The organism is Streptomyces sp. NPDC002835, from assembly GCF_053591995.1.
Map to the genome: position 1 here is coordinate 55849 of NZ_JBSFUW010000002.1, position 55218 is coordinate 111066.

General features: G+C 72.1%; 55 protein-coding genes and 2 pseudogenes (2 of these 57 cut by a window edge). 25 read left to right on the forward strand and 32 right to left on the reverse strand.

The annotated features are described in order from the left end of the window. The 3 genes from ACWD01_RS02995 to ACWD01_RS03005 form a co-directional block, all read left to right on the forward strand. Nucleotides 1–360 carry the final stretch of an alkaline phosphatase D family protein gene (locus tag ACWD01_RS02995; RefSeq protein ID WP_451157460.1) on the forward strand. 1206 nt of this gene lie to the left of the window's left edge, so only the last 360 of its 1566 coding nucleotides appear in the window; its start codon lies off the left edge, out of view; its stop codon occupies nucleotides 358–360. A 63-nt stretch (nucleotides 361–423) separates the two neighbouring features. After that, nucleotides 424–1389: a zinc-binding dehydrogenase gene (locus tag ACWD01_RS03000; protein WP_451157462.1), complete on the forward strand. Its 966-nt coding sequence runs from the start codon at nucleotides 424–426 to the stop codon at nucleotides 1387–1389. Nucleotides 1390–1452: 63 nt separating this feature from the next. Next, on the forward strand, nucleotides 1453–2853 hold the full coding sequence (locus ACWD01_RS03005) for a cellulase family glycosylhydrolase (RefSeq protein WP_451157464.1): 1401 nt from the start codon (nucleotides 1453–1455) through the stop codon (nucleotides 2851–2853). Here ACWD01_RS03005 and ACWD01_RS03010 read toward each other — a convergent pair. Both ACWD01_RS03010 and ACWD01_RS03015 read right to left on the reverse strand, forming a co-directional pair. Further along, nucleotides 2831–3052 (reverse strand): hypothetical protein, encoded by a 222-nt coding sequence (locus tag ACWD01_RS03010; RefSeq protein ID WP_451157466.1) that lies wholly within the window; start codon nucleotides 3050–3052, stop codon nucleotides 2831–2833. The genes ACWD01_RS03005 and ACWD01_RS03010 overlap by 23 nt on opposite strands. A gap of 187 nt (nucleotides 3053–3239) precedes the next feature. Beyond that, entirely contained in the window at nucleotides 3240–3539 is a 300-nt protein-coding gene (locus ACWD01_RS03015; protein ID WP_451157468.1) for a hypothetical protein, read from the reverse strand. Nucleotides 3540–3640: 101 nt separating this feature from the next. On the opposite strand from ACWD01_RS03015, the gene ACWD01_RS03020 reads away from it, so the two are divergent. Together ACWD01_RS03020 and ACWD01_RS03025 are read left to right on the forward strand one after the other, a co-directional pair. Continuing rightward, nucleotides 3641–3850, forward strand: a complete 210-nt coding sequence (locus tag ACWD01_RS03020) for a helix-turn-helix domain-containing protein (RefSeq protein WP_005312042.1) — start codon at nucleotides 3641–3643, stop codon at nucleotides 3848–3850. Then, nucleotides 3850–4422, forward strand: coding sequence for a Clp protease N-terminal domain-containing protein (locus tag ACWD01_RS03025; RefSeq protein WP_451157470.1), 573 nt, complete (start codon nucleotides 3850–3852; stop codon nucleotides 4420–4422). Before ACWD01_RS03020 ends, ACWD01_RS03025 begins: the two co-directional genes overlap by 1 nt. Before the next feature lie 43 nt (nucleotides 4423–4465). Here the strand turns inward: ACWD01_RS03025 and ACWD01_RS03030 are convergent, their stop codons facing one another. Beyond that, complete coding sequence (locus ACWD01_RS03030; RefSeq protein ID WP_451157472.1) at nucleotides 4466–5458, reverse strand: helix-turn-helix transcriptional regulator; 993 nt, start codon at nucleotides 5456–5458, stop codon at nucleotides 4466–4468. Nucleotide 5459: 1 nt separating this feature from the next. Then, nucleotides 5460–6332: a DUF4097 family beta strand repeat-containing protein gene (locus ACWD01_RS03035; protein ID WP_451157474.1), complete on the reverse strand. Its 873-nt coding sequence runs from the start codon at nucleotides 6330–6332 to the stop codon at nucleotides 5460–5462. 171 nt (nucleotides 6333–6503) lie between these two features. Here ACWD01_RS03035 and ACWD01_RS03040 point away from each other — a divergent pair, with 171 nt between their 5' ends. Continuing rightward, nucleotides 6504–7277, forward strand: a complete 774-nt coding sequence (locus tag ACWD01_RS03040; protein WP_451157476.1) for a hypothetical protein — start codon at nucleotides 6504–6506, stop codon at nucleotides 7275–7277. Nucleotides 7278–7329: 52 nt separating this feature from the next. Here ACWD01_RS03040 and ACWD01_RS03045 read toward each other — a convergent pair whose 3' ends face one another. The 6 genes from ACWD01_RS03045 to ACWD01_RS03070 all read right to left on the reverse strand — a co-directional run bounded on the left by ACWD01_RS03045 (nucleotide 7330) and on the right by ACWD01_RS03070 (nucleotide 15528). Continuing rightward, nucleotides 7330–7512, reverse strand: coding sequence for a DUF6104 family protein (locus ACWD01_RS03045; RefSeq protein WP_356892180.1), 183 nt, complete (start codon nucleotides 7510–7512; stop codon nucleotides 7330–7332). A 79-nt stretch (nucleotides 7513–7591) separates the two neighbouring features. Beyond that, nucleotides 7592–11431, reverse strand: a complete 3840-nt coding sequence (locus tag ACWD01_RS03050) for a multifunctional oxoglutarate decarboxylase/oxoglutarate dehydrogenase thiamine pyrophosphate-binding subunit/dihydrolipoyllysine-residue succinyltransferase subunit (protein ID WP_451157479.1) — start codon at nucleotides 11429–11431, stop codon at nucleotides 7592–7594. A 323-nt stretch (nucleotides 11432–11754) separates the two neighbouring features. Beyond that, a complete protein-coding gene (locus ACWD01_RS03055; protein ID WP_451157481.1) occupies nucleotides 11755–12861 on the reverse strand; it encodes a HAMP domain-containing sensor histidine kinase in 1107 nt (368 codons plus the stop codon). Next, complete coding sequence (locus ACWD01_RS03060) at nucleotides 12858–13595, reverse strand: response regulator transcription factor (RefSeq protein ID WP_451157869.1); 738 nt, start codon at nucleotides 13593–13595, stop codon at nucleotides 12858–12860. Before ACWD01_RS03060 ends, ACWD01_RS03055 begins: the two co-directional genes overlap by 4 nt. Nucleotides 13596–13699: 104 nt before the next feature. Then, a complete protein-coding gene (locus tag ACWD01_RS03065) occupies nucleotides 13700–14395 on the reverse strand; it encodes a spermine/spermidine synthase domain-containing protein (protein WP_451157483.1) in 696 nt (231 codons plus the stop codon). A gap of 326 nt (nucleotides 14396–14721) precedes the next feature. Then, nucleotides 14722–15528: a nucleotidyltransferase domain-containing protein gene (locus ACWD01_RS03070; protein WP_451157485.1), complete on the reverse strand. Its 807-nt coding sequence runs from the start codon at nucleotides 15526–15528 to the stop codon at nucleotides 14722–14724. A 138-nt stretch (nucleotides 15529–15666) separates the two neighbouring features. Between ACWD01_RS03070 and lon the strand changes: the two genes are divergently transcribed. The 3 genes and pseudogenes from lon to ACWD01_RS03085 all read left to right on the forward strand — a co-directional run. Beyond that, entirely contained in the window at nucleotides 15667–18078 is a 2412-nt protein-coding gene (gene lon / locus ACWD01_RS03075) for an endopeptidase La (RefSeq protein WP_451157487.1), read from the forward strand. A 626-nt stretch (nucleotides 18079–18704) separates the two neighbouring features. Continuing rightward, a pseudogene (locus ACWD01_RS03080) lies at nucleotides 18705–18812 on the forward strand (pentapeptide repeat-containing protein); the annotation flags it as partial. A 15-nt stretch (nucleotides 18813–18827) separates the two neighbouring features. Next, nucleotides 18828–18974: pseudogene (locus tag ACWD01_RS03085) on the forward strand (pentapeptide repeat-containing protein); the annotation flags it as partial. A gap of 45 nt (nucleotides 18975–19019) precedes the next feature. Here ACWD01_RS03085 and ACWD01_RS03090 read toward each other — a convergent pair. Continuing rightward, entirely contained in the window at nucleotides 19020–19847 is an 828-nt protein-coding gene (locus tag ACWD01_RS03090; protein WP_451157489.1) for a lysozyme, read from the reverse strand. A 241-nt stretch (nucleotides 19848–20088) separates the two neighbouring features. Between ACWD01_RS03090 and ACWD01_RS03095 the strand changes: the two genes are divergently transcribed. Then, nucleotides 20089–20571 carry a MarR family winged helix-turn-helix transcriptional regulator gene (locus tag ACWD01_RS03095; protein ID WP_451157491.1) on the forward strand — a complete coding sequence of 161 codons (483 nt, stop codon included), beginning with the start codon at nucleotides 20089–20091 and terminating at the stop codon, nucleotides 20569–20571. A gap of 42 nt (nucleotides 20572–20613) precedes the next feature. Here the strand turns inward: ACWD01_RS03095 and ACWD01_RS03100 are convergent, their stop codons facing one another. Continuing rightward, the gene (locus ACWD01_RS03100) at nucleotides 20614–21402 is read right to left on the reverse strand and encodes a hypothetical protein (protein WP_451157493.1); all 789 of its coding nucleotides are present in this window, start codon (nucleotides 21400–21402) and stop codon (nucleotides 20614–20616) included. A gap of 556 nt (nucleotides 21403–21958) precedes the next feature. Between ACWD01_RS03100 and ACWD01_RS03105 the strand changes: the two genes are divergently transcribed. The 5 genes from ACWD01_RS03105 (at nucleotide 21959) to ACWD01_RS03125 (ending at nucleotide 27863) form a co-directional block, all read left to right on the forward strand. Next, nucleotides 21959–25051, forward strand: coding sequence for a nitrate- and nitrite sensing domain-containing protein (locus ACWD01_RS03105; RefSeq protein WP_451157495.1), 3093 nt, complete (start codon nucleotides 21959–21961; stop codon nucleotides 25049–25051). After that, nucleotides 25048–25533, forward strand: coding sequence for a roadblock/LC7 domain-containing protein (locus tag ACWD01_RS03110; RefSeq protein WP_451157497.1), 486 nt, complete (start codon nucleotides 25048–25050; stop codon nucleotides 25531–25533). Before ACWD01_RS03105 ends, ACWD01_RS03110 begins: the two co-directional genes overlap by 4 nt. Next, complete coding sequence (locus ACWD01_RS03115; protein ID WP_451157499.1) at nucleotides 25533–25931, forward strand: DUF742 domain-containing protein; 399 nt, start codon at nucleotides 25533–25535, stop codon at nucleotides 25929–25931. The genes ACWD01_RS03110 and ACWD01_RS03115 overlap by 1 nt, the downstream gene beginning before the upstream one ends. After that, nucleotides 25912–26559 carry a GTP-binding protein gene (locus ACWD01_RS03120; protein ID WP_451157501.1) on the forward strand — a complete coding sequence of 216 codons (648 nt, stop codon included), beginning with the start codon at nucleotides 25912–25914 and terminating at the stop codon, nucleotides 26557–26559. The genes ACWD01_RS03115 and ACWD01_RS03120 overlap by 20 nt, the downstream gene beginning before the upstream one ends. Nucleotides 26560–26627: 68 nt before the next feature. Continuing rightward, nucleotides 26628–27863, forward strand: coding sequence for a styrene monooxygenase/indole monooxygenase family protein (locus ACWD01_RS03125; protein WP_451157503.1), 1236 nt, complete (start codon nucleotides 26628–26630; stop codon nucleotides 27861–27863). On the opposite strand, the gene ACWD01_RS03130 is transcribed toward ACWD01_RS03125, so the two are convergent. The 4 genes from ACWD01_RS03130 to ACWD01_RS03145 all read right to left on the reverse strand — a co-directional run bounded on the left by ACWD01_RS03130 (nucleotide 27836) and on the right by ACWD01_RS03145 (nucleotide 30849). Beyond that, entirely contained in the window at nucleotides 27836–28669 is an 834-nt protein-coding gene (locus tag ACWD01_RS03130) for a coiled-coil domain-containing protein (protein ID WP_451157505.1), read from the reverse strand. The genes ACWD01_RS03125 and ACWD01_RS03130 overlap by 28 nt on opposite strands. A gap of 183 nt (nucleotides 28670–28852) precedes the next feature. Continuing rightward, nucleotides 28853–29131: a hypothetical protein gene (locus ACWD01_RS03135; protein ID WP_451157507.1), complete on the reverse strand. Its 279-nt coding sequence runs from the start codon at nucleotides 29129–29131 to the stop codon at nucleotides 28853–28855. 10 nt (nucleotides 29132–29141) lie between these two features. Beyond that, the gene (locus ACWD01_RS03140; RefSeq protein WP_451157509.1) at nucleotides 29142–29870 is read right to left on the reverse strand and encodes a TetR/AcrR family transcriptional regulator; all 729 of its coding nucleotides are present in this window, start codon (nucleotides 29868–29870) and stop codon (nucleotides 29142–29144) included. Nucleotides 29871–29913: 43 nt separating this feature from the next. Further along, a complete protein-coding gene (locus ACWD01_RS03145; RefSeq protein ID WP_451157511.1) occupies nucleotides 29914–30849 on the reverse strand; it encodes an AurF N-oxygenase family protein in 936 nt (311 codons plus the stop codon). Between the two features lie 167 nt (nucleotides 30850–31016). Here ACWD01_RS03145 and ACWD01_RS03150 point away from each other — a divergent pair, with 167 nt between their 5' ends. Next, entirely contained in the window at nucleotides 31017–32129 is a 1113-nt protein-coding gene (locus tag ACWD01_RS03150; RefSeq protein WP_451157513.1) for a ferritin-like domain-containing protein, read from the forward strand. A 132-nt stretch (nucleotides 32130–32261) separates the two neighbouring features. Continuing rightward, a complete protein-coding gene (locus ACWD01_RS03155; RefSeq protein WP_451157515.1) occupies nucleotides 32262–32861 on the forward strand; it encodes a Uma2 family endonuclease in 600 nt (199 codons plus the stop codon). Here the strand turns inward: ACWD01_RS03155 and ACWD01_RS03160 are convergent, their stop codons facing one another. The 6 genes from ACWD01_RS03160 to ACWD01_RS03185 all read right to left on the reverse strand — a co-directional run bounded on the left by ACWD01_RS03160 (nucleotide 32862) and on the right by ACWD01_RS03185 (nucleotide 39807). After that, nucleotides 32862–33314: a DUF3291 domain-containing protein gene (locus ACWD01_RS03160; protein ID WP_451157517.1), complete on the reverse strand. Its 453-nt coding sequence runs from the start codon at nucleotides 33312–33314 to the stop codon at nucleotides 32862–32864. Then, entirely contained in the window at nucleotides 33311–34369 is a 1059-nt protein-coding gene (locus ACWD01_RS03165; RefSeq protein ID WP_451157519.1) for an amidase, read from the reverse strand. Before ACWD01_RS03165 ends, ACWD01_RS03160 begins: the two co-directional genes overlap by 4 nt. A 4-nt stretch (nucleotides 34370–34373) precedes the next feature. After that, the gene (locus ACWD01_RS03170; RefSeq protein ID WP_451157521.1) at nucleotides 34374–35825 is read right to left on the reverse strand and encodes a penicillin-binding transpeptidase domain-containing protein; all 1452 of its coding nucleotides are present in this window, start codon (nucleotides 35823–35825) and stop codon (nucleotides 34374–34376) included. Beyond that, on the reverse strand, nucleotides 35822–37213 hold the full coding sequence (locus tag ACWD01_RS03175; protein WP_451157523.1) for an FtsW/RodA/SpoVE family cell cycle protein: 1392 nt from the start codon (nucleotides 37211–37213) through the stop codon (nucleotides 35822–35824). The genes ACWD01_RS03170 and ACWD01_RS03175 overlap by 4 nt, the downstream gene beginning before the upstream one ends. 101 nt (nucleotides 37214–37314) lie before the next feature. Next, nucleotides 37315–37626, reverse strand: coding sequence for a zinc-ribbon domain-containing protein (locus ACWD01_RS03180; RefSeq protein WP_451157525.1), 312 nt, complete (start codon nucleotides 37624–37626; stop codon nucleotides 37315–37317). 48 nt (nucleotides 37627–37674) lie between these two features. Then, entirely contained in the window at nucleotides 37675–39807 is a 2133-nt protein-coding gene (locus ACWD01_RS03185) for a PBS lyase (RefSeq protein WP_451157527.1), read from the reverse strand. 189 nt (nucleotides 39808–39996) lie between these two features. On the opposite strand from ACWD01_RS03185, the gene ACWD01_RS03190 reads away from it, so the two are divergent. Then, nucleotides 39997–40791 (forward strand): nuclease-related domain-containing protein, encoded by a 795-nt coding sequence (locus ACWD01_RS03190; RefSeq protein ID WP_451157529.1) that lies wholly within the window; start codon nucleotides 39997–39999, stop codon nucleotides 40789–40791. A 48-nt stretch (nucleotides 40792–40839) separates the two neighbouring features. Here the strand turns inward: ACWD01_RS03190 and ACWD01_RS03195 are convergent, their stop codons facing one another. The 3 genes from ACWD01_RS03195 to ligD form a co-directional block, all read right to left on the reverse strand. Continuing rightward, nucleotides 40840–41265, reverse strand: coding sequence for a nuclear transport factor 2 family protein (locus ACWD01_RS03195; protein ID WP_451157531.1), 426 nt, complete (start codon nucleotides 41263–41265; stop codon nucleotides 40840–40842). 82 nt (nucleotides 41266–41347) lie between these two features. Beyond that, entirely contained in the window at nucleotides 41348–42268 is a 921-nt protein-coding gene (locus ACWD01_RS03200; protein ID WP_451157533.1) for an ATP-dependent DNA ligase, read from the reverse strand. Continuing rightward, on the reverse strand, nucleotides 42265–43152 hold the full coding sequence (gene ligD, locus ACWD01_RS03205) for a non-homologous end-joining DNA ligase (RefSeq protein WP_451157535.1): 888 nt from the start codon (nucleotides 43150–43152) through the stop codon (nucleotides 42265–42267). The genes ACWD01_RS03200 and ligD overlap by 4 nt, the downstream gene beginning before the upstream one ends. A gap of 58 nt (nucleotides 43153–43210) precedes the next feature. Between ligD and ku the strand changes: the two genes are divergently transcribed. The 3 genes from ku to ACWD01_RS03220 all read left to right on the forward strand — a co-directional run bounded on the left by ku (nucleotide 43211) and on the right by ACWD01_RS03220 (nucleotide 44959). Then, nucleotides 43211–44284 (forward strand): non-homologous end joining protein Ku, encoded by a 1074-nt coding sequence (gene ku, locus ACWD01_RS03210; RefSeq protein WP_451157537.1) that lies wholly within the window; start codon nucleotides 43211–43213, stop codon nucleotides 44282–44284. Between the two features lie 78 nt (nucleotides 44285–44362). Then, nucleotides 44363–44815, forward strand: a complete 453-nt coding sequence (locus tag ACWD01_RS03215) for an SRPBCC family protein (protein WP_451157539.1) — start codon at nucleotides 44363–44365, stop codon at nucleotides 44813–44815. 69 nt (nucleotides 44816–44884) lie between these two features. Next, the gene (locus tag ACWD01_RS03220; protein ID WP_373297613.1) at nucleotides 44885–44959 is read left to right on the forward strand and encodes a 50S ribosomal protein bL37; all 75 of its coding nucleotides are present in this window, start codon (nucleotides 44885–44887) and stop codon (nucleotides 44957–44959) included. Nucleotides 44960–45036: 77 nt separating this feature from the next. Here ACWD01_RS03220 and ACWD01_RS03225 read toward each other — a convergent pair whose 3' ends face one another. The 3 genes from ACWD01_RS03225 to ACWD01_RS03235 all read right to left on the reverse strand — a co-directional run bounded on the left by ACWD01_RS03225 (nucleotide 45037) and on the right by ACWD01_RS03235 (nucleotide 48329). Beyond that, nucleotides 45037–45441 (reverse strand): DUF779 domain-containing protein, encoded by a 405-nt coding sequence (locus ACWD01_RS03225; protein WP_451157542.1) that lies wholly within the window; start codon nucleotides 45439–45441, stop codon nucleotides 45037–45039. Further along, complete coding sequence (gene adh, locus ACWD01_RS03230) at nucleotides 45441–46958, reverse strand: aldehyde dehydrogenase (RefSeq protein WP_451157544.1); 1518 nt, start codon at nucleotides 46956–46958, stop codon at nucleotides 45441–45443. The genes ACWD01_RS03225 and adh overlap by 1 nt, the downstream gene beginning before the upstream one ends. A 129-nt stretch (nucleotides 46959–47087) precedes the next feature. Further along, a complete protein-coding gene (locus ACWD01_RS03235; protein ID WP_451157546.1) occupies nucleotides 47088–48329 on the reverse strand; it encodes a GAF domain-containing protein in 1242 nt (413 codons plus the stop codon). Between the two features lie 305 nt (nucleotides 48330–48634). On the opposite strand from ACWD01_RS03235, the gene ACWD01_RS03240 reads away from it, so the two are divergent. Together ACWD01_RS03240 and ACWD01_RS03245 are read left to right on the forward strand one after the other, a co-directional pair. Continuing rightward, nucleotides 48635–49228 carry a TetR/AcrR family transcriptional regulator gene (locus ACWD01_RS03240; protein WP_451157548.1) on the forward strand — a complete coding sequence of 198 codons (594 nt, stop codon included), beginning with the start codon at nucleotides 48635–48637 and terminating at the stop codon, nucleotides 49226–49228. A gap of 243 nt (nucleotides 49229–49471) precedes the next feature. Next, on the forward strand, nucleotides 49472–50434 hold the full coding sequence (locus ACWD01_RS03245) for a polyprenyl synthetase family protein (RefSeq protein WP_451157872.1): 963 nt from the start codon (nucleotides 49472–49474) through the stop codon (nucleotides 50432–50434). 294 nt (nucleotides 50435–50728) lie between these two features. On the opposite strand, the gene ACWD01_RS03250 is transcribed toward ACWD01_RS03245, so the two are convergent. Both ACWD01_RS03250 and ACWD01_RS03255 read right to left on the reverse strand, forming a co-directional pair. Continuing rightward, nucleotides 50729–50998, reverse strand: coding sequence for a transcriptional regulator (locus ACWD01_RS03250; RefSeq protein ID WP_451157550.1), 270 nt, complete (start codon nucleotides 50996–50998; stop codon nucleotides 50729–50731). A gap of 37 nt (nucleotides 50999–51035) precedes the next feature. Then, nucleotides 51036–51449, reverse strand: coding sequence for a hypothetical protein (locus ACWD01_RS03255; protein WP_451157552.1), 414 nt, complete (start codon nucleotides 51447–51449; stop codon nucleotides 51036–51038). 341 nt (nucleotides 51450–51790) lie between these two features. On the opposite strand from ACWD01_RS03255, the gene ACWD01_RS03260 reads away from it, so the two are divergent. After that, the gene (locus tag ACWD01_RS03260) at nucleotides 51791–52522 is read left to right on the forward strand and encodes a DUF7873 family protein (protein WP_451157554.1); all 732 of its coding nucleotides are present in this window, start codon (nucleotides 51791–51793) and stop codon (nucleotides 52520–52522) included. A gap of 614 nt (nucleotides 52523–53136) precedes the next feature. Next, nucleotides 53137–53517, forward strand: a complete 381-nt coding sequence (locus ACWD01_RS03265) for a protein kinase domain-containing protein (RefSeq protein ID WP_451157556.1) — start codon at nucleotides 53137–53139, stop codon at nucleotides 53515–53517. 63 nt (nucleotides 53518–53580) lie between these two features. Here ACWD01_RS03265 and ACWD01_RS03270 read toward each other — a convergent pair whose 3' ends face one another. Together ACWD01_RS03270 and ACWD01_RS03275 are read right to left on the reverse strand one after the other, a co-directional pair. Then, nucleotides 53581–54216, reverse strand: a complete 636-nt coding sequence (locus ACWD01_RS03270; protein ID WP_451157558.1) for a hypothetical protein — start codon at nucleotides 54214–54216, stop codon at nucleotides 53581–53583. Between the two features lie 14 nt (nucleotides 54217–54230). Then, nucleotides 54231–55218: the end of a ricin-type beta-trefoil lectin domain protein gene (locus ACWD01_RS03275; protein WP_451157560.1), read on the reverse strand. It continues 3779 nt past the right edge of the window; the window shows 988 of its 4767 coding nt (coding positions 3780–4767); its start codon lies off the right edge, out of view — the gene reads right to left on this strand; its stop codon occupies nucleotides 54231–54233.

The following is a 55218-nucleotide window of genomic DNA, read 5'->3' on the forward strand; positions in this document are numbered from 1 at the left end:
GCGTTCGTCGACGACCTCAGGACCGACTTCGACGACCCGTCGTCCCCGCTGGTCGGCACGGAGTTCACGGCGCACTCGGTCACCTCGGGCGCGTACAGCGCGGCCTGGAACGAGGCGAACGGCCCGGTCATGGGAGCGGCCAACCCGCATCTGAAGTACTTCGAGGGCAACCGCTACGGCTACGACGTCTACGAGGTCACCCCCGAGCGCTTCAGCGCCCGTATGCGGGTCATCGGCGACCGCAGGGACCCGGCGTCGCCCGTCACGACGCTCACGAGCTTCCACATCGACCGTGGCACCACCGGCTCGTACGAGGACCCGGCGACGAAGAACTCGCCCGCCCAGTGGCGGAGGGAGTAGCGGGACGCGTGTCACACCGGTGCGTGGTTCCGCCACGCACCGGCCCGGCCTAATCTCAAGGTCATGTTCGCCGCCTATGCCGCCCGTATCGACCGTGACCAGCCGCTCAACGGCCTTGAACTGGGTGAACGCCCGGCGCCCGAGGCACGACCGGGCTGGACGACCGTGACCGTCAGGGCCGCCTCGCTCAACCACCACGACCTCTGGTCGCTGCGCGGTGTCGGTCTCGCAGAGGACAAGCTGCCGATGATCCTCGGCTGCGACGCCGCCGGCGTCGACCAGGACGGGAACGAGGTGGTGCTGCACTCCGTCATCGGCCAGAGCGGCCACGGCGTCGGCCCCGACGAGCCCCGCTCCATCCTCACCGAGCGCTACCAGGGCACCTTCGCCGAACAGGTCAGCGTCCCCACGTGGAACGTGCTGCCGAAGCCGAAGGAGCTCACCTTCGAGCAGGCCGCCTGCCTGCCGACCGCCTGGCTGACGGCCTACCGGATGCTGTTCACCAACGCCGGGGTCCGCCCGGGCGATTCTGTCCTGGTCCAGGGCGCGGGCGGCGGTGTGGCCACCGCCGCGATCGTGCTGGGCAAGGCGGCCGGCCTGCGGATGTACGCCACCAGCCGCGACGAGGCCAAGCGCCGGCGCGCCGTCGAGCTGGGCGCGGAGGAGGCGTACGAGCCGGGGGCGCGGCTGCCGCGGCGGGTGGACGCCGTCATCGAGACGGTCGGGGCGGCGACCTGGTCGCACTCGGTCAAGTCGCTGCGCCCCGGCGGCACCCTGGTCATCTCCGGTGCGACCAGCGGTGACCGGCCCTCGCACGCCGAGCTGACCCGGATCTTCTTCCTCGAACTGAAGGTCGTCGGTTCCACGATGGGCTCGAAGGACGAGCTGGAGGACCTGCTCTCGTTCTGCGCGGCCACGGGTGTGCGGCCGGTGATCGACGAGGTGCTGCCGCTGGACCGGGCCCGGGAGGGCTTCGAGAAGATCGCCTCGGGCGAGCTGTTCGGAAAGATTGTCCTGACGAACTCTTGATGGACCGTCAGTTCTGCTGATGGGATCTCCGGCACCGCGTCCACGACCGTGCCGGAGGTCTTCATGCACCGCCGACTGCTCGCCGTCCTCGTCTGCGCCGTCCTGCTGCTCTGCGCCGCGCCCGCCCGGTCCCATGACGCCGCCGGTGAAGCGCCGGACGGCATCCCCCGGCTGACCGACGACCGCGGCCGGGTGCTCACCCTGCGCGGCTGGAACGTCGAGGACAAGACCCACCGCGGCGAGGCAGCCCTCTCCGCGATCACCGAACGGCACTTCCGCGACCTGCGCGCCCAGGGCTTCAACTTCGCCCGGCTGCTCGTCTTCTGGGACGACCTGGAGCCGGTGCGGGGCCGCTACAGCGAGCGTTATCTGCGCGGGATCGAGCAGGTGCTGGACTGGGCGCACACCCACCGCGTCCATGTGCTGATCGACGCCCACCAGGACGTCTTCGGCCCGGCCTTCGGCCACCGCGGCATCCCCGAGTGGGCGACCCGTACCGACGGGCTGCCGTTCACGCCGCACCCCGACGACTGGTTCTCCGAGTACTTCGAGCCCGCCGTGCAGCGCGCCTTCACCCACCTCTACGAGGACCCCGACCTACGGCTCGCCCAGGCGCGGATGTGGCGGGTGCTCGCCGACCGCTTCGAGGACCATCCCGCCGTCATCGGCTACGACCTGATCAACGAGCCGATGGGGGAGATCCGGGACGGCGAGGACCTGGCCACCGCGGCCCGGCGCATCGAGGCCGAGCCGCTCACGCCGATGTACAACCGGCTGGCGGACGCGGTCCGTTCGGTGGACCGGGACACCTGGCTGTTCGTCGAGCCGACGCCGATCGTCGGCGAGGGAGTGCCGACCGGGCTGGGCAGGATCGAGGACCCGAGGGCCGTCTACGCCCCGCACTTCTACAACACCGCCATGGAGGCGGGCGCCGACTACGACCCGTCGGCGGGCTGGATCGAGGCGTACGAGCGGGCCGTGACCGAGTATCCCGCGCGCCACCGGATGCCCGTCGTGGTCGGCGAGTGGGGCCCGCTCAACAACTCCCTGCCGAACATGGGCCGCTTCTACCGTGAGGCGCTCGCCTCCCTGAACCGCTACAGCTCCGGCTGGGCCGGGTACGTCTGGTGCTACGGCGGCGGGTACTGCGCCGTCGACGAGGGGGGCCGGTTCCGCACCAACAAGGAGCAGACGGCGGCCCCGTACGCGCCGGCCGTCGCCGGGAGGGTGACGGCCGAGGGGTACGAACCGAGCAGCGGGACATACCGGCTGGGGTACCGCTCGGCGCGCGGCGTCAGCGAGATCTCGGTGCCGCCCTCCGTGAGCGGCTGGCGGATCGAGGTGACCGGCCGCGCCCGGCCGCAGACCCGTACGGTGCCGCCCGGCCGGACGGCCACGGTCCGCGTCCACGCCCGGCCGGGCGAGCACGTCACGGTCGGCGTCAGTCCTCGTACACCACGATGAAGTCGCCGCTCGGGCCCTGCCGGCGGGCGAGCGCGTCGCGCAGCCGGCGCAGATGGTCCGGCGTCATCTCGAGCGGCGGCTCGTCCGGCTGATGCGTCGTGCCGCGCGGGTAGTCCTGGTCGTGCGATCTGGACGCCGGGTACGGTGCCTGGGGGCACCCCCGGCGGCAGCGCTGGGGGAGAGCGGGTCCCTGCTCCACCGGAGTGATGGTTCAGGGCCTCCCCGTCACCTCTGGCCGTGCCCAACTGGCCAGGTCGTGCAAGGAGCCGGCCTCCCGAGCCCGGACCGCGCACGGGATGCGTGTCGCCGCCCCGGGGTCGAGTACGCCGGGGACCAGTGCGCCCAAGACCGTTCGGGGGCGTGCGGCCGAGCGGGCTGACTCCCGCTCAGTCCTCAGGAACGGTGCGGGTCATCTCGATGTGGCAGCCGAGGACCCGGGTCACCGGGGCCGTCCCGCAGAACGTCGGCATGCGGTGTCCAGCAGGAGCGCGGTCGTTCCCGAACAGCAGGAAGAGGAACGGCGCCTCGAAGTGGACGGACTTGTTCTGCCGCAGGATCAGCGTGTGCTCTGAGTAGGAGTGGACCTGGATCGCCGGGGCGGGGTCCGTCTCGGGGGAGGGGTGGCCGGCGTGCCACCGGACGTCGAGGCTGCCGGTGACAGGGGCGCCCGCGCGGAAGTCGATCACGGGCACACCGTACGCCCGGCGACCGGGGCGGTCTCCGCCGCCGCCCTCTCTGGTGTCAATCAAGGTTGACGGTCTATGTCTGTCAATGTAGGTTGACGGGCATGACGGAAGCAACGGATCTCGCCGAGCGGGCGGGCGACCGTGACCCGCGGGTCGGGCTGCGGGCGGTCGCCGCACTGCGCAGGCTGCTGGAACAACTCGAGGCCGTACAGGTCAGAAGCGCCCGCAACCAGGGCTGGTCGTGGCAGGAGATCGCCGCGGAACTCGGCGTCAGCCGCCAGGCCGTCCACAAGAAGCACGGGAGGCTGTGATGTTCGAACGGTTCACCGAGGACGCCCGCGCGGTGGTGACCGGAGCCACGGCCTGCGCGGAGCGGGCCGACGCCTCCACCGTCACCAACGAGCATCTGCTGCTCGCCCTGCTGGAGCTGGAGGGGGCGCGGACCGGCTTCGCGTTCCGGGCTCTCGGGGTCATGGACCGGCGGGACTCGCTGGAGGCCGCCCTCGCCGAGTCCCGCCGGCGCGGCGGCATGTCCAAGGCGGACGAGCAGGCCCTCGCGGGCCTGGGGATCGACGTGGGGGAGATCGTCGCCAGGGTCGAGGAGACCCACGGCGCCGGTGCGCTGGCGGGCGACCGCAAGGGCCGGCGGTGGTGGTCGGGCCACCGCTCGTTCGCCCGTGAGGCGAAGCAGACCCTGGAGAAGTCGCTGCGGATCGCGCTCGGCAGGCGCGACCGGACCATCGGCGCCGAGCACATCCTGCTGGCACTGACCGCCGTACCCGGCGTGGTCGCCGAGACCCTGGCCGATCACGGCGCGACCTACGCGGCGCTGGAGCGGGCCATGTTCGGCGACGCGGGCGGCGGTACGGCGAAGGCCGGCTGAGTCCGGGGCAGGGCGGCCGGGGGCCTCGCGGCCCCCGGCCCCGTCACTCCTCGGGGGTGCGCAGCAGGGCCGTGATGTGGGCCGCCGCCGTCGACAGATGGCGCCGGGCCTCGCCCAGCTGGTCCGCCGTGACGCCGTGGTCGCGCGCCGCGTCCCGTACGTCGTCACGGAAGCGGTCCAGCAGCCGCTCCAGATCACGCGCCGGGTCGGCGGAAGCGCCCGCCTCGACGGTGTCCTTCGCCCAGTCCGGATCGGCGTCCGCCGCGTCCGGCTTCACATATGGCGGCCATGCCGTGCCCCGTGCCAGCCCGCCGAGCTGGGTGGTCAGCTCGGACAGACCCTCGCGGACGCCGGTCGGCCAGTCGCCGCGGGTGAAGTGGTCCTGGACCTGCTCCTGCACCTGCCGGGCGATGCGCTGCATCTCGGCGCGGGCGTTCTCCCGCGCCTCCTGCGCCTGGCGGTGCGCCTGCTGGGCGTCCTCGCGGGCCCGCCGCGACTCGTCCTTCGCGCGGCGCGTCTGCTCCTTCCACTCCTGCTTGGCGCGCTTGAACTCCTCCTTCGCGGCGCGCCACGACTCCGTGTCCGTGAAGTCGCCCAGGTCCCCGAAGTCCAGCGGGCCCGGTCGCCGGTCGCCGGCGGCGGAATCCTTGCGGGTCCGGCCGGCCGCCGCGCGCATGTCGCTGCGCAGCTTGCCCGCCGCGCCGCGGACGTCGTCGCGGATCTCGGCGGCCAGTTCGGAGACGGACTCGCGGATCTCCAGCTCCAGGTCGGCCAGTTCACCGCTGCGTCCGGCCAGCTCCGCACGGCCCGCGTCGGTGATCGAGTACACCTTGCGGCCGCCCTCGGTGGCGTGGGTGACGAGGCCCTCGGCCTCCAGCTTGGCCAGCCGCGGGTAGACGGTGCCGGCGCTCGGGGCGTACAGGCCCTGGAAGCGCTCCTCGAGGAGGCGGATCACCTCGTAGCCGTGGCGCGGGGCCTCGTCGAGCAGCTTCAGCAGATACAGGCGCAGACGGCCGTGGGCGAAGACGGGGGGCATGTCAGAGCACCTTCCCACTCGGGTTGTCCGCGGGTGAATCCTCGTACGGGTCGTCCTCCGCGGGTGGCCTGCGCAGCAGGGCGATGGCCCCGGAGACGGTGGTCGCCTTGAGGCTGCCGGTGCCCGCGCCCAGGGTGCCGGTGATGCGCTTCGCGCCCCACTGGCCGCCGACGCGCAGATCGTCGAAGGCGTTGGACACGGCGCCGCCGGCGGTGTTCGCGTCGACCCGGGCGTCCGCCGGGTGCGGGAGCCGGACGGCGACCTCGCCGGAGACCGTGGTCAGCCGGATGTCCGCCGGCCTTCCCCCGCCCGGACCGAGGTCGACGACCATGTCACCGCTGACGGAGTCCGCCTTCACCGAGGCGCCCGCTCCGTCGATCACGGTCAGGTCGCCGGAGACCGAGTGGTACGTCAGGTCGCCGGTCACCGACTGGGCCTCGAGGCTGCCGGTGACGGTGTCCGCGCGGACGTCGCCCGACAGGCCGACGAGCGTGGTGTCCCCGCTGACGCCGCGCACCACGGTGGTGCCCCGTACGCCGGAGACGACCGCGCCGGCGCTGACGACACCGACCTCGACGGCCGCTGCCGCCGGCACCGCGACGGACACGACGGCGCTGCGCCGGGGGCCCTTGGGGCCGAGCCACTCGAGGAAGCCCTGCCAGGGCAGGTCCTCGTAGGCGACGGTCAGCGTCGATCCCTTTCTGGTGACGACGAGGGGCGGGCCGTCGATCTCCGAGATCTCCAGCCGGGTGGAACCTTCGTCCGTGCCCACGACGTTGACCGTTCCACCGACGATCCGCACGTTGAGCGTGGTCAGGGGATCGTCGAAGGTGAGCTTCTGGGGCTCGGCGACTTCCCACGTCGTCTCTGCCATGGTGCTGACCTCCCGGGCCGGCCACGACGCAACATATCGCGTCTCTTGGAGAACACGATATATCGCGGTGATGGGTTGTCAAGGGAGGCGCCGGCTCGCCGGTGCGGACCGGCGGCGGGCGACGCGCCGCATTGGCGGCGATTACGGGGCGAATTGCCCTAGCGTGGGGACATGAACGCGACACCCGCGGGAGCCGTGCTGCTCTGCCGGGCCGACCCGGCGGCCGTACGGACCCCGGCCGCGCATCTGCTGCCCGAACGCACGCTCCTCGCCCCGGCCGGCGACGGCTGGAGCCTGCTCGTCCCCGAGGGCGGCCCGTGGCTGGACGGCGGCGAACCGGTCGATGCGGTGCTGGGCGGCTGGGCCGCGGCCCTCTCGATCGGCGCGGACCGGCCGGTCCTCGCCCTGTGGTGGGACGACGACGGGTCCGGCCTCACCCTGGCCTCCGGCTACCGCCGCCCGGTCGGCTACGTCTGGCTGGCCGACGGCACCCCGGCGGGCGAGGACGAGGCGATGCGGACGTTCGCCGCGCGGCTGGGATTCGACCCGGTCCTCGACGTGCAGGCCCTGGAGCCCTTGACGGCGCCGGACCCCGACTCCGACGCCCGCGCCAGGCTGGTCGGCCTGACGGCCGTCCTCGCCCGCACGGGCCTCGCACTCCCGGCGGGTCTCACCCCGGGCGCTCCGGCGGACGGCCTGCGCACCGCCGCGCGGGCGGCGTCCGCCGAGGAACTCGCCCCCGCCGACGACCGCCACGAGCCGCCCACCCCGGAGCCCCCGCCCCGCCCCTCCTGGCTCCGCGCGGCCGCCACGGCCGAACTGGCGGCGGGCCTGGCCCTTCTGGCGTGGGGCCTGCGCCGGCACAGCGGCGCCTGGCTGACAGCAGGAGCGATCCTCACCGCCCACGGCCTGGCCCCCCTCGCCCGCGGGCACCTGCGGCTCTAGCCCCGCGCCGCCGCGCTCCTGGCGCGATGAGTCCAGGGCCGAACGACAGCCCCTAGTCGTCCTCGTCCTCGTCGTCCAGGCGGGCCAGCCACGTGGCCAGGCGTTCGACGGGGACCTCGAAGTCCGGGTTGAGGTCGACGAAGGTGCGGAGCTGGTCGGCGAGCCACTCGAAGGTGACTTCCTCCTCGCCGCGTCGCTTCTCCAGCTCCTCGATACCGCGATCGGTGAAGTACATATGGACAGAATATGGCCCGGCCCCGCGATCGGATCGCGGGGCCGGGCCCGGTACTACGTCACGCGGCGGCGCAGCCGCCTCACGCGTCGAAGACCTCGTTGACCAGCGCCTGCTGCTCCGCCTGGTGACGCTTCGCGGAGCCCACCGCCGGGGACGAGCTGTGCGGGCGCGAGATGCGGCGCAGCCGCTCGCCGTGCGGGATGTCCGCGCCGACGGCCAGGTCGAGGTGGTCGATCAGGTTGAGCGCGATGAACGGCCAGGCGCCCTGGTTCGCCGGCTCCTCCTGCGTCCACAGGTACTTCGCCGCGTTCGGGTACTTGGCGATCTCGGCCTGGATCTCCTTGCCCGGCAGCGGGTACAGCCGCTCGAGGCGGATGATCGCCGTCTCCTTGTCGCCGCGCTTCTGACGCTCGGCGTCCAGGTCGTAGTAGACCTTGCCGGTGCAGAAGACGACCTTGCGGACGGCCGCCGGGTCGACGGAGTCGTCGCCGATCACCGGGCGGAAGCCGCCGGTGGTGAACTCCTCCGCCTTCGACGCCGCGGCCTTCAGACGCAGCATCGACTTCGGGGTGAAGACGATCAGCGGCTTGTGGTGCGGGTTGTGGACCTGCCAGCGCAGCAGGTGGAAGTAGTTCGACGGCAGGGTCGGCATGGCGACCGTCATGTTGTCCTGCGCGCACATCTGCAGGAAGCGCTCGGGGCGCGCGGACGAGTGGTCCGGGCCCTGGCCCTCGTAGCCGTGCGGCAGCAGCAGCGTGACGCCGGAGTGCTGGCCCCACTTCTGCTCGGCGGAGGAGATGAACTCGTCGACGACGGTCTGCGCGCCGTTGACGAAGTCGCCGAACTGGGCCTCCCACATGACCAGCGCGTTCGGGCGGGCCAGCGAGTAGCCGTACTCGAAGCCCATCGCCGCGTACTCGCTGAGCAGCGAGTCGTAGACGTTGTAGCGGGCCTGGTCCTCGGACAGGTAGAGCAGCGGGGTGTAGTCCTCGTTGGTCTCCTGGTCCACCAGCACCGCGTGGCGCTGGCCGAACGTGCCGCGGCGGGTGTCCTGGCCCGAGAGGCGGACCGGGGTGCCCTCCATCAGCAGGGAGCCGATGGCGAGGGTCTCGCCCATGCCCCAGTCGATGGTCCCGTCCTCCACCGAGGCCGCGCGGCGCTGCATCTGCGGCATCAGGCGCGGGTGCACGGTGATGTGGTCGGGGATGTTGACCTGGGACTCGGCGATCCGCTTGACGACCTCCTGGGAGACCGCGGTGCTGATCGCGACCGGGAACTCGGCCTCGACGTCCGGGACATGGGCCGGGGCCGGGTGGCTGGTGGCCTCGCGGACCTCCGCGAACACCTTCTCGAGCTGGCCCTGGAAGTCCTGGAGCGCCTGCTCGGCCTCTTCCAGCGTGATGTCGCCGCGACCGATGAGCGACTCGGTGTAGAGCTTGCGCACCGAGCGCTTCTTGTCGATCAGGCTCACCATCTGCGGGTTGGTGAACTGCGGGTTGTCGCCCTCGTTGTGACCGCGGCGGCGGTAGCAGATGAGGTCGATCACGACGTCCTTGTTGAACGCCTGGCGGAACTCGAAGGCGAGCCGCGCCACGCGGACGCACGCCTCCGGGTCGTCGCCGTTCACATGGAAGATCGGCGCCTCGATCATGCGGGCCACGTCGGTCGCGTACATCGAGGAACGCGAGGACTCCGGCGCCGCCGTGAAGCCGACCTGGTTGTTGATGACGACGTGGACCGTGCCGCCGGTGCGGTAGCCGCGCAGCTGCGACATGTTCAGCGTCTCGGCGACGACACCCTGGCCGGCGAAGGCCGCGTCACCGTGCAGGGCGATCGGCAGGACCGTGAAGTCCGTGCCGCCCTTGTTGATGACGTCCTGCTTGGCGCGGGCGACACCCTCGAGGACCGGGTCGACGGCCTCCAGGTGGGACGGGTTGGCGACCAGCGAGACCTTGATCTGCTCGCCGTCGAGACCGGTGAAGGTCCCCTCGGCGCCCAAGTGGTACTTCACGTCGCCGGAGCCGTGCATCGACTTCGGGTCGAGGTTGCCCTCGAACTCGCGGAAGATCTGCGCGTACGACTTGCCGACGATGTTCGCCAGCACGTTCAGCCGGCCGCGGTGGGCCATGCCGATGACGACCTCGTCGAGGCGCGACTCGGCGGCCGAGTCGATGACCGCGTCGAGCAGCGGGATGACGGACTCGCCGCCCTCCAGCGAGAAGCGCTTCTGGCCGACGTACTTGGTCTGCAGGAAGGTCTCGAAGGCCTCCGCCGCGTTCAGCCGGCGCAGGATGCGCAGCTGCTCCTCGCGCTCCGGCTTGGTGGCGGCGCGCTCGACCCGGTCCTGCAGCCACTTGCGCTGCTTCGGGTCCTGGATGTGCATGAACTCGATGCCGGTGGTGCGGCAGTACGACTCGCGCAGCACGCCCAGGATGTCGCGCAGCTTCATCATCGACTTGCCGGCGAAGCCGCCGACGGCGAACTCGCGCTCCAGGTCCCAGAGGGTGAGGCCGTGCTCGGTGATGTCCAGGTCGGGGTGCTTGCGCTGGCGGTACTCCAGCGGGTCGGTGTCGGCCATGACGTGGCCGCGGACCCGGTAGGAGTGGATCAGCTCGAAGACCCGCGCGGCCTTGGTGACGTCGTCGTCGTGCGAGGCGTCGATGTCCTTGAGCCAGCGGACCGGCTCGTAGGGGATGCGCAGCGACTCGAAGATCTCGTCGTAGAAGTTCTCCTCGCCGAGGAGGAGGTTCGCCACGATCCGCAGGAACTCGCCGGAGGCGGCGCCCTGGATGACGCGGTGGTCGTACGTCGAGGTGAGGGTCATCACCTTGGAGATGCCCAGCTTGTTCAGGGTGTCCTGCGAGGTGCCCTGGAACTCGGCCGGGTAGTCCATGGAGCCGACGCCCATGATGACCGACTGTCCGGGCATCAGCCGCGGCACGGAGTGCACGGTGCCGAGGCCGCCGGGGTTGGTCAGCGAGACGGTGACGCCGGTGAAGTCGTCCATCGTCAGCTTGTTGTTGCGGGCGCGGCGGACGATGTCCTCGTAGGCCTGCCAGAACTCGAAGAAGTTCAGCGTCTCGGCCTTCTTGATGCCCGCGACGACCAGCTGGCGGTCGCCGTTCGGCTTCACCAGGTCGATGGCCAGACCGAAGTTCACGTGGTCGGGCTTGACCAGGGTCGGCTTGCCGTCCTTCTCCGCGAAGGACCAGTTCATCGACGGCATGGCCTTGATGGCCTGCACCATCGCGTACCCGATGAGGTGGGTGAAGGAGATCTTCCCGCCGCGGGCGCGCTTGAGGTGGTTGTTGATGACGATGCGGTTGTCGAAGAGCAGCTTCACCGGGACGGCGCGCACGGACGTGGCCGTGGGCAGTTCCAGCGAGGCGTTCATGTTCTTCGCGACCGCGGCGGCCGGGCCGCGCAGCGTCACGAACTCGGGGCCGTCGGCCGGCTGGGCGTCGGCCTTGGCGGCCGGGGCCGGCTTGGCGGCGGCGGGCTTGGCCGGGGCCGGCTGCGCCGGTGCGGCAGCGGGTGCCGCCTTGGCGGGAGCCGGAGCCGGAGCCGGAGCCGGAGCCGGAGCCGGAGCCGGAGCCGGGGCCTGGGCGGCGGGGGCGGTGGTCTGCGCCGGCGCGGCGGGCTGCGCCGGCGCGGGGGCCGGGGCAGGGGCCGCGGCTTCTCCGGCGTCCTGAGTCTGCTTCGCTCCGGCGGCGGGGGCGTCCGCGGTGGCGGCCGCGCCCGGCTTGTAGTCGGCGAAGAAGTCCCACCAGGCACGGTCGACCGAATTCGGATCCTGGAGGTACTGCTGGTAGATCTCGTCGACGAGCCACTCATTGGCGCCGAACGCGGCGGCAGGGTTCTGACCCTGCCCGGTTTGGTCGGTCGAGAGACTCGAGTTACTGGGGGACTGAGACGACACGGCGAGAACCGCCCTCTTCCGCTTCGCAAGGTGATGGACAGCGGAAATAAAGGCTACGCCTCCCTGGCCGGGAGGTGCAGGCCGGGCCGGTCAACGTCGTGCAAGTCACACCGAACAGCGCGTTTCGGGGCTGGGAATGGCGGGAAACAAGCATGGTTCGCCCGGGCCGGGGTGCGCCTCTCGGCGGTCACGGGCCCTTGGCACGCGTCCCTGACGGAACTTCCGCACTGTTCTGACCGGCGGTTTTCCGTGGCACGGCAGGTCGGCTTCCCGTGTCTCGACCTCTTACACGGGGAATCCGCACATCCGGTTCGAACCCTACGTCAAGCGCGTGCCGACCTGGTCCCCGGAAGAGTGACTCGGATGCGGCAGCCGTGCACGGATTCGGCCACCCCGATGCGCCCGCCGTGCAGATCGACCGCCCAGCGCGCGATCGCCAGCCCCAGCCCCGTGCCGCCATCGCTGCCCGGACCGTGCGGGGCGGGGACGCCGCCCCGGTTGAACCGCTCGAAGACCCGGTGGCGCTCCTGCTCGGGGATGCCCGGACCCTCGTCCAGCACCTCCAGGTCGAGCGACTCCGGGTACGGCCCGCGCCTGGCCCGTACCGTGACCCGGCCGTGCGGCGGGGAGTGCTTCACCGCGTTGTCGATGAGGTTCGCCACGACCTGGTGCAGCCGCTCGGCGTCCGCGTGCGCCGTCAGCTCCGGCGGCTGCACGTCCAGGTGCAGATGGACGTCGGTACGGGTGTGGTGGCCGGAGCCGGACGCGAGACCGCGCCGGGAGGAGACCAGGTTGGCCTCCTTCAGCACCCCGGACAGATAGGGCCACACCTCGAAGCGCGAGGCCCGCAGCGGCAGCACGCCGTTGTCGAGACGGGACAGGTCGAGCAGGGTCTCGACCAGCCGGCCCAGCCGCTCGGTCTGCTTCAGCGCGGTGCGCATCATCTCCGGGTCGGCGGCGGACACCCCGTCGACGACGTTCTCCAGCACGGCGCGCAGCGCGGCGATCGGGGTGCGCAGCTCGTGGGAGACATTGGCGACCAGCTCCTTACGGTGCCGGTCGACGGCCTCCAGGTCGTCCGCCATGCGGTTGATCGTGGAGGCCAGGTCGCCGAGCTCGTCGCGCCGGTCGGCGCCGCGCACCCGGCGGGTGTAGTCGCCGTGCGATATGCCCTTGGCGACGGTGTTCATCTCGTCCAGCGGCGCGGTCAGGCCGTGCGCCACGAACTGGGTGATCAGCAGGGTGGCGATGATCGTGAAGACCGTGATGAACCGCACCTCGGTCTTGCTGTGGAACGCCATCAGCATCAGGCCGGTGGTGATGAGGACCGAGACCACGACGAGCGTGCTGAGCTTGGTCTTGATCGATATCGTGATGGACGCGGTACTCAGCCGCTTCCCCGGCCCACCGGCCCGCCGCCCCGGACTCATGGCGCCGGCGTCTCCAAGGCGTAGCCGACACCGTGGACAGTACGGATGCGCTCCGCGCCGATCTTGCGGCGCAGCGCCTTGATGTGGCTGTCGACCGTGCGGGTGCCGGAGGCGTCCGCCCAGTCCCACACCTCGGCGAGCAGCTGCTCACGGGAGAGGACCGCGCGGGGCGTGTTCGCCAGGCACACCAGCAGGTCGAACTCGGTCGGCGTCAGATGCACGTCGTCGGCCCGGACCCGTACCCGGCGCTGCGCGTGGTCGATCTCCAGCTCGCCGAGGCGCAGGATCCCGCTGCGCGGCGTCACCGCGGCGAGGGCCGCCCGCTCCACCCGGCGCAGCAGGACGTGCACCCGGGCCGCGAGCTCCCGCATGGAGAACGGCTTGGTCATGTAGTCGTCCGCGCCGACGCCGAGCCCGACGAGCATGTCCGTCTCGTCGTCACGCGCGGTCAGCATCAGCACCGGCACGGGACGCTGCGCCTGGACCCGGCGGCAGACCTCCAGTCCGTCGAAGCCGGGCAGCATGATGTCCAGGACCATCAGGTCCGGCTGCCACGCGTCCGCCGCGTCGACGGCGGCCGGGCCGTCGAGGGCGGTCTGCACCAGGAAGCCCTCCGCCCGCAGCCGGGCCGCGATGGCGTCGACGATCGTGGCGTCGTCCTCGACCACCAGCACCCGGCGCTGGGCGCCGGGAGTGGCCGCGACGCCGCCTTGCGTGGTGTGTGTCTGCTCCATCGCCCCGCCCTTGTACGCGTTCTCTGCGAGCTGCATGTGGTTGTGCTTCGAAGGTGGATCCCGCTGTGTAGTCCAGCAGCGTAAAGGCAGCGCCTGTGTCCCGGCTACGCAGGGCGAACGGCGAGGTGGACGACGTCCGGTACGCCCCGGGCAAGGTGGATCTCTTCGGTTCTTACCCCGCTGAATCCGGCATTCCGCAACGCTTCCTCGAAGGCGGCCGACGGCTGCGCGGACCAGACGGCGAGCACTCCGCCGGGCTCCAGCACGGCCGCGCACGCGGCGAGTCCGGCCGGGGAGTACAGCTCCCCGTTGTCCTCTGTGACGGTCCAGTCGGGCCCGTTGTCGATGTCCAGGCACAGGGCGTCGTAACGGTCCGCGGTCGACGTCAGGTGGTTCAGCAGGTCGGTGTGGAGAACCACACAGCGCGGATCGGCGAGCGCCTGCCCGGAGATCGCGGCGAGCGGCCCGCCGCGGTGCCAGTCGATGATCGCCTGCTCTCGCTCGACCACGGCGATCCGCCGCCACGACGGCATGGCGGCGGCGTGGGCGAGCGAGAAGCCGACCCCCAGACCCCCGATGAGCAGGCGCGGGGCGGTGTTGCCGGTACGGACGGCCTCGTACGCGGCGTCGACGAGCAGCCGCTCGGACCGGCCGTCGGAGGTGTCCATCAGGAAGCACCCGTTGGCGATGATCTCGTGCACCTTCTCGTCGCCGTCACCCCGCCTGCGCAGCACCACTTCTCCGTAGGGCCCCTCACGCCGGTCGAGGGTGACGGGGGCGTCGGTGGCGGGGGACGGCATGAGATGACCTCCGGGTGGCCGGCAGGTGACGACGGTGATCGTCCCATTCTGTCGGGACGGCGCGCGGCGGACCAAACCCGGTGGCGGGCCGTCCCATGGTGCACGGCACGCCGGTCGGTCCGTGCGGTACGGGCGCCCGTACCGCACGAGCACGTGCCAGCCCGGTGCGTCGGCCCTGGGGCTTCGCCGTCGACGTCGGCCAGGACATGCCGCTCCTCAAAGCGAAGGAAGTAATGGCCGAAGTCGCGAATGTCCATTACATGGCGAGGGCTCGGCAGGGCGCGGCCGAATTTTTGGAGGTGACGCACGTCACGGTCGTGGACCGGTCACGGGCGGGGCGCCTTTTCGCCGTGCACCGCCGTGTATTCGGCCGCCAGCCAGGGGCCCAGGTCCTCCACGAGGGTGCGGAGCAGGGCCGCGTCCGGCGTCGGAGTGCGGGCCGCGGCGGCGGCCAGGCGTATCTGGGCCGCCCGCTCCGGGTAGTGGCGGGCGAACAACTCCGCCGACTCGTGCAGGTCGCTCGTCCAGCCGCCCCAGCGGGGCATGACCAGCGTGAACCCCGACCGGACGACGCGCCGCGCGACCCGGCGGCACAGGGCGCACAGCTCGGCCTCCGACCCGGCACTGTGCAGCCGTTCCCGCCAGCGCGGCAGAACGAGAGCCAGGTCGCCGTTGGTCTCGCGGGCCAGCAGCGACGTGGGGTGCTGCGGCGGCAGGCGGGCGGCCAGATCCTCGCCCAGCAGCGGCGTGCACAGGCAGGAGATGAAGAAGCCCAGGTCGTACCGCTCGAGTTCGCTCAGCGCCGCTTCGACGTCGACGAGCAGGATGCCGGCGCCGTCGATCACGTCGAACGATCCGTCGAGCACGGCCTCGGCGGCGTCCGCGTCCGCCCGGTCCCGGGCGGCCGGCTCGTCGTGGAGCACGAGCAGCAGGTCGAGGTCGGAGGCGCCGGGCACGGCCGTGCCGCGCGGGATGCTGCCGTAGAGATACGCGCCGTGCAGCCGGCCGTCGCTGAACCGGCCGGCGATCTCCGCCCGGGCCGCGGCGACCACCGGCGCGAAGCGGGCGGTCACCCGGTCGAGCGAGCCCTCGCGGGCGATGGTCCCGTCGGGGTTCAGTCCTCTGTCTCCCATCGGCCCACTGTCGCGCGCCGGGTCCGCGTCGCCCACCGGATTTCGGCGATCGCTCAGAGCGAACAGCCCCGGGGGAACATTGGGGGGCTCATATGCATTGAGTCGGTACAGCTCAACTTGCATGCCTAAGGGGAGATCATGGCTGCCGACATCAAGGCGAACTCACCGCTCACTCTGCCCGTGCTGCCGCTCGACGACGAGGTCGTGCTGCCCGGCATGGTCGTGCCGCTCGACCTGTCCGACACCGACGTACGCGCCGCGGTCGAGGCCGCCCAGGCTGCCGCTCGCCCCTCCGGCAACAAGCCGAAGGTGCTGCTCGTTCCACGGGTGGACGGCACCTACGCCGCGACCGGTGTGCTCGGCACCGTCGAGCAGGTCGGCCGGCTCTCCGACGGCGACCCGGGTGCGCTGATCCGCGGCGTCGGCCGCGTCCGCATCGGCGCCGGTACGGCCGGGCCCGGCGCCGCGCTGTGGGTGGAGGGCGCCGTGGTCGAGGAGACCGTGCCCGACCCGCTGCCCGGCGCGGTGACCGAGCTGGTCACGGAGTACAAGGCCCTCGCCACCGACTGGCTGAAGAAGCGCGGCGCCTGGCAGGTCGTCGACCGTGTGCAGCAGATCGAGGGGATCTCGCAGCTCGCCGACAACTCCGGATACTCGCCGTTCCTGACCACCGCTCAGAAGATCGAGCTGCTGGAGACCAGCGACCCCGTCGCCCGGCTCAAGCTCGCCACCGAGCAGCTCCGCGAGCACCTCGCCGAGCAGGACGTCGCCGAGTCCATCGCCAAGGACGTCCAGGAGGGTGTCGACAAGCAGCAGCGCGAGTTCCTGCTCCGCCGCCAGCTGGACGCCGTGCGAAAGGAGCTGCGCGAGCTGGGCGGCCAGGAGGGCGAGGACGAGTCCGACGACTACCGCGCCCGAGTCGAGAGCGCCGACCTGCCCGAGAAGGTCCGGGAGGCCGCGCTCAAGGAGGTCGAGAAGCTGGAGCGGGCCAGCGACCAGTCGCCCGAGGGCTCCTGGATCCGCACCTGGCTCGACACCGTGCTCGAACTGCCGTGGAACGAGCGCACCGAGGACGCGTACGACATCCAGGGCGCCAAGGCCGTCCTGGACGCCGAGCACGCGGGGCTGCAGGACGTGAAGGAGCGGATCACCGAGTACCTGGCGGTGCGCAAGCGGCGCGCCGACCGGGGGCTGGGCGTGGTCGGCGGGCGGCGCGGGGGCGCGGTGCTCGCGCTCGTCGGCCCGCCCGGCGTGGGCAAGACGTCGCTCGGCGAGTCGGTGGCGCACGCCATGGGCCGCAAGTTCGTGCGCGTCGCGCTCGGCGGCGTACGGGACGAGGCCGAGATCCGCGGCCACCGGCGTACGTACGTCGGCGCGCTTCCCGGCCGGATCGTGCGTGCCGTCAAGGAGGCCGGCTCGATGAACCCGGTCGTCCTGCTCGACGAGATCGACAAGGTCGGCTCCGACTTCCGCGGCGACCCCGCCGCGGCCCTGCTCGAAGTCCTCGACCCGGCGCAGAACCACACCTTCCGCGACCACTACCTCGAGGTCGAGCTCGACCTCAGCGACGTCGTCTTCCTCGCCACCGCCAACGTGCTGGAGGCCATCCCCGAGGCGCTGCTCGACCGGATGGAGCTGGTGCGCCTCGACGGCTACACCGAGGACGAGAAGATCGTCATCGCCCGCGACCACCTCGTGCCGCGCCAGCTGGAGCGGGCCGGTCTGGAGGCCGGCGAGGTGACCCTGGACGAATCGGCGCTGCGCAAGCTGGCGGGGGAGTACACCCGCGAGGCGGGCGTACGGAACCTGGAGCGGTCCGTCGCGCGGCTGCTGCGGAAGGTCGCGGCACAGCACGAGCTGGGTGAGCGCGAACTGCCGTTCACCGTCACCGACGAGGAGCTGCGCGGCCTCATCGGCCGACCGCACCACGTGCCCGAGTCCGCCCAGGACCCGGCCGAGCGCCGCACCGCGGTGCCCGGCGTGGCCACCGGGCTCGCCGTGACCGGGGCCGGCGGGGACGTGCTGTTCGTGGAGGCGTCGCTCGCCGACCCGGAGACCGGCGGGTCCGGACTGACCCTGACCGGTCAGCTCGGCGACGTGATGAAGGAGTCCGCGCAGATCGCACTGAGCTTCCTGCGCTCGCACGGCGCCGAGCTGGAGCTGCCGGTCGCCGACCTCAAGGACCGGGGCGTGCACATCCACTTCCCGGCGGGGGCGGTCCCGAAGGACGGGCCGAGCGCGGGCGTCACGATGACCACGGCGCTCGCGTCGCTGCTCTCCGGGCGCCAGGTGCGCACGGACGTGGCGATGACCGGCGAGGTGTCACTCACCGGCCGGGTGCTGCCCATCGGCGGCGTGAAGCAGAAGCTGCTCGCGGCGCACCGGGCGGGCATCACCACGGTCGTCATCCCGAAGCGGAACGAAGCCGACCTGGACGACGTCCCGGCGGAGATCCTCGACAGGCTTCAGGTGCACCCGGTGACGGACGTACGCCAGGTCCTGGAGCTGGCGCTGTCCTCGGCCGAGGTGCCGGTGCCTGCGGCGGCCTGACGGGGAGCGGAACGCGCGGGCGGAGGCACGGCGGTGGTGATCCACCGCCGGGCCTCCGCCGTTCCGGCCCGGCCCCGGGCCTCCCGCACAATGGACGGATGACCACCCTGCGGGCCGACTGCTCGAACTGTTTCGGGCTGTGCTGTGTCGCACTGCCCTTCGCCGCCTCCGCCGACTTCGCGGTCAACAAGGACGCCGGCAGGCCCTGCGCCAATCTCCGCACGGACTTCGGCTGTGGCATCCACGACCGCCTCCGTGACAGCGGCTACCCCGGCTGCACGGTCTACGACTGCTTCGGCGCCGGACAGCACGTGTCGCAGGTGACCTTCGGCGGTACGAGCTGGCGGGACGAACCGGCCACGGCCCGGCAGATGTTCGACGTCTTCCCGGTGGTCCGGCAGCTGCACGAGCTGCTCTGGTACATCGAGGCGGCGCTGACCCTGAGCGCCGCGCGCCGGGTGCACCCGGATCTGCGCCGGCAGCGGGACGTCGTCACCGGCCTCACCCGCCTTACGCCCGACGACCTGGAGAAGCTCGACGTGGCCGCCCACCGCCAGGAGGTGGACGTCCTCCTGCTGCGGGTGAGCGAACTGGTGCGGGCCCAGGTCAGGGGCCGCAAGAAGGACCGCAGGGGAGCGGACCTGATGGGCGCCCGGCTCAGGAACGCCGATCTGCGGGGCGCCGGGCTGCGCGGCGCGTATCTCATCGCGGCCGACCTGTCCGGCGCCGATCTGCGGCTGGCGGACCTCATCGGCGCCGACCTCAGGGACGCCGACCTGTCCGGCGCGGACCTGACCGGCTGCATCTTCCTCACCCAGCCGCAGCTGAGCGCGGCCAGGGGCGACGCGGCGACCCGTCTCCCGGCCGGGCTGACCCGTCCCGCGCACTGGTCGTGAGCGGGACGGGCCCGGGTCGCGTCGCGCGGCCGGTCGCGCTGTTGATCAGCCGTTGGCGAGCGCCACGACGCGGTCGTACGCGCCGTTGAACTTGTTGTGGTCGCCGACGATCGGCCCGGACGAGGTGTACTGCCACATCGTGTAGTAGGGCCAGCCGGCCGGCAGCGTGCCCGGCGTGGTGTTGTAGCGGGCGATCCACAGCGGGTTGGTGGAGCCGAAGCCCGCGTAGTTCCCGGTGCACTGCGTCCACCAGCTCGTCGCCGTGTAGATGACCGCGTCACGGCCGGTGCGGGCCTTGTAGCGGTTCAGGAAGTCGCGGATCCAGGTGACCATCGCGGACTGCGACTTGCCGTAGCAGGCGGCGCCGTACGGGTTCCACTCGATGTCGAGCACGCCCGGCAGGGTCTTGCCGTCGCGCGACCAGCCGCCGCCGTTGTTGACGAAGTAGTCCGCCTGCGCCGCGCCCGTCGTGGTGTTCGGGGTGGCGAAGTGGTACGTGCCGCGGATCATGCCGATGTTGTACGAGCCGTTGTACTGCTGCGTGAAGTACGTGTTCTTGTAGTACGTGCCCTCGGTGGCCTTCACGTAGGCCCACTTGACGCCGCTGTTCCACAGGGCGGCCCAGTCGACGTTGCCCTGGTGGCTGGAGACGTCGACGCCTTCCGTCTGGACGGCGCGGGTGTCGCGCGGGAGGCCGCCCCGGCCGTCGTGGGCGATGACGCCCATACCCAGGTGGGCGGAGCCGCGCTCGGGCTTGGGGTCGGCCGCGGCGGTGCCGGGGAGGGTGAGGAGGAGGGACAGGACGGCGAGGAGGGTGCCGGCCGCGGCGAAGCGCCTGCGGCTGGTCGTCGTTCCGGATCTGTGCACGGGCATAGCGTGCCTCCGAAGGCCTCGGTGGGGGTCTCTGACGAGGTGTCGACATGTCGTGGCGCAGTGGGATGGTGTGGACATGCCATGAACTCCCATGAGTGACGCTACGCACGTAGACCCCCACGAGGAAGAGGCGCCTGACGCCGCCGTTGGTCTACTCCTGCGAAATACTGGCCGAGCTGCGGCGATACCGGCCGCCGGGAAAAACTTTCACGACCAGGAAAAGCGCGCGAGGGGTGCTGACGTGCACGAAGGCGGTACGGCGGATGCGGCGGGCCCGCGGGGCGGGGCCGGCGGGGACCACGAATTCCTCGCGCTGGAGCGGGAGTTGGCGGTCTTCCTGCGCCGCGCGAGGGCGTCCTCCGGCGAGATGGCCCGCGAGGTCCACCCCGAGCTCGAACCCGCCGCCTACGGGCTGTTCGTACGGCTGGAGGAGACCGGACAGCAGCGGGCGACCGAACTGGCCGGCTACTTCGGCGTCGGGAAGGCCACCATGAGCCGCCAACTGCGCGCCCTGGAGGACCTCGGCCTGGTGACCCGCGAACCGGACCCCGCCGACGGCCGCGCGTCCCTCGTACGGCTCACGGACGAAGGGGTGGCCCGGTTCCGCCATGTGCGCGACGCCCGCCGCGACCGGTACCGGAGCAGGCTGGCCGACTGGGACCGCGGAGAGGTCGCGGAGCTCGCCCGGCTGCTGCATCAGTTCAACGCCCGCGCGGAGGGCTGAAGCCCGACGCGCCCCGGCGTGTGACGTCGGTCGTCGTCGCCGTCAGAGCTCGGCGAAGACCGCCGACGCGTCGTCGTGGAGCTTCCACCGGACCACCGCCGTACGCGCCTGTGCCGCCGCCTCCAGCTCCCGCACCCGGTCGATCAGGCCCTGCGCCCCCTCCTTGCGCAGCAGCGCCACACACGCGGCCCAGTCGCCCTCGGCGAACATGTCCACCCAGCGCGAGGCGCCGTCGGTGAGGGCGGTCAGCGAGCGCACCCCGCCGCGCGGAACGCTGCCCGCGACCGCGCGCCCGGCCACCGACGGGTCGGCCGCCGCCGTGAAGAAGCCGCCCTCCGCGTTCCGCAGCGCGTCCGCGGTGGCGTGGGTCAGCAGCGCCTCGCGCGGCACGCGGTCCAACCGGTCGTCCAGCACCGGGCGGACCGTGCCGTCGGGCGACTCCAGCAGCAGCGTCGAATCCGAGAGGACCAGATACTCGACCTCCTCGTCCGCCGCGCCCCAGCGCGCCAGGACCACTGTCGCCTGCGGCGTACGCACGTGAGAAAGGTCACAGGTTTGACGGTGTGAGTCCGCGGTGCGCCGGATTGATTCCGCGAGGACGTCCCGAAGCGCCAGGTTGCGCCGCGAACCGGACAGTTCGACCAGAGCGCCGCCCAGACGGGCCGTGAACCACGGCACCCCGTGCACGCAACCCACATCACCGCTCGGCGGCGTCACGCCGTCGAGCGCCACGAGTGTGCCGCCCTGGCCCGAAGCGGGCAGGGCGACGGAGACCCAGTCCTCGTTGGGGCGTTCGGGGGAGCCGGGGGAGGTGGCGAGCTCGATGCGCATGGCCCCAGTCTGCATGAGACCTTCACAAGAGCCTCGGGGGCCGGAAGTTGCCGCGTACCGGCAGGTCAGGGGGGTGCTTCGCCCCGTTTGGGCGGCTGTGCGAAGCTGCGGGCGGGCATCTTGCCAAAGGGTCGCCGGAAGGTCCAACCCGGCGGCGTCGCGGGCCCCCGCGGCCCGCGCGCGGAAGTTGTTCACCAACTCCTGAGTGTTGTTCACTCGTTCGGGTGGCGGAGCGGCCGATGCGCGCCTCCCTCCCATAGGCACTGGAATGGTCGGAAGCCGTACCAGGGGTGGGACTCTCGCGTGTGACCGGTCGTCATCTCTGCTTCAAGGGTGGACGAGTCAAGCAAGATTGCGAGCACCGGTGCAGATGAAGCGGCCTCGGGGCAACGGCGGCAGGACCACTGGAACCCCGTCCACAGGAGCCCCGGGCGAACCCCAGGCCCCGGCCTCTCCCCAACCGATCCCGGCCCCCCGTGATCACGACACCGCGGCGCGGGACGCGGTCGCGTCCGACGCGGCCGTTGCGCGGGACGCTTCCGCGCCGGACGCGGCCGTGCCGCCGGCGGTAGCCGTCACGCCGGACCCGGCCGTCACGCCGGACCCGGCCGTCGCGCCGGACCCGGCCCCCGCGCCCGACACGCTCGCGTCGCACCCGCCCGCGCCGCCCACGCCGTCCGTCGACGCGCAGGCCCCCGCGGGCCGCCCCCGTCGCGTGCGCAACCGGCTCGTCGCGGGCGTCGCCCTCACCGTCCTCTGCGTCGTCGGTGCCGGCGCCCCCGGCATCCTCGCGAGCTCCGCGGACCTGACCGAGTCGCAGCGGCTGGTCGACCTCGCCGCACTCGACCGGCAGGCCGTCACCCTCGCCCACTCGCTCGCCGACGAGCGCGACGAGGTCACCGCGTACATCGCCGCCGGCCGCGACGACCAGGAGGGCGAGGAGAAGGACCGCAGGAAGATCTCCGGCAGCCTCAGCGCCCGCGTCGACCGGCAGATCGACGAGATGCGCGAGACGCTGGGCACCGACCGCGCGGACCTGCGCCACTCGCTCGCCTCCGTGCCCTCCGTACGCCGCACCGCGCTCACCGGCAAGAGCACCGCGATCGAGGCCCACCAGGCGTACACCACGGTCATCTCCGCCCTGCACGCCCTCGCCGGCGAACTGGCCGACCGGACCCCGCCCCGCGCCGCGCAGGCCACCCGGGCGCCCGCCGAACTGGGGCTCGCCGTCGAGCAGGCCTCCGCCGCCCGCGGCCTGCTGCTCGCCGCCCTCGCCGTGCCGCAGCCGGACCCGGTGATCGGCTTCGACCCGGTCACCGGCCTCCCCGTGGAGAGCGCGGGCGAGGACTCCGGCGCCGACGCCCGCACCCGCAACGCCCTCACCACCGCCGCGCAGCAGGCCCGGGTACGCGAACTCGCCGCCCTCGCCGACTTCGACCAGGCCGCGGGGAGGACCGCCCGCGAGAAGTTCGCCGCCACCGTCACCGGACCCGAGGTCACGGCCGCGGAGAACTACCTGGGCCGCTTCACCGACCAGCCGAAGCTCTCCGACACGGAACGCGGCACCGACCCGGCCAAGCTGGAGGCCGCGCTCACCGCCCGTATCGAGCAGATGCGGGGCGCGGAGTCGTCCCTCGCCACAGAGCGGACCGAACGGTTCGCGCAGCTGCGCGACGACGACCTCACCGCGCTCGAGATCCGCATTGCGCTGCTCGGCGGACTGGTGATCGTCACCATCGGCGTGCTCTCCGCCGTCTCCCGTACGCTCACCCGCCCGCTGGCCGTCGTGCGCCTCGGCGCGGCCAGACTCGCCGACTCGATCGCCCCGCAGACCGAGGAGCCGGTCCGCTTCACCGGCCGCAACGACGAGTTCGCCCAGGTCGTACGGTCCCTCAACGCGCTGCACGGCAAGCTGCGCGACCTCGGGACGCGGGCCGAGCGGCTGGAGAGGGAGCGCGGCGAACTCGCCGGCGCCCGCGAGGCGCTCGAGGCCGAGGTCGCCGCGGCCCGCCTGGAGCTGCGGCAGCGCACCGACGAGATCGGCACCCAGCTCGACCGGCTGGGCCACACCGTCCACCACACCTTCGTCAACCTCTCGCTGCGCACCCTCGGCCTGGTGGAACGGCAGCTGGGCGTCATCGAGAAGCTGGAGGAGCGCGAGCAGGACCCCGAGCGCCTCGCCACCCTCTTCAAGCTCGACCACATGGCCACGGTCATGCGCAGGCACAGCGAGAACCTGCTGGTCCTCGCCGGCACCGAGCACGGCCACGGGCACGTCGGACCCGTCCCGTTGGTCGACGTGCTGCGCGCCGCGGTCAGCGAGATCGAGCGCTACGAGCGGGTCGTCATCCAGTCCCTGCCGCCGCACGCCCAGGTCGTCGGCTTCGCCGCGGACGACCTCAGCCACCTGGTCGCCGAACTCCTCGAGAACGCCACCTCGTTCTCGCCGCCGGACGCCCAGGTCGAGCTGTCCGGCTGGCTCCTGGAGAACGGCGAGGTCATGCTCTCCGTCCAGGACGCCGGCATCGGCATGGCCGCGGCCAGGATGGCCGAGCTCAACGCCCGGCTCGAGGCCCCGGAGTCGTACGAGACCGAGCCCGCGGCGGGCCGCGAGGCCGAGGGCCTCGGCCTGCGGGTCGCCGCGCTGCTGGCGGCGCGGCACGGCGTACGGATCCAGCTCCGCGAGCACAAGCAGGGCGGGATCACGGCGGTCGTCGTCGTGCCGAAGACGCTGCTGCCGACGGGGCCGCCGGCGGCGAGCGGCCGCCAGGTCTCCGTACCGGGCGCCGCCCCGGCACTGAACCTCCCGGGCTCGGTGGCCGAGGCCAACTCCAACGCGCTGCCCGGCACCGTTCGCCGCGCCGCCCCGGACCCGGCCCCGGCCGACCACGAGGACGCAGCCGCAGTCCCGGCCCCGGACGCCGAGGCCGCCGACGCGCAGGCCGACGAAGGCGTGACGGACCCGGCGGCGGGCACGGACCCGGTCGAGCCGGAGCTGTCCGACGCCGTCGAGCCGGCCGACCACGCCGAGCCCGCTCCCGAGCCGGCCCTGTCCGACACCGACACCGACACCGTCACCGCCGAACCCGCCCCCGCCCCCGACCCGTTCGTCGAGGCCGCCGAGCGGGCCGTCGCCGCCGCGGCGGAGCCGGATACGCACGAGCGGGCGGCCGACGGCGAACCGGTCACGGTCGGCGTCGACCAGGAGACGTTCGCGATGCGGCTGCCGCCGCAGCCCGAGCCGCACGCCCCCGAGGCCGCAGAGGCCGCGGAGGCCCCGCAGGCACCGGAGATCCCGGAGGAGCCCGAGGCCCACACCCCCGAGCCCCCCGCCGCCCCGGGCCGCGTCACCGACAAGGGCCTGCCCAAGCGCACCCCGAAGTCCGTCCAGCCCGCCACCGCCCCGACCGGGCGCACCGGGAGCGTCGACGCGGAGGCCCTGCGCCGCCGGCTCGGCGGCTTCCACCAGGGCGCGAAGGACGGCCGCCGGGACGTGGAGGCGGAGATCGCGGAGCTGACGGACAAGGAGCCGGCGCAGACGGCCACACAGACCACGGAGGCCGCGCAGACCACCGCGGCCGCCGACAGAGACGGACACGCACACACCGCAGCGGAAACGGGGGACACAGTCGAGGAGGTACGCAGTTGACTGCGACCGGTACGTTCGGGCTGAGCAGCGAGGCCCGCAATCTTCAGTGGCTGCTGGGCAATCTGGTGGAGGAGGTGCCAGGAGTCCACTCGGTCGCCGTCGTCTCGTCCGACGGCCTGCTGCTGCTCTCGTCCGACCCCGGGCAGAACGCCGCCCAGGCCGCCCCCGACGCCGCCCGTGAGGGCCCGAAGGGCTCTGGCGCGGACCTCGCCACGATTATTTCCGGAATCGGCAGCCTCACGGTCGGCGCCGCGGGCCTGATGGACGGCGGAGGCGTCAAGCAGACGATGGTCGCCATGGACGAGGGCAGTCTCTTCGTCATGTCGATCAGCGACGGCTCCCTGCTGGGAGTGCACGCCACTCCCGACTGCGACATGAGCGTCGTCGCCTACCACATGGCCTTCTTCGTCGGCCGCGCCGGACACGTACTCACCCCCGAAGTCCGCAGTGAACTGCGCAAATCGATGGAGAGTGGCCAGTGATGTCGGTCCCCAAGCTACCCGTCCGCAGCGACGGCAAACGCCCCGCCCGGGTCCGTCCGTACTCCCTCACCGGCGGCCGCACCCGCTTCGGGCACGTGCTGCTCGTCGAGACGTTCGTCGCCGCGCTCGAGGCGCCGCCGGAGCGGCGGGAGCTGCCCGGCGGCAGCCTCGCCTCGCGCGTCATGCCCGAGCTGCGGGCGATCGTCGAGCTGTGCCGCCGGATGCGTACCGTCGCCGAGATCTCGGCGCTGCTCAAGATGCCGCTGGGCGTCGTCCGGGTGCTCCTCAGCGACCTGGCGGACCAGGGAAAGATCCGCGTGTACGGGACCGGTCACGGCACCGGCCAGCCCGACCGCGCACTGCTCGAAAGGGTGCTGAGTGGACTCCGCCGCCTCTGACACGCTCCTCGACCGCCCGCAGACCGGCCCCGGGGCCGAGCCCGAAGAGCCGTTGCAGCCGTGGCAGTTGGACACGACCCGCGCCCCCACGGCGACGAAGATAGTCGTCGCGGGCGGTTTCGGTGTCGGCAAGACGACGTTCGTCGGCTCCGTCTCCGAGATCACGCCGCTGAAGACAGAGGCGCTGATGACCCGCGCGAGCGAGGACACCGACGACCTCACCGCCACGCCGGACAAGATCACCACGACCGTGGCGATGGACTTCGGACGGGTCACGCTCGACGACGACCTGGTGCTGTACGTCTTCGGTACGCCCGGTCAGCAGCGGTTCTGGTTCATGTGGGACGACCTGGTGCGCGGCGCGATCGGCGCGATCGTGCTCGCCGACACCCGGCGGCTGGCGGACTGCTTCCCCGCGCTGGACTACTTCGAGAGCTGCGGGCTGCCGTACGTCGTCGCCGTCAACCACTTCGAGGGGACGACCGCGTACGAGCCGGAGGACGTACGGGAGGCCCTGACCGTGCCGCCGCACGTACCCGTGGTGATCATGGACGCCCGGCACCGGATCACGGTGATCGAGTCGCTGCTGGCGCTGGTCGCGCACGCTCTCGAAGCCACCCCCGAATAGCCTCACGGGGCCGGGACGCCGGAACCACGGCGCCGGGCCCACGACGCGAGAACCACGGAGAACCCGCCATGCGGAAGATACTCATAGTCGGAGCAGGCCAGTCCGGTCTTCAGCTCGCCCTCGGCCTCCAGTCGGAGGGCTACGAGGTCACGCTGATGTCCAACCGCACGGCGGACGAGATCCGGTCCGGCCGGGTCATGTCCACCCAGTGCATGTTCCACACCGCCCTGCAGCACGAGCGCGACCTCGGCATCAACTTCTGGGAGTCGCAGGCCCCCAGGATCGAGGGTCTCGGCGTCTCCGTCGCCGCTCCTGACTCGAGCCGCGCCGTCGACTGGGTCGGCAAGCTGGACGGCTACGCGCAGTCCGTCGACCAGCGTGTGAAGATGGCCGGCTGGATGGAGACCTTCGCCCAGCGCGGCGGACAGCTCGTCATCCACGGCGCGGCCGTCTCCGACCTCGACTACTTCTCCCGCACCTACGACCTGGTGCTGGTGTCGGCCGGCAAGGGCGAACTGGTCTCGATGTTCGGCCGGGACGCGTCCCGCTCGCCGTACACGGAGCCGCAGCGCGCGCTCGCCGTCGCCTATGTGCACGGCCTCGGCCCGCGCCCCGAGCACCCGGACTACGACGCGGTGCGCTGCAACCTGGTGCCGGGCGTCGGCGAGCTGTTCGTCATGCCGACGTTCACCACGTCCGGCCGGGCCGACATCCTCTTCTGGGAGGGCGTCCCGGGCGGTCCGCTCGACGTCTTCAAGGGTGTCAAGGACCCGGCGGAGCACCTCTCCCTGACGCTGGAGCTGATGGAGAAGTTCACGCCCTGGGAGTACGCGCGGGCCACCCGGGTCGAACTGACCGACGCGGGCGGCACGCTCGCCGGACGGTACGCACCGACCGTCCGCAACCCGATCGGCCGGCTCCCCGGCGGCGGACTGGTCCTCGGCGTCGCGGACGTCGTCGTCGCCAACGACCCGATCACCGGCCAGGGCTCCAACTCGGCGGCCAAGTGCGCCGCCTCCTACCTCGCGTCGATCACCGAGCACGGGGACAGGCCGTTCGACGAGCCGTGGATGCAGGGCACGTTCGACCGGTACTGGGAGACCGCGCAGCACGTCACCAAGTGGACGAACACGATGCTCGGGGCGCCGCCGGAGCACGTGCTCAACCTGATCGGCGCGGGCGGTCAGCTTCAGCCGGTCGCGGACCGGTTCGCGAACGGCTTCAACGACCCGGCCGACTTCGAGAACTTCTTCTACGACCCGGAGAAGACCGGCGCCTACCTGGCCTCCGTCTCCGGCGCCTGATCGCTGCCCGCATCCTCGTCCGCGCTGCCGTCCGTCACGCCGGCCGGCAGTTCGGGCGGGGTGGTCGTCGTGCCCCGCGCTGCGGCCAGGGCGGTGAGCTGCTCGGCGGAGAGCGAGGCGAGCAGCCCCTCTGCGGCCCGCAGCCGGGCCGTGGCCCGGTCGCGTGCCTGCTTCTTCCGGGCGGCCAGCACCAACTCCCGGTCCAGGGCCTTGCGGGCGGCGGCAGCCAGCTCACGGGACCGCTTCTCACCGGCCTCCAGCCGGGCCATGGCCGCGAGCCGGCCGGTGGCCGCGCGCTCGATGAGATGCCGCTGATCCAGGGCGCGTTGCGGGTCACGGGCGAGCAGCAGCTCCAGATAGGCGGAGAGCTCGGAGGTGCCCTGGTACTGCTCGCGGGCGATCCGGCCCGCCTCGGCGCGGCTCAGCGCGAGCGCGCCGCGTGCCTTCGCGAGCTTCCGGTTCAGCCGCGCGGTCTCGGTGCGCTGGGCCCGCAGGGCCTCCTCGGTGCTCCGGTAGGTCTCCCCGGCCGCCTCCGCCTGCCGGTACAGCTCCCGCAGCCGGGTCAGCACGCCGCTCACGCCCGGCGCGGCGGTGAGTTCGCCGAGCGACAGCGGCGGGCCGGGGTTTCCGCCGCCGGCGGCGAACCGCTCCATGACGGCGTCCCCGAGCTCGCCGAGCACCTGGTCGACGGCGCCCCGCCCGTCCCGGGGCTCCGGCCCCTCCGCCGCCGCGGGCAGCGCCGTCGCCGTCGCGGCGACGACGAGCGCGCCGACGCACAGGGCCCGCAGCGTACGTTTTCCTGACACCCGATCACCTCCGGCCGTACGGACGGATCCTCCGCCCGCACCCGAGGCTGCGCGCCCCCTGCCCGCCCGGCGACCGGAGCTGCGCACCCCGGCGCAACCGGGTCACCCACCCGGTCACGATCCCCACCCGCCCGGCGCGGCCCCTTGCGCCTCCGGCCGCGGCACCCGGGCCCCGCCGTGCGCCTAGGCCGCGCCGCCCCCCGGCTTCGACCACGGCCACTTCAGTTCGCGGCGCTCCACGCCGCCGGGGGCGTACTCGTACTTCCAGCCGCGCTGGAGGCTGAGCCGCCTGGTGTAGCCGGAGGGGACGCGGCGGTAGGCGTGGACGGTGGGCGGGGTGCCGTCGTCGTTCGGGACGGGGACCTTGTACCACTTCGGGGGGTGGCCGGTGGGGCCGACCAGTACCGGCAGCACGCGGCCGTCGAGGGGGCCGCCCTCGAAGGGGGTGTTCTCGCTTCTCACCGGACCAGTGTCACAGCAGGTGCGCCGCGCCGCCGACCACGGGCCCGAGCCGGCGCACCAGCGTGCCGACGGGGCCGTCCGGGGTCTCCTGGGCGAGCAGGTCCGCGACCACGGCCGCCGTCTCGGTGTCCGTCGCGGCCGTCGCGGTGAGCAGCGCGACCAGATGGTCGACGAGCCACTCGCGCAGCTCGGCGGCCGGCGGCTGCTTCTCCTCGTCCAGCCAGATCAGCGACGCCGCCTCGACCGAGGCGATCCAGGTGCGGACCATCATGCCGAGGCGCGGCCCGGGGCGGTCCACGCCGAGGTGGACGAGGATCTGTTCGGCCGCCGCCCGCCGCACCTCGTCGACGATCGCGGTCGTACGGGAGGTCTCCGCGACGCTGCCGCCGCGCAGCAGCGCGCTGAAGCCGGCGTCGTGCTCGTCGACGAAGACCAGATAGCGGTCCAGCACCCGGGTCAGCCGCTCGGTGGGCGGGCCGGCCTGCGGTTCCGCGAAGCACTGCTCCAGCCGGTCGGCGGCCGACCGCAGGGCCGCCTCGTAGAGCTGCTGCTTGCCGCCGGTGAAGTACCGGTAGACGAGCGGCCTCGACACCCCGGCCGCCTCCGCCACGTCGTCGAGCGAGATCTCCTCCGGCGGCCGGTGCGCGAAGAGGGTGAGCGCCGCCTTGAGCAGCTGCTCGCGGCGCTCCTCGACGCTGAGCCGTCGGTAGGCGCGGGTGGCGGCAGGGGGACCGGTCATGCTCCGCAGCGTAACCGCAGGGTGCGCGGAGCCCGTCATGTGATCATGCGAGAAGGCCGGAACTCTTCCACAGCCTGCGGCCGGCTCCGCGCAGCACGCCGATGTCGTCCAGGAAGTCGGTCAGCCTGCGGGCGCCGGTCTGCATGACCTCGCGGCGGTGCCCGCTCGCCTTCACCTGGGCGACGGCCTCGCGGCGGTCGAGGCCGACGTTCTCGTACACCTGGGGGTTGACGAAGCAGACGCTGAAGACGCGGGCGGCCTCGCCGCAGCTGAGCCGGGTGAACTCCTGCTCCCAGCGCGGCGCGGTCACCATCTGGCGGCGCAGCTCCTCGCGGGCGTAGCGCACGTGGCGGGCCTCCTCGATGACATGGATGCGGGTGACGCCGCGCACCAGCGTCTGCACCCGCTCGTCGGGGAAGGTGAGGCGCTGCATCCAGTCGAGGATCTCCTCGCCGAGGAGGGTCGCGGCGAACGAGCCGGGTGTCGTGGAGACCGTCTTCAGCAGGCGGGCCATGTTGTGGTAGACGCGCGGCACCTGGTACGCGGGGGCCCCGCCCTTCTCGATCATCCTGGCGAACATCATCGAGTGCCGGCACTCGTCGGCGATCTCGGTGAGCGCGTAGCGGACGTGGTTGCTGGTCACCGACTTGTCGTAGATGTGGCGCACCAGGAGCTGCATCAGGATGATCTCGAACCAGATCCCGAGCGAGGCGAGCGACGCGGCCTCGTGCCGGGCGAGATCCATCCGCTGCTCCTCGGACATCTTCCGCCAGAGCGGGGTGTCGTAGAGGGAGACCAGCTCCGGGGGCCAGAACCACTTGCCGTCCTCGACCGGGGCCTCCCAGTCGAGTTCCCTGTCGGGGTCGAAGGAGTGCTTGGCCGAGGACTCGAGCAGGCGTGCGGCGACCTGTTCGCGGTCCCGGAGCGGGCCGAGGGCGTCGCGGAGCAGCTGCACGTCGCGGTCGGTCACTGTCGTCATGGCTGAGGGCACCTCGCGAGTGGGGGTCACCGGCTTCTGCAGTTATGAGACTCCCTGTCAGTAACCTCGTCAATCCCCCGCGCACGACTTGTTGACTCCGCGTCTACCAACGTGTGAGCCTGCCAACTGTCCTTGTGCACAAGGGATACGAGGCGAAGGAGCCGCCGGTGTCGAGCCAGGACCGCTACACGAAAGCCCCCTCGGAGCCGATCTGGCAGATTCCCGCCACCGGCTCCGCGCGCTTCAGCTGGGAGTACGAGGAGGGGCGCGAACGCCTCCTCGCCCTCTACCAGAAGGGCAAGGACAAGCAGTGGGACGGCGCCAAGCGCATCGACTGGGCGCTGGAGGTCGACCCGTACGACCCGCTGGGCACCCCCGACGAGGCGCTCACCCTGTACGGCACCCGCCACTGGGCGAAGATGACCGAACGGGACCGGGGCGAGCTGCGCAAGCACTACACGTCCTGGCAGTTCAGCCAGTTCCTCCACGGCGAGCAGGGCGCCATGGTCTGCGCGGCGCGGATCGTCGAGTCCGTCCCCGACCTCGACGCCAAGTTCTACTCCGCGACGCAGACCATGGACGAGGCGCGGCACGCCGAGATCTACGGCCGCTTCCTGCACGAGAAGGTCGGGATGCTCTACCCGGTCAACGACAGTCTGCAGTCCCTGCTCGGGGACACCCTGCGCGACTCCCGCTGGGACATGCCCTACCTCGGGATGCAGGTGCTCATCGAGGGCCTGGCGCTCGCCGCCTTCGGCATGATCCGCGACACCACGACCAAGCCGCTGCCCAAGCAGATCCTCGCGTACATCATGCAGGACGAGGCCCGGCACGTGGCCTTCGGCCGGATGGCGCTGCGCGACTACTACCGGCAGCTCTCCGACGCGGAACTGCGTGAACGCGAGGAGTTCGTGATCGAGGGCTGCTATCTGATGCGCGACCGGCTGCGCGGCATCGAGGTCCTGGAGAACTTCGGCGTCCCGAGGGCGGAGGCGGAGGAGTACTCGGAGCAGTCCGAGTTCCTCCACCTCTTCCGCAAGCTCCTCTTCAGCCGGATCGTGCCCTGCGTCAAGGACATCGGCCTCTGGGGCGAGCGGCTCCAGAAGGCCTATCTCGACATGGGCGTCTTCGAGCTGGGCGACGCCAGTCTCGACCTGCTGATGTCCCAGGACGAGGAGATCGCGGAAGCGCTGGACCGCGAGCGGTTCGCGGCGGAGGAGCGGGAACGGGTGGCGGAGGTGGCACAGGCCGTCGCGGACGGCGCGACGGAGGCGTCCTGACCCGGCCTGCTCGACGGTCGCCGGCCGGAGCCGTCAAGGCGCGGTTGTCGATCACTCCTTCGAACGAGATGCCTGGCATTCCGGCTGGGTAGGCTGGATCTGCCAGGCAGACTCCGTCGCATGGGAGCAACCATGAGTGCCGCACGCGATTACGGGCTGGGCGAGGATTTCCAATGGCCCCGTCCGCCGGTCGACGGCTGGACGGCGGACGACCTCGACAAGCTTCCGAATCTTCCTCCGCACACGGAGCTGATCGACGGGAGTCTTGTCTTGATGAGTCCGCAGACCCGGTTCCACAGTCGCACCATGCGCCTGCTGGAGAACGCGCTCATGGAGCAGGCGCCGGATCACCTGGAGGCCATCAGGGAGATGACCGTCAGGCTGGACCGGCGGAACAGGCCCGAGCCGGACGTGCTCGTGGTTCCGGTGGACGCGGACGAGGGGCCCCGTCAGACCTGGTTCCGCCCGGAGGACGTCGTGCTCGCCGTGGAAGTGGTCTCGGCCGACTCGGTCGAACGTGACCGGGAGGTCAAGCCGGACAAGTATGCCCGCGCGGGCGTCCCGCACTTCTGGCGGGTGGAGGAGGACGAGGGGCTCCCTGTGGTGTACGTGTACGAGCTGGACCCGGCACTCCGGGCCTACGCCCTGATGGGCATCCATCACAAGAAGCTCGTCCTCGACCTCCCTTTCCCGGTCGACATCGACCTCACGGCGGTCAACCGCCGGCGCTGATCACGCCACCGGTGCCGGGAACGGCTTGCGCAGGGTGAAGGCGTACGGTGTCGGGCCGTGTTCGCGTACGTGCAGGAGGCGTTGCTCCGCCTCGGCGATCGTCGGGCGGTGGCCGGCCGGGACCCACCACATCGTGGTCATGACCTCGTGCATCCGCTCGAAGAACTCGTAGCGGCGCGCCAGGAGTTCGCGGTGCATGCCCTGGTACATGAAGGCCGTCAGGGCGTTGTTGTCACGCCATACGGACATGTTGACCATCAGCCACTCGTCGCCGAAGATCCGCAGCTCCGTCGCGTCGCCGGCCTCCGTCTGGAGGCGCCAGACGAAGCCCTCGGCGGCGTCCGCCACCGCGTTGACGGGCTCGAGGTTGTCAGCGAAGTCCTTCAACCGGGGCGAGTCCAGTGGAGCCTTGAGGCGGCCTATGTTCACCTGGGCGAGCTCGTAGGAAGTCATGGACGGACAGTAGTCAGATGCTCCTGTGCCGTTACGGCGATTTCGAGCAGTGAGACGTCCGCCGCTCTGTTCGCCACCAGCTGGAGGCCGACGGGGCAGCCGTCGCCGGTGAAGCCGGCGGGGAGGCTCGCGGCCGGGTGGCCGCTCAGGTTGAAGGCCCAGGTGAGGGCCGTCGAGTAGACGTCGCGGCCGGGGCCGTCATGGCCGTGCGGGCGGTTGGGGGTGGCCGGGGTCAGCAGGACGTCCGCGCCGGCGAAGAGGGCGTCCAGGCGCCGGTCGTTCTCCGCGCGGACCGCCGCGCCCCGCTCCGGCCGGCCGCCCCGTACCGCCGACCACGCGCCGGCGGGGTCGAGCAGCGCCGGGCGGGCGTCGGTGAGCCGCAGGACGCCGGCCGACTCCAGCCGTTCCACCGCCGCCAGCGTGACCGCCGCCACCTCGGGTTCGGTGTCCGCGAAGCCCAGATCGGGCGACCACACCGCGCGCACCGGAAGCTCCGGCGGCGCCGGCTCGTAGGCGTCGAGGACGCAGCGCAGATAGGCCCGCGCGCCGGCCGCAGACGCCGTCAGCACGCCCGCCGACGCCAGGCCCGTACGGTCGGGCGACGGCAGCAGCCCGTTCGTCGTCTTCAGCCCGAACACACCGCACCACGCCGCCGGGATCCGCACGGAACCGGCCCCGTCGCTGCCGGTGGCGAGGGGCACCATGCCCGCCGCGACCGCCGTCGCCGAGCCCGCGGACGAGCCACCGGGCGTGCGGTCGGCCCGCCACGGGTTACGGGTCGGCCCGTGCGCGCCGAGACCCCAGGTCTGCCAGTACGTGCCGGGCCCCGGCACCGACGTCGAGCCGACCGCCACCGCGCCCGCCGCGGTCAGCCGCCGGGCCGCGTACGAGCGGATGCCCGAGGGGCCCTTGACCGCGAACGGCAGCCCGGCGAGGGGCAGTTCCGGGTCGGTGCGGCGCTCCTGGGCGAGCGCCCGGGCGCCCCACACGTCGGTGAAGGCGCTCAGGCCGGGGTCGAGGCGTCCGACGGCCTCCAGCGTCGCGGCGATGTCCATGGGTTCAGAGTGCCGCCTCCATCACGGCCCGCGCGATCGGCGCCGCGCTGCCCCCGCCGCTGATGTCCTCCCGCAGGGCGGCCGCGTCCTCCACGACCACGGCGACGGCGACGGCGGGCCGCGCCGCGTCATGGGCGTGGGCCCACCCGATGAACCAGGCGTACGGCAGCCCGGAGTTGTCGACGCCGTGCTGGGCGGTGCCGGTCTTGCCGCCGACGGTGGCGCCGTCGATCGCCGCGTTCTTCCCGGTGCCCCGCTCGACGGCCCGCACCATCAGGTCGCGCACCCGCTGCGCGGTGACCGGCGTCATCGCCTCCCGGTAGGCGCGCGGGCCGTTCTGCGCCAGCAGGTCGCCGTTGGCCCGGGTGACGCGGTCGACCAGGTAGGGCTGCCGGACGTCGCCCCCGCCCGCCACGGCGGCCGCGACCATCGCCATCTGCAGGGGCGTGGCCGTCGTGTTGAACTGGCCGATCGAGGACAGGGCGAGCTGGTCGGGGGACATGTCGGTGTCGAAGTTGGAGGCGGTCACGCCCACGGGGATGCGCAGCGCCGGGTCGTTGAAGCCGAAGCCGCGGGCGGTGGCGACCATGTCCGCGAGCCCGACGCGCGCCCCCAGGTCCGCCATCACGGTGTTGCACGACCACTGGACGGCGTAGGCCAGCGAGGCGTTCTCGCACCCCTTCGTGGCGTTGGGCAGCGGGGTGCGGGTGTTCGGCAGCAGATACGGCTCCGGGGTGCGGGTCGGCGCGTCCACGTCGCCGACGACCCCGGCCTCCAGCGCCGCCGCGGCCGTCACGATCTTGAACGCGGAGCCGGGCGGATAGGTCTGGCGGATCGCGCGGTTCAGCATCGGCTGCTCCTCGGCGCGGTTCAGGCCCGCCCACGCCCGCGACACCGCCGGCCCGGTGCCGGACAGCGGGCCGGGGTCGTAGGAGGGGCTGCTGACCAGCGCCAGGATTCTGCCCGTCGCCGGTTCGACCGCCGCCACCGCGCCCCGCCGGCCGGCCAGACCGCGGTACGCGGCCTCCTGCGCGGCGGCCCGGATGGTGGTGGCGACGTCGCCGCCGGGCGGGCGGCTGCGGCTGAGGTCGTTCCACAGGGGCAGCGGCGCGAGCATCGGGTCGGCGCCGCTGAGGACCGGGTCCTCGGCGTGCTCGAGCAACGAGGTGCCGTACGTCTGCGACGCGTAGCCCGTCACCGGCGCGTACAGCGGCCCGTCGCGGTACGTCCGCTCGTACCGCAGCTGCTCGCCGGTGTCCTTGGAGCCCGTGACGGGCTTCCCGTCGACCAGGATGTCGCCGCGCGGCTGGGCGTGACGGGCGATGGCCGCCCGCCGGTTGGCCGGTTCCGCGCCGAGCGCGGGGGCCTCCACGACCTGCACGCGGCCGGCGTTGACCAGCAGCGCGAGCAGCAGCAGCAGGCAGAGAACGGCGGCGTGCCGGATGGTGCGGGTCACTGCCGCACCGCCTCGGCAGGGGCGAGGACGCCGGCCTCCACGGGTACGGGCAGCGGTGCGCGGGCCGAGTGGCTGAGCCGGATCAGCAGCGCCACGATGACCCAGTTGGTGACCACGGAGGAGCCGCCCTGTGCGAGGAACGGCATCGCCATGCCGGTCAGCGGGATCAGCCCGGTCACGCCGCCCGCGATCACGAAGACCTGGAGCGCGACGATCGAGGAGAGCCCGACGGCGAGGAGCCCACCGAAGGGATCGCGCAGGCCGAGGCCGGTGCTCAGCCCGCGCGCCACCAGCAGCCCGTACAGCAGGAAGATCGCGCTCAGGCCGGCCAGTCCCAGCTCCTCGCCGGCGGTGGCGAGGATGAAGTCCGACTTGGTGGCGAAGCCGATCAGTTCGGAGTGGCCGAGCCCCAGACCGGTGCCGAGCACGCCCCCGGCGGCGAAGGCGAACAGCGACTGCGCGAGCTGGCCGGGGCCCTGTCCGGCCTCGATGCTGGCGTACGGATTCAGCCAGTCCTCGACGCGGCTGTGGACGTGCGGTTCGAGCGAGCCGACGGCGAACGCCCCGGCGGACGCCAGCACCAGCCCGACGGCGATCCAGCCGATCCGGCCCGTCGCCACGTAGAGCATGACGACGAACAGCCCGAAGAAGAGGAGCGAGGTGCCGAGGTCGCGCTCCAGCACCAGCACGCCGACGCTGACCAGCCACACCGCGACGACCGGTCCCAGCACCCGTCCGGTGGGCAGTTGCACCCGGCGGATCAGCCGGCTCGCGTGCGAGAGGGCGCCCCGGTTGGCGGCGAGGTACGCGGCGAAGAAGACGGCCAGTAGGACTTTCGCGAACTCGCCGGGCTGGAAGGACAGTTGGCCGACCCGGATCCAGATCCGGGCGCCGTTCACCGCGGGGAAGAAGATCGGGGCGCAGAGCAGGGCGAGCGCGGCCGTGACGCTGACGTAGGCGTACCGCGCCAGGATCCGGTGGTCGCGCAGCAGGACGACGGCGCCGATGAACAGGGCGACGCCGCAGGCGGACCAGACGAGCTGGGCGGGGGCCGCCCGGTCGAGCGGGGTCTCCAGGTCGAGGCGGTAGATCAGCACCAGGCCCAGGCCGTTGAGGAGGACCGCGATGGGCAGCAGCAGCGGGTCGGCGTAGGGCGCGCACAGCCGGACCGCCAGGTGGGCGAGGAGCGCCAGGACGCCGAGCCCCGCCCCGTAGCCGGCGACGTCCGGCGGCACGGCGCCGCTCCTGGCGAGACCGACGGCGGCATAGCCGTGGACGCAGATCAGGACGGCGCAGACGAGGAGCGACAGCTCGACGCCCCGGCGCTTCGGTAAACGCGGCCCGGGGCTCGGCTCGTGCGGCGACGTCCCCGCCGTCGTTGCGGTCATGCCACGCAACGTAGCAAGCGGTGACGCTCTTTGTCCCTTTATGTCATAGTGCGCCGAGGTCGAACAGGCGGACCGTCACATAGGCCCGTCGGCCCCGCTCCTCAGCGCTGGTACGGGTGCTGCCCCGGCTGCTGCGCGTGGTCGCCCTGCTGCCCGCCCTGGAAGCTCTGTCCGCCGCCGGCGGACTGGAGCTGGAGCTGCTCCGCCTGCTCGGAGGTGATCTGCTGCTCCGCGCCGCAGAAGGTGCACTGCGTGGCGTACTTCGTCGAGAACGGGAACAGCGGCACGAAGAACAGCGTGAACTTGGTGACCCGCTTCCTGAGCGTGTGCGCCGACGGGTTGCCGCAGTGACCGCACACGAGCGTCAGTATCGCCAGCTGGTAGACGTACCCCTTGGTACCGAAAATGATCATGCTCTCGGGTCCTCCCCGTCGATGATGCGTCCGATGACCGCCGACCGGTCACGGTCCGCGGTGGACCGCCTGCCGGCACAGGGCCAGCAGCCTCTCGTCCTCCACGATGTCACGACTGTCCGCCGCGCCGTCGTTCCCGTTGTGACGCCGGGCGGACAGCAGTTCGCGGTCGACCAGCCGCTGCGCCCCGTCGGCGCCCGCCGTGGACAGATCCGCCAGGCACGCCGCCGCCGAGATCCGGGTGCGCGGCATCGTCTCCCAGGCCGTGCGCAGCACCGGCCACGCCTGCTCCGGGTCCTCCGTCACCCGCCACAGCGCGACCGCCGCCCGCACCCGCGTCCACGGCTCCATCGACCGCAGCAGCCGCGCGAGCTGCGGCGCGGCGGGCGCACCGGCCGTGCCCATGGCGCCCAGCACCGAGGCCGCCGCCTGCCGGGCCGTCTGCTCGGGCGTGTTCAGCACCGCGTACAGCACCGGCAGCACCGCGTCCCGGTCGCCCTCGATCGCCCACAGGGCGCCCGCGGTCCGCGCTGCCAGCGCCGGCGGTAAGGCCGCCCCGGCGGGGGAGAGGTGCGCCGCGGCGTCGGCGCCCTGCCCGTAGCCCGCCTCGCGCAGCATCCCCCACAGGTACGGCACGGCCTCGCGGGCCGCCGGGCCGAAGGCCGTGAGGGTCCGCACCGCGGACCGCACCACCCCGTAGCGCCGCTCGCCCGTCGCGCCCTGCAGCACCCGCAGCACGGCGGGCACCGACTCGGCCGCCGCTGGGCCCGGGCCCAGCACGGACAGTCCGTGCAGCAGCGGCTCCACCCGGTCGGCCAGCCGGTCGTCGAGATCGAGCGCCGCCAGCCGCTCGCGCAGCGCCGGGGCCAGCGGCGCGGCCGCCCTGCCCAGCTGGTCCAGCGAGTGCCCCAGGTCCCCCGGCGCCTCGGCCCGCTGCAGGATCTCCGCCAGTACGGGCACCACCCGCGCGTCGCCGACCCGCGCCAGCGCCACGATCATCGGGCAGAGCGTCGGCGGCCCGTCCTGCCACCTGCGCACCCAGGTGGACGGCTCCGCCGCCACTCGCTGCGCCAGCGCGTCCGCCGCCGGCACCGCGAGGCCGAACAGCTCCTTGAGCGTGTACGCCGCCCCCATGGCGAGCCGCGGCTCGGGATCCGTGAGCTGCTCGCCGAGCAGGCCGACCAGCTCCCCGTACGCACCCCGCCACGTCCGCAGCAGCCCGCCGCTCATCCGCACCGCGTCGACCCGCTGTGCCCGGTCCGGGCTGCACAACTGGTCGGCCAGCAGCGCTATCCGGTCGTCCACCCGGTCGCCGAGGCCGTCGTGGAGGGTGCGCAGCAGGTCCGCCGTCCACGGCGCGGCGCGGTGGGCCGCCGCGTCGTCGGCCCGTACCTGCCGCAGTTGGCCGAGCAGCGTCGCCGAGGGCAGCCCGCCGGGGGCCGGGGCCACCGGCTGCGTACGCAGCTCCCGCAGCAGTCCTGTCACGCCCGGCACGACGTCGGACGGCAGCGCATCGGGTGCGCAGCGCGCGAGCTGCGCGAGCGCCGCGAGCCGCAGCCCCGCGCCGTACGCCGCCTGGGACAGGGCGGTGAGCAGATCCACCACCTCCCGCAGCAGCCCCTGGTGCCGCAGCGCTATCCGGCCGGCGGCCTCCACGCACGCCAGGCGCACCTCCGTGTCCCGCTCCGTGTCCAGCCGCTCGCGCAGCAGGCGCAGCACCAGGGCCGGATCGCTGTGCAGGGTGGCCAGCGCGAGCGGTGCCGCGAGCCGCACCCCCGGGTCCGGGTCGGCCAGCAGGCCGAGGAAGACGTCCGCCCCGGCCGTGACCGCGGACGCGGCCATGGCGTAGTTCGCGGCGTCCTCGAACTCCTCGTCCTCCGGGTCCAGTTCGTCGTCGCCGTCCAGATCGATGCCGCCGATGCTGGTCAGCAGCTCGACGACGGCGCCCCGGTCCCGCACCGCGGGATCGGCCACCAGTTCCATCAGGAACGGGATACAGGCCAGCGTCGAGTCGTACACGTCCCCCTGGTGGTGCACGGCCCCGTACATTCCGTCGAGTGCTCTCTCGCGCTCGGCCGGATCCGCGGAGGCGAGTCCGCGCAGCAGCTCCGGCACATCGTCGGCCGGGCCGTAGGCATGCTCCAGCGAGGCCCACGCGACCTCGTCGATTCCCGCGAACACGACTGTCCCCCTCCCAAGAAACCTTGGGTCTCCAAGCAACTTCGGGTCTCGACCCTTGTGTCTGGGGGAAGTGTGCCCCAAGGAACCGACATCCTGACCGGTATCCGGCGGGGTTGTCCGGGGGTTGTTGAATCCCGGCCTGTTGCCGCCGTAGCGGGCGGCTGTTCCCATGGGCGGTGGGTGATGGCGATGGAGCGACTACGGGTGACTCCGACGCGCGTCGGGGGCAGGGACCGGCTCTGTGTAAGCCTCCCCGACGGGCGCGACGTCGCGTGGTGCGACCGCGACACCGGGCGGGTCGCACTGCTCTCGGACGCCCATCGCGACGCCGTGCTGGAGGCGCTCGCCCCCTTCACGGCCGGGGAGCTCACCGTGGGGCCGCCGCCCGTGCCCACCCGCGCCGAACTGGCCCGGCTCGCCCTGCCCCCGGACGACGACCTGGCGCCCAACCGGCCCGGCGAGGCGCTCCACACGGACCTCGGCCGCCGGCCGCCGGCCGCGCCGCGGCTGGTGCGGCGCGATCCGCGGCTCCTCGACCTCGCCGCTCAGCAGCGGCTCGGCGACGCGCTCGACGAACTGGAACCCGCGGGCTGGCGCGTCCTGCACGCCGTGCCGCTGCCGGGCGCCGACCACATCGACCATCTCGCCGTCGGTCCGGGCGGAGTGCTCGCCCTGCACGCGTACGCGGCCGACCGGCTGCGGGTGCGCGCCGGCGGCCGGCTCGCCCGGGGCGTGGTCCTCGATCTCACGTTGACGCGCCGCCGGGCCGACCGGGCCGCGCACGTACTGGCCGCCCCCGTCCGGCCGGTCCTGGTCGTCGTCGGCGCGCCCCGGTCGTTCGCCGCGCCGGCGCCGGGCGACGTCCGGGTCCTGCGGGACGACGAGGTGCCGGCGCTGGCCCGGCTCGGCGGAGTGCTCAAACCTGCGGACGTCGAGTCCCTGTACGCGGTGGCCCGGGACCGCCGCACCTGGCTCGGGGCGTGACGGGCCCGGGCCGGGTCGCGGCCGGCCCGGCGCAGGTCATGGCCGGGCTCAGCGCAGGTTGTCGCCCCAGCCGCCCTGCATCATCGTCTGGAACGCCCACGTCCCGTTCCGCCTGATCAGCACGTCCGCGTACCGCAGCTGCCGGGTCTGCCCGTCCATGGTCATGGTCGAGTCGGTGAAGACCACGGCCATCGCCGCGGAGAGGAACACCGGCGTCCGCACCGACTCGAAGCTGATGTCGCCGTCGCCCATCACCTGGGTCATGGTCTCCACGAACTGCCGGCGGTCCCACTGCGCCGAGGCGCCGTCGCCCGCGGAGTCGTCGCTGATCAGGTTGAGCGGGAAGACGGCCATGTCCGCCATGCGCTCGACGTCGCGTGCGGCGCTGTGCGCGTCGTAGGCGGTGAACCACTCCTGGATGCTCGCCAGTTCCTCGGCGCTCGGGATGTATCCGGTGTCGGGCAGAAACGTCACTCTGTCTCCTTGTCGTCCTGGGTGGCCCCAGCTCTGTAGGCCCTGGAAGGTAGTGCCCGGACATGCAGCTAGTCAAACTTGATTAATCGAGTTCCGGTCGGTCCAGCTCCTCCGGCAGCCTCAGCCGCATCACCGTCGTCACCGTGTGCCGCGTGGTGCCCAGCTCCACCTCCGCCGTCACCCCCGGCTCCACCGTCCGGTACGCCACCTCGCCGATCCCCGTCGCGATCGCCGTCCCGCCCGCGCCGCTCACCCGCCCGGCCAGCACGGCGGCCGCCTGGGTGCGCAGCGCGGGCTGCAGCGGGCTGGAGACCACCGGTGTGTCGTCGTCGGGGAGCACCACGGCCAGCGCGGCGGGCCGGCTCGGAGCGCCCGTGAAGCCGACGACGGCCGCGTCCTGCGTACGGGTGTGCCGGAGCTTGCGCCAGAGCCGCACCCCGCCCCGGTAGCTCTGGTCCAGCCGCTTGACCACCAGCCCCTCGACGCCGATCGCCGGCAGGCTCTCGTACCAGCCCACCGCCTCCGCCCGGTCGAGCGTCATCGGCACCGGCTGCAGCGGCGGCCCCAGCGGCCCGGTCACCGCCACCAGCCGCGCCCGCCGCTTCTCGTACGCGAGCGGGCGCAGATCCTCGCCCGCCTCCGCCAGCAGGTCGAAGGCGGCGTACGACGCGGGCAGGGTGCGGGCGAGCGTGGGCGCCCGCCCCGCTGTGGCGGCCGCGCGCTTCTGCACGGCGGCGAAGTCGGTCCGCCCGTCCCGCCACACCACGACCTCGCCGTCGAGCACCGTGCCGTCGGGCAGCCGCCGGGCGGCGGCGGCGAGGTCGGGAAAGGCGGCCGTGACGATCCGCCCGGAACGGGCCTGGAGCAGCACCTCGTCCCCGATGCGGAAGATCACCATGCGGTGCCCGTCGAACTTGGGCTCGTATGCAAGGCCGGCGCCGCGCGGCAGCGCGTTCACCGGCTCGGCGAGCGCGACCTTCACGGGCGGCCGGGGCAGCGTCACGGCAGGCGCCCGGCCCGGTCGCGGTCCTCGAGCGGGGCGAACAGATCCCCGTACCGCTCGAGCCGGGGCGCGATGTCGAGGAGTCCGAGGACGAGCCCGGCCCCGTCCGCGCGGCCCTCCTCCACCTCCTCCCAGGTCACCGGGGCGGAGACGGCCGGTTCCGTGCGCGCTCGCAGGGTGTACGGGGTCGCGGTGGTCTTCGCGGCGGCGTTCTGGCTGTGGTCGACGAAGACCTTGCCGGGCCGCAGCGCCCGGGCCATCCGGTGCAGGACCAGCTTCGGCAGGGCGGCCTCGCCCTCGACGGCCAGGGACTTCGCGTAGGCGGAGACCTGCTCGGAGGGGGTCGGCTCCAGCGGCACGGCCAGATGCAGGCCCTTGGAGCCGGACGTCTTCGCGTACGCCTCCAGGCCGTCGCGCGCGAGCCGGTTGCGCAGCCACAGGGCCACCTCGCAGCACTCGGCGATGCCCGCGGGCGCGCCCGGGTCGAGGTCGAAGACCATGCGGTCCGCGACGGCCGGCCGGTCGGCCCGCCACTGCGGCGTGTGGAACTCCACCACCAGGTTGGCCGCCCAGACGAGCGAGGCCAGGTCGTCGATCACGACCTGGCGCGCCTTCGGGTCCTCCGAGCGGGGGACCGGCGCGGTGCGCACCCAGTCCGGGGTGCCGGGCGGCGGGTTCTTGGTGAAGAAGACCTGGCCGTCGGGGCCGTCCGGATACCGGAGGAACGAGACGGGGCGGTCCCTGAGGTGGGGCAGGATCGCCTGAGCCGTGACGGCGTAGTAGTGCACGATCTCGCCCTTGGTGGTGCCGGTGGCGGGGTGGATGACCTTCTCCAGGTTGCTGAGGGCCAGGCGCCGCCCCTCCACCTCTGTGATCGGCGTCATACGATGAGAATCCCACGATTTCCGGAATTCCGGATTGTTCGGATGAAAGGGATTAAACGTGCGATCCATCTGGAACGGCGCGATCTCCTTCGGGCTGGTCAGCATCCCGATCAAGCTGGTCAACGCCACGGAGAACCACTCCGTCTCGTTCCGCCAGATCCACGCCGCCGACGGCGGCCGGATCCGCTACCGCAAGGTGTGCGAGCTGGAGGAGAAGGAGGTCGCGCAGGGGGAGATCGGCAAGGCGTACGAGGACGCGGACGGGTCGATGATCCCGATCACCGACGAGGACCTCGCCGCCCTCCCGCTGCCGACCGCCAAGACGATCGAGATCGTCGCCTTCGTCCCGGGCTCCGAGATCGACCCGCTCCAGATGGACACCGCCTACTACCTCGAGGCCAACGGCGTACCGGCCGCCAAGCCGTACACCCTGCTGCGCGAGGCCCTCAAGCGCAGCGACCGCGTCGCCATCGCCAAGTTCGCGCTGCGCGGCCGGGAGCGGCTCGGCATGCTCCGCGTCGTCGACGACGTGATCGCCCTGCACGGGCTGCTGTGGCCGGACGAGATCAGGGAGCCGGAGGGCGTGGCCCCGCAGAGCGACGTGAAGGTACGGGACGCCGAACTGGACCTGGCCGACGCCCTGATGGACACCCTCGGCGAGGTCGACATCGAGTCGCTGCACGACGACTACCGCGAGGCGGTCGAGGCCATGATCGCCGCGAAGGTGGAGGGCGGCGGCGGTGCGGTCGAGCCGGCCCCGGCGGAGGACGAGGGCGGCAAGGTCATCGACCTGATGGCGGCCCTGGAGAGCAGCGTGCGGGCGGCCCGGGAGGGGCGGGGCGAGGGGGCGGAGGAGCCCGGCCGCGACGAGGCGCGGGTGACGCCGATCAAGGGGCGGCGCCCGGCGTCCGCGCCGAAGGAGCCGGGCGGCAAGAAGTCGACGTCCACGGCGAAGAAGACCGCCGCCAAGAAGACCGCCGCCAAGAAGACGGCGGCCAAGAAGTCCACCGCCAAGTCGGCCTCGAAGTCCGCCTCGAAGGCCACCGACAAGTCGGCGGCGTCTTCCGCCGGGACCAAGAAGGCCGGGGCGAGGAAGGCCGCGCCGTCGGGGAGGAAGCGCTCCTCGGCGTGAACGGCAGCGATCGCGGCGCCGCGATCCTGGACGCGGGCCTGGCGGGGTCCGGGCCGTGCGGGAGGAGCGGATGAGCACATGAGCATCGACGTGACGGCCGAACGTCTGATTCCGCTGCTGGTCGACCGCGTAGCGCCCTACGCCATGGACTGGCGCCACGACCACGAGTGGACCCAGGGCATCCGGCGCGCCGCGCTGACCCGCGAGGCGGAGGGCGGCGGCTTCGGCGTCGGGGCGGAGGTGACCCGGACGGCGTACTTCCTCCGCCGGCGCATCGACTACGTGCTGCGCGTGGTCGCCCACGAGCCGCTCCGGCTCCTCGACATGGTCTCGGTCGCCGGCCCCATGCCCATGCACGTCACGTACACCTTCGCGCCGCGGGAGCACGGCACCCTGGCCCGTATCCGCGTGCGCGGCGAGCCGGGCGGCCACTACCGCCTGGCGGCCCCCTTGATGACGCGCAAGGTGCGGTCCTCGATCGGCAAGGACCTGCGCGACCTGGAACGGGTGCTGGCCGCCCGGCCGACCTGATGCGGCCCGGAGGCCCGGAACCTAGACTGGCGGCGCCCGGAAGATCCCGATCCGAGGGAGACGCGCATCATGTCGAAGCGAGGCAACAAGCGCCGCGCCCGCAAGAAGAAGGGCGCGAACCACGGCAAGCGCCCCAACGCCTGACCGTAGGCCCACAGGACCCGGACCCGTCGATACGGGTCCGGGTCCTGTGCTGTGCCGCAGGTCCCGTGGCGGAGGGGTCAGCCGGTCGCGTCGGCGCCCGTCGGCAGCGGCGGTTCCGCCTCGATCCGCGCCAGCTCCGCGTCGGTGAGGACCCGGGAGCGGAGCAGGAACCGCACCCCCTCCGGCGCCTCCAGCGAGAAGCCGCTCCCGCGGCCCGGCACCACGTCGACCGTGAGGCCGGTGTGCCGCCAGTACGCGTACTGGTCCGCGCTCATCCAGAACGGGGTGTCACCGGCCACCCTGCCCAGCAGGACGTCCGAGCCGCCGACCCGGAACTCGCCGCGCGGATAGCACATCGGTGCGCTGCCGTCGCAGCAGCCGCCCGACTGATGGAACATCACCGGACCGTGCACGGCGACCAGTTCGCCGACCAGCGCCTCGGCGGCGGGCGTCAGGGCCACCCGGACCGCCCGCTCGCCCATCAGAAGAACCCGAGCTTCTTCGCGGAGTAGCTGACCAGCAGGTTCTTCGTCTGCTGGTAGTGGTCCAGCATCATCTTGTGGTTCTCCCTGCCCACGCCGGACTTCTTGTAGCCGCCGAACGCCGCGTGCGCCGGGTAGGCGTGGTAGCAGTTGGTCCACACCCGGCCCGCCTTGATCTCCCGCCCCAGGCGGTACGCCGTGCTCCCGTCGCGGGTCCACACGCCCGCGCCCAGCCCGTACAGCGTGTCGTTCGCGATCTTCAGGGCCTCGTCGACCGAGTCGAACGTCGTCACGGAGACGACCGGCCCGAAGATCTCCTCCTGGAAGATCCGCATGTCGTTCGTGCCCCGGAAGATGGACGGCTCGATGTAGTAGCCGCCCTCCAGGCCGGGCACCTTGCGCCGCCCGCCGCCGGTGACGAGCTCCGCGCCCTCCTGCGTACCGATGTCGATGTACGACAAGATCTTCTCGTACTGGTCGTTGCTCGCCTGTGCGCCGATCATGGTCGCCGGGTCGAGCGGGTCGCCGCTGACGATCGCCTTGGTGCGCTCCACGCAGCGCGCCATGAACTCGTCGTAGATCGACGCGTGGATGAGCGCCCGCGACGGGCAGGTGCACACCTCGCCCTGGTTGAGTGCGAACATCACGAAGCCCTCGACGGCCTTGTCCAGGAAGTCGTCGTCGGCGGCGGTGACGTCCGGCAGGAAGATGTTCGGGCTCTTGCCGCCCAGTTCCAGCGTGACCGGGATGATGTTCTCGCTCGCGTACTGCATGATCAGACGCCCGGTCGTCGTCTCCCCGGTGAACGCCACCTTGGCGACGCGCGGGCTGGAGGCGAGCGGCTTGCCGGCCTCGACGCCGAAGCCGTTCACCACGTTCAGCACCCCGGCGGGGAGCAGATCGGCGATCAGCTCGACCACCAGCAGCAGGCTGACCGGGGTCTGCTCGGCCGGCTTGATGACGACGCAGTTGCCGGCGGCCAGGGCGGGCGCCAGCTTCCACGCGGCCATCAGGATCGGGAAGTTCCACGGGATGATCTGGCCGACCACGCCCAGCGGCTCGTGGAAGTGGTACGCGACGGTGTCGGCGTCGATCTCGGCGATGCTGCCCTCCTGGGCACGCACCACGCCGGCGAAGTAGCGGAAGTGGTCGACGGCCAGCGGGATGTCGGCGGCCAGCGTCTCGCGGACGGGCTTGCCGTTCTCCCAGGTCTCGGCCACCGCGATCTTCTCGAGGTGCTGCTCGATCCGGTCCGCGATCCTGTTCAGGATGTTGGCCCGCTCCGTGGCGGACGTCCGCCCCCAGGCGCCGGCGGCCGCGTGGGCGGCGTCCAGCGCCAGTTCGACGTCGGCCGCGGACGACCGGGCGACCTCGCAGAAGACCTTGCCGGTCACGGGGGTCGGGTTCTCGAAGTACCGGCCCTCGACGGGGGCGACCCAGTCGCCGCCGATGAAGTTCTCGTAGCGGCGGGCGAAGTCGACGATGCTGCCTTCTGATCCTGGCTGCGCGTACACCATGGCGAGCTCTCCTCGGAGGACGACGAGTGAGGTGCCGCGGCGGCGGCCTCGCGCCGCCGTGGCGGCTCACACTGTGCGCCGCGGAGGTTGGCGGGAGGTTGGTGCGGTGTGTGCGGGCCGCGTCGGCGGTCAGTCGTCGCGCAGGGCCGTGCTCAGCCGCCCGGCGGCCAGCGCCCGGCGGGCGTCGCCCCGCCCCAGCAGGCGCAGCGCGTGCTCGTGCACCGCCGCGTCGTACGGGGCCCGTTCGCCGTAGCGGAGGGCGTGCTCCGGGCACGGGCTCGCGAGGACCGTCTCCCGTACGGCGACCTCCAGCCGGGTCCGCCACTCGACGATCCCCGGAGCCTCCGACCGGTGCAGCAGCGGGCCGCGGTAGTGGCGCAGCGCGGCCGCCGTGTCACCGCTCTCCAGCGCGCGCAGCAGATCGACGGCGTCGCAGGAGACGGGTGCGGTGAGGGCGTACCGGCGGGTGGCGATGCCGCCGGACAGGGCGCGTCGCAGGTGCGAGATCTCCGCCTTGAACGTGGAGGCCGTGACCTGCCGTTCGCCGTACAGCGCCTCACGCAGCCGTTCCGGCGAGAAACCGTCCGGCTCCAGGGCGAGCAGCGTCAGGATCTCCAGCTGGCGCGGCCGCAGCGGCAGCGGAGCGCCGTCCCGCACGGCCTCCTGCGACCCGAGGCAGCGCAACCGTACGCCGTGACCGGGCGCTTCGGGCAGGACGGCGGCCCCCGCCCGTAGCCGCGTCTCGATGGACGACACCAGAGTCCGCACCGTGGACATGGCCAGCGGGTGCGAACGGTCCCAGGTGGTCGACAGGTCCAGTACGCCGAGGACCCGGCCGCCGGGGTCGTGGATCGGCGCGCAGTAGCAGACCCAGCCGTGCAGCGCGGTCACCAGGTGCTCGGCGGAGAAGATGGTGCTGGGGCGGCCCGTGCGCAGCGCGAGTGACAGGGCGTTGGTGCCCATGGCCTCCTCGTCCCAGCGGCCGCCGGGCGCGAAGTTGACCTGCTCGGCGCGGCGTTTCATGGTCCGGCCGCCGCACGTCCACAGGATGGTGCCGGACTCGTCGGTCACCGCCGTCACGAAGCCGGCGTCCTCGGCGATGCTCAGCAGTTCGTCCTCGAGATCGTCGACCGGCCGGCGCAGCGGCGAGCGCGCCCAGCGGTGGTGCACCGTGTCCCCGTCGGAGACCGGCGCGCTGTCCCGGCCGGGGTCCACGCTGCTCAGCGAACGCGCCCACGACTCCGTGACCTCGGGCCGCAGCGCCCCGCCGCCGCCCGGCGACCGTCTGACGGCGGTCAGTCGGGGCACCCAGCGGGACCACTCGTCCTCCAGGGCGGCCCGGCGCCGCCGGAGGTCACTGCGCTGTGACATGTTCTCCCCTGTCGCGGATCGGGGGACGACCGCCCATTCTCCGCCGGGACGGGCCGCGGCGCACCACCCTGTCCGGACGGTTTCCGCGGCGGACCGGGGAAAGCGGGGGATGGCACAGGGCGGGCCGGGGCAGTGGGCCGGCGCGGCACCTGCGTAACCCCGTGGCGCAGGTGCCGTACCGCCGGTCGCCGGCCGTCGCGGCCACGATAGAGTACGACTGGAGCCCTCTTCTAGAATATTGTTCTACTTATTTGGCCGGACGTCCCATGGAATTCCAGATCCGGCGGTGTTCTAGGCTGTCCGCCATGGTGAAGCAGCAACGCGGAGAGGCAACGGTCGAGCATGTGCTCACCACCGCACTGCGCCTCTACGGGGAGTCGGACGGGCAGGGCTTCACCGTCAACGCCGTCACGACGGCCAGCGGCGTCAGCCTCGGCAGCCTCTACCACCACTTCGGCAGCTTCGACGGCCTGGCCGCCGCACTCTACCTGCGTTGCATGGGTGAGCTGTTCGACGAGATGACCGCGGCCCTCCAGCGCACCCGTACCGCCCGCACCGGCGTCCGGGCCCTGGTCCGCGCGTATCTCCGCTTCACCGAGGAGCGCCGCGACGCGGCCCTGTTCATCCACGCCTCCGCGTACTCCGGTTATCTGGCGGCCCACGCCGAGGAGGTGCGCGCGGCCAAGGCGGAGATGCTGGCGCCCGTCGCGGCCTGGCTGCTGCCCCGGATGGCGGCGGGGGAGGTCGCGCCCATGTCCCCGTCCCTGGTGGAGGTGCTGGTCCTCGGCCCGACGGCGGAGGCGGCCCGCCGCTGGCTGGGCGGCACGTACGACATGGACCTGGGCGAGGCCGCGCGCGTGCTGCCGGACCGGATCTGGCGCTCCCTCCGTGCGGACTGAACGGCCGGTCAGGCCGACGGGCGACCGGCCCGGGGTTCGCCCACGCGTTCGCATTCCGCGGGGCTTGGGGTAGCGTCCCGGAGGGCAGCCTCCAGCGCCTGCTGCCCAGATGGCCTGCGTCGACAGGCGGTTGGGCGGGCAGTGCGGGCGGGCGTCGCGGCCGTGGCCACCGTCGCAGCCGTACGCCGCGACACGGGCCGGACCGGACAACACCACCGGGACGGAGCTCGCCACGTGGAAGCCATGTCGTATCTGGACCTGCACCAGAAGTTCGCAGCGGACATCGACGCGGAGACGGAGAAGGCCCTCGAAGGGCTCGGCCCGGCAGCAGGGGAACTGCGAACAGCGGTCGCCGGGTTCTTACGGCACCAGACGTTCACGTACCCCCTCTCGGTCCTGCCGCTGCTCGTGCACGGCGCCGAGACGGGCGCCCCCGGACCCGCCGTACCGCTCGCCGTCGTGCACAACCTGTGGTGGACCTCCGCCTGTTATCTGGACGACGTGGCCGACGGCAACTGCTCGATCGTGACCGGCGGAGCCATGAGCGCGGACGCGGCACTCCTCGCGTCCGTCGTCACCGGCCATGTGCTGCCGATCCGCGTCCTGCGGTCCCTCCCGGTGCCCGAACCGGTACGCGGCGCCCTCACGGACGAGGCCCTGGCCTGCGCGGCCGCCGCGGCACAAGGCCAACTGGCCGACATACGCGGGGACGCGGCGGGCATGACGCCGGCATCCGCCCTCGACGCCTACCGGGGCAAGTCCAGCGCCCCGTTCAGCATGATCACGGCGATGGCGGCGATCCTGGCCGGGGCCGACACCGGGCGAACCGGCCTGTGGCGCGACTTCGGCTCGGTCTTCGGCGTTCTGTGGCAACTCTTCAACGACCAGGAGGACCTGGTCTCGGGCCGCAACGAGGACCTGCTGAACGGCACGGTCACCTATCTGCTCGCCTGCGCCCTCGACGGCGGCTCCCCCGAGCCACCGGAACGCCTCCTGTCACTGCACGCCGCGGCCCGCGAATCCGCCACCGCCCGCCGCGAACTGGCCGCCGTCCTCAGAGCCCCCGCCACCCTCGACCGCTACGCCCGGGACCTCGCCGCCTTCCGCGCCGACGCGCACCGCATCCTCACGACCCTGGGCGGCGACACCGAGTACACCCCGGTCCTGGCGGACCTCGTCGACGAGTCGTCGCGAGTGCTGCTGTGACCGGGCCGGGCCGGCCTGACCTGCCGTGAGCCGGACCGGGCCCGGACGGGCACGCGTGGCAGCGGGCTTACGGGCAGGCGACGTTGAAGCCAGGGCAAGTGACTGGTCATCGCCTGCGCGTCTGATCACCAAGGAAGCGGCCAAGCGCGGCGTCAAGATCGCCGTCAAGGCGGGGTCGTCGGACTGGCCGCCTCTCTTGCCGCGAGCGCCGTCTGGTGCGCCACGCCCTGGGCGTGAGGCTCATAGTGCCTGCTGCGTCACACGCCGTGCGCGGCCGTCCCTCGCGGTGTCCCGCTATTCGATCTCCGAGCGTACGACCTTGCGCAGTTCCTCGAGGTACTCCTCGAACCGCTCACGCCCCGAGGGGGAGAGGCGGACCCTGGTCACGGCATGCCTGCGCTCCCGGAACTTCGCGATCTCCACCAGCCCCTCCTTCTCCAGGATCCCCAGCTGCCGGGACAGTTCCGAGGCCGACAGCTCCAACGCCTCCTGCAGTTCGGCGAAGTTGATCTGCTGGACATGGCGGAGAGCGCCCAGGATGGCCAGACGATTGGGTGAGTGCATCACCGTTGACAGTCGGGTACGCGGTTGCGGCGGCACGTCAGCGCCTCCACCGCAGGGCGAGGTAGGCCGCCAGCACGATCGTCGGCACGGCGGCCGATATGACCGAGTCCGTCAGGTCGGCGGGGTTGTGCCAGAGCAGCTTGAGCCCGGGAAGCGCCAACGTCACCGGAGCGAAGAGGAAGGCCGCTTCCTCGACCTTGCTGTGCGGCCTTCTTCCGACCGTCCTGAGGTGGAACCACCGCCAGCGGAGAACGAGGGCGAGCGACGCCACCAGAACGAAGCAGCCCAGCAGTACGGGAATCTCGTTGGAGCTCGCCACGACGAGTACCGCGAAGAGTGTTGCTGCCGACAGTGCGCCGAGCGCTGTTTCTGCGGGCGTCGCCGACCTCGTCAGCGTCGGAGCCTCTTCGATGACCCGTAGTTGCTCTGCGGAATCCGGTTCCTGCCCCATGAGCGCCCCTCCCCCCAATGCGTTGTACTCACAGACTACGCACCTGGTTTCCAAAAGTGTAACTAGGTGCGCAAGTAGGAAGTGGCGACAGCGAGGGGTCTTGCTCAGCAGGTTGCCGGTCGGGGCCGGATCGACGGTACGGCCTTGTCCCGGCCTCCCGGAGTCGGCAGCGACGGGGCGCGCCACGCGTCTCACGCCTCGCGCGTCCCAAATGGCGACCCGGCCGGCGTCCGCGCCCGACAGCCTCGGCCGGTTGCACCGACACGGGCGCCGCGCACGGAAAACCACAGGACCCGGCGCCGGTCCCTCCGGTAGGTTCGGTGCTGTTCGAAGGGGGAGAAGTGGCGAAGCTCAATCAGATCATCGCCGTCGAAAAGGGCGTCAAGAGCAAGTCGTACCAGGACATCACCGCGGCCCACCAGAAGGTGCAGAAGGTCGCACTGCTGGCCGGGATCTCGCGTACGTACCAGCCGAAGGACGAGGAGGGCGAGCAACTGCCGCCCGAGTCGACGCGGGTGCAGGTCGTGGCCGAGGACGTGCTGCGCGAGATGTCGGAGTCGCTGACCCGGCTGTTCGACGTGACCGCCACCAAGGACCGGGCCAACTGCTCGGCCCGCGCGGACGTCGTCGTCGAAGGGCGGACCGTCGTCGCCGAAGCGCCGGTCAGCTACCTGCTCTTCCTCGAGAAGCAGCTCACCGACCTGCACACCTTCGTGAAGAAGCTGCCCGTGCTGGACGCCTCCGAGTCCTGGTCGCCGGACCCGTCGACGGACTGGTGGAAGACGGACCCCGTACGCACGATCCGTACGAAGAAGGTGCCGCGCAACCACGTCAAGGCCGAGGCGACCGACAAGCACCCGGCGCAGGTCGAGGTGTACTACGAGGACGTGCCGATCGGTTACTGGACCACGGTCAAGTTCTCCGGGGCGCTCCCGGCGCGCAGGGTGAACGAGCTGCTGGGGCGGGTCGAGAAGCTCCAGCACGCGGTCAAGTTCGCCCGTGAGGAGGCCAACAGCGCCGAGGTCACCGACCAGCGGGTCGGCGACGCGGTGTTCGGCTACCTCTTCGGCTGACACCACACCGGCCGGCGCCACCCGGCGCGGCCCCACGATCGCCCCCGCGTGCGAGCGCGGGGGTGCGCAACAGGCGCGGACCGGAACTGAGGCCCGGTCCGCGTGATGGGCGCAAGCTGAAACTGAGGTTCAGCCTGACGACGCGGTGACAGTGAAGGTTCGAGTCCTTCCCCCGGCACCACACAGGTACGCAGGCCCCACACAGGCCGGGGTGGCCCAACATGGCAGAGGCAGCCGCGATCAAACTCAGACTCTCGCTCCAGATTCAGCATCGCCACCGATCGCCAGATCGACCGGGTACGGACGAACGCCGGCGGATGCGGGTTCGAATCCAGCCTGCACCTCTCACACGGTGCGGTAGTTCAAAGGAAGAACACGTCGGCCTTATGACTGATCCGTACCTTTAAACGCCACTGGCGTGCGCAATTGGGTGGCATCCCCAGGGACCCGGGAGCTGGATACGACTCCCGGGTCCCGCCACGTCCGGGCAGTCGGACCTCTGTTCGCGGACGCTGAACGGCCAATCTCTCGTTGGCGCGATTCACCGTGGTCGCCGCCACAGGACCCGGGACCTGAAGCCGCAGAACATCCTGCCGGCCGAGTACGGACCCAAGGTGATCGACTTCGGGCTCGCCGTGCTCGCCGAACGACGCACCACCCTGACGGCCACCGGTTTCGTCGTCGGCAGCGTGCTGTGCATGCCGCCCGAGCAGGCCCGGGGCGAGCACCGGCTGGACCGGTCCGCCGACGTCTACGCGCTCGGCGCGGTGCTGCTGTTCGCGGCGACCAGGCACTGCCCGTACGAGGGGCCGACGTGGCAGTCCGTGGCCCTGAAGATCGGGGACCCCTCGATCCCTCCCGACCTGACCGGCCTGCCGCCGGAGCTCGCGCCTGTGATCACGGACATGCTGGCTACGGACCCGGCCGCCCGGCCCGCGCTCCCTGAGGTCATCAAGCGGCTCGTCGACGTCATCCAGAGCTGCGGGGCTGTATGAAGCGTCGGCCCGCACCTCCCTGACAGGGGGTGCGGGCCGACGCGTCGCGAACCGGTTGCCGGCCTATGGGCCGACGAGGTACTTGATGTCGGTCACGACGTACTCGCCGTAGCGGAACGCCGTCCCGAGCGCCTCCAGCCTCGCGTACTGCTCTGCGGACAGATACAGGTACTCAGGGGACACCGAGGCGCTCTTCGTGGGCAGGGCCTGCAGCAGTAGCCGGAAGGCGAGATCGGGACTGCAGTGGCGGACGCACTCGGCGAGCGCATCCGTCATCTCCTGACCGAAGACCGCCCGGAACTCCTCCACCACTGACATGACCTGATCGGCCAGGTCTCTCCCCTCGAAGTGGTCGCCGTCGGAGAGAGCCGGGGTGTCCGAGCGGCGGGAGAGCCACGCGTCACACACGCCGAGCACCTGCCGCATCCACTCGGCACCGTCCCTGGCAGCGCCTCGGTGATAGAAGCGTTCGCCGCCCTCCACGCCTTGCTGCCACAGCTCGGTGATCCGATCCGGCGGTAGCCCTTCGAGGAGGAGCCGCGCGTCGCGGCGGACCAGCAGGACCGCCTCCGGCTCGAGCTCCTCCACGAACTGATCGGCCACGGCCGCCGCTGCCGAGGACGCGCTCAATGTCCAGTCCTGGTGGAAGAAACTCATGATCCAGGGGACGCCGAACGTGAACTCCGTGGACCGATCCATGGTCTGTCTCCTCCTTACTCCGGGTACGCGGTGTGGACGTAGTAGCCGAACCGGTGACCCGGCGCACGCTTCAGGATGATCACGTATCGGTTGCCGGCCTGGGTGATCGTCCTGCCGTCCGGGTGGGCGACGAAGCCGAGGGAATTCCTGGCTCCGAAAGCGCCCCTCAACGTCTTCTGCTGTTCGCCACCCCGGAGCCACCTGGTGATCTCAGTGGCCTTGTTCGCCAAGGCGTAGTCGACGACCTGCTGAGCTGTCTGGAGGTCTACGAACACGCTGTTCTTCGAGTTCTTGTTCACCGCCAGCCTGAGTGCCTCCGCCTGCGTCGGGTTCACGTGCTCGTCGAGGACGTGAGCCTGACCGGGGAACCTCTGTGCGTCGGCGACCAGGTCACTGCAATTGTGGACCAGCAGCGGGGAGCGGCCCGCCAGGACGTAGAACGTGTGCAGGTCGTCGACGGTCAGGTCGTAGACCCGCTGACCTGTCAGACCCCGCCGGTCCTTAAGAGTGGTCACCGTCCGTACGGTCCCGTCCTGCGTCCGGAGCCCGTCGCCCACACGCAGGTCGGAAACCACGGTCCAGCCGCGGTCCACTACGTAGAACCGGTGCCCCGCCGTGCTGGAGACGGTGCCGCCGCCGGAGACGCCGATGTCCACGAGCCGGTCGGTGTCGTGCCAGAACGTGCTGATCACCGGCTCCGGCCGCAGCCGGCCGGTGGCGGGGTCGGTGGCCAGCACCTGGTCGGTGCGGCGTATCTCGCTGATGGCCTTACGGGTACCGTCCGCCATCAGCACCTGGGTGTCGCCGGGGAAACTGTTCACCGTGCATGCGGTGCGGAGATCCTCGTACGCGTTGACCGTCCGTTGGATGTCGGCGAGGGTCTCCGGATTCACGTCCAGGGCCTTCAGGGTCTTGAACGCGTCAGCGACGCCGACCCCTGTGTGCATGGCGGCGTCCAGGGCGCGGATGCCCTCGGCGACCTTGGCGAAGGCCTTGCCGGGG

Bases quoted from the DNA above. Each gene is read 5' to 3' on its own strand.
- ACWD01_RS03055 (WP_451157481.1), bottom strand. From the start codon at position 12,861: ATGAGTCCGGGGCGGCGGGCCGGTGGGCCGGGGAAGCGGCTGAGTACC.
- ACWD01_RS03045 (WP_356892180.1), bottom strand. From the start codon at position 7,512: ATGTACTTCACCGATCGCGGTATCGAGGAGCTGGAGAAGCGACGCGGC.
- ACWD01_RS03190 (WP_451157529.1), top strand. From the start codon at position 39,997: ATGGAGCGACTACGGGTGACTCCGACGCGCGTCGGGGGCAGGGACCGG.
- ACWD01_RS03125 (WP_451157503.1), top strand. From the start codon at position 26,628: ATGCGGAAGATACTCATAGTCGGAGCAGGCCAGTCCGGTCTTCAGCTC.
- ACWD01_RS03140 (WP_451157509.1), bottom strand. From the start codon at position 29,870: ATGACCGGTCCCCCTGCCGCCACCCGCGCCTACCGACGGCTCAGCGTC.
- ACWD01_RS03180 (WP_451157525.1), bottom strand. From the start codon at position 37,626: ATGATCATTTTCGGTACCAAGGGGTACGTCTACCAGCTGGCGATACTG.
- ACWD01_RS03245 (WP_451157872.1), top strand. From the start codon at position 49,472: ATGTCGTATCTGGACCTGCACCAGAAGTTCGCAGCGGACATCGACGCG.
- ACWD01_RS03165 (WP_451157519.1), bottom strand. From the start codon at position 34,369: ATGGACATCGCCGCGACGCTGGAGGCCGTCGGACGCCTCGACCCCGGC.
- ACWD01_RS03005 (WP_451157464.1), top strand. From the start codon at position 1,453: ATGCACCGCCGACTGCTCGCCGTCCTCGTCTGCGCCGTCCTGCTGCTC.
- ACWD01_RS03070 (WP_451157485.1), bottom strand. From the start codon at position 15,528: ATGGGAGACAGAGGACTGAACCCCGACGGGACCATCGCCCGCGAGGGC.
- ACWD01_RS03160 (WP_451157517.1), bottom strand. From the start codon at position 33,314: ATGACTTCCTACGAGCTCGCCCAGGTGAACATAGGCCGCCTCAAGGCT.
- ACWD01_RS03175 (WP_451157523.1), bottom strand. From the start codon at position 37,213: ATGACCGCAACGACGGCGGGGACGTCGCCGCACGAGCCGAGCCCCGGG.
- ACWD01_RS03215 (WP_451157539.1), top strand. From the start codon at position 44,363: ATGAGCATCGACGTGACGGCCGAACGTCTGATTCCGCTGCTGGTCGAC.
- ACWD01_RS03145 (WP_451157511.1), bottom strand. From the start codon at position 30,849: ATGACGACAGTGACCGACCGCGACGTGCAGCTGCTCCGCGACGCCCTC.
- ACWD01_RS03030 (WP_451157472.1), bottom strand. From the start codon at position 5,458: ATGCCCCCCGTCTTCGCCCACGGCCGTCTGCGCCTGTATCTGCTGAAG.
- ACWD01_RS03065 (WP_451157483.1), bottom strand. From the start codon at position 14,395: ATGCCGTCCCCCGCCACCGACGCCCCCGTCACCCTCGACCGGCGTGAG.
- ACWD01_RS03035 (WP_451157474.1), bottom strand. From the start codon at position 6,332: ATGGCAGAGACGACGTGGGAAGTCGCCGAGCCCCAGAAGCTCACCTTC.
- ACWD01_RS03255 (WP_451157552.1), bottom strand. From the start codon at position 51,449: ATGGGGCAGGAACCGGATTCCGCAGAGCAACTACGGGTCATCGAAGAG.
- ACWD01_RS03100 (WP_451157493.1), bottom strand. From the start codon at position 21,402: ATGCGCATCGAGCTCGCCACCTCCCCCGGCTCCCCCGAACGCCCCAAC.
- ACWD01_RS03040 (WP_451157476.1), top strand. From the start codon at position 6,504: ATGAACGCGACACCCGCGGGAGCCGTGCTGCTCTGCCGGGCCGACCCG.
- ACWD01_RS03270 (WP_451157558.1), bottom strand. From the start codon at position 54,216: ATGGATCGGTCCACGGAGTTCACGTTCGGCGTCCCCTGGATCATGAGT.
- ACWD01_RS03025 (WP_451157470.1), top strand. From the start codon at position 3,850: ATGTTCGAACGGTTCACCGAGGACGCCCGCGCGGTGGTGACCGGAGCC.
- ACWD01_RS03090 (WP_451157489.1), bottom strand. From the start codon at position 19,847: ATGCCCGTGCACAGATCCGGAACGACGACCAGCCGCAGGCGCTTCGCC.
- ACWD01_RS03115 (WP_451157499.1), top strand. From the start codon at position 25,533: ATGTCGGTCCCCAAGCTACCCGTCCGCAGCGACGGCAAACGCCCCGCC.
- ACWD01_RS03155 (WP_451157515.1), top strand. From the start codon at position 32,262: ATGAGTGCCGCACGCGATTACGGGCTGGGCGAGGATTTCCAATGGCCC.
- ACWD01_RS03235 (WP_451157546.1), bottom strand. From the start codon at position 48,329: ATGTCACAGCGCAGTGACCTCCGGCGGCGCCGGGCCGCCCTGGAGGAC.
- ACWD01_RS03225 (WP_451157542.1), bottom strand. From the start codon at position 45,441: ATGGGCGAGCGGGCGGTCCGGGTGGCCCTGACGCCCGCCGCCGAGGCG.
- ACWD01_RS03060 (WP_451157869.1), bottom strand. From the start codon at position 13,595: ATGGAGCAGACACACACCACGCAAGGCGGCGTCGCGGCCACTCCCGGC.
- ACWD01_RS03000 (WP_451157462.1), top strand. From the start codon at position 424: ATGTTCGCCGCCTATGCCGCCCGTATCGACCGTGACCAGCCGCTCAAC.
- adh (WP_451157544.1), bottom strand. From the start codon at position 46,958: ATGGTGTACGCGCAGCCAGGATCAGAAGGCAGCATCGTCGACTTCGCC.
- ACWD01_RS03020 (WP_005312042.1), top strand. From the start codon at position 3,641: ATGACGGAAGCAACGGATCTCGCCGAGCGGGCGGGCGACCGTGACCCG.
- ACWD01_RS03240 (WP_451157548.1), top strand. From the start codon at position 48,635: ATGGTGAAGCAGCAACGCGGAGAGGCAACGGTCGAGCATGTGCTCACC.
- ligD (WP_451157535.1), bottom strand. From the start codon at position 43,152: ATGACGCCGATCACAGAGGTGGAGGGGCGGCGCCTGGCCCTCAGCAAC.
- lon (WP_451157487.1), top strand. From the start codon at position 15,667: ATGGCTGCCGACATCAAGGCGAACTCACCGCTCACTCTGCCCGTGCTG.
- ACWD01_RS03250 (WP_451157550.1), bottom strand. From the start codon at position 50,998: ATGCACTCACCCAATCGTCTGGCCATCCTGGGCGCTCTCCGCCATGTC.